This is a genomic window from Halomonas sp. ATBC28 (assembly GCF_005937175.1).
GTDB lineage: Bacteria > Pseudomonadota > Gammaproteobacteria > Pseudomonadales > Halomonadaceae > Vreelandella > Vreelandella titanicae.
The window spans coordinates 1-57671 of record NZ_VCQL01000006.1 but is presented as its reverse complement, the minus strand read 5'-3'; the positions used below and the strand labels follow the sequence as shown (position 1 = coordinate 57671).

General features: G+C 53.9%; 51 protein-coding genes (1 of these 51 running past the window's edge). 32 read left to right on the top strand and 19 right to left on the bottom strand.

The window, feature by feature from the left end:
- The 11 genes from E0L35_RS08250 to E0L35_RS08200 form a co-directional block, all read left to right on the top strand.
- Positions 1-1032, top strand: partial view of an HD domain-containing phosphohydrolase gene (locus tag E0L35_RS08250; protein ID WP_138800034.1) — the 3' portion only. The gene continues 708 nt to the left of window position 1, outside the view; 1032 of the gene's 1740 nt are visible here — the last part of the coding sequence; its start codon lies beyond the left edge, outside the window; it ends in the stop codon at positions 1030-1032.
- A gap of 134 nt (positions 1033-1166) precedes the next feature.
- Positions 1167-2183: a substrate-binding domain-containing protein gene (locus E0L35_RS08245; RefSeq protein WP_138800033.1), complete on the top strand. Its 1017-nt coding sequence runs from the start codon at positions 1167-1169 to the stop codon at positions 2181-2183.
- 86 nt (positions 2184-2269) lie between these two features.
- Positions 2270-3253 (top strand): sugar kinase, encoded by a 984-nt coding sequence (locus E0L35_RS08240; RefSeq protein ID WP_138800032.1) that lies wholly within the window; start codon positions 2270-2272, stop codon positions 3251-3253.
- A gap of 64 nt (positions 3254-3317) precedes the next feature.
- Positions 3318-4292, top strand: a complete 975-nt coding sequence (locus E0L35_RS08235) for a D-glycerate dehydrogenase (RefSeq protein ID WP_138800031.1) — start codon at positions 3318-3320, stop codon at positions 4290-4292.
- Positions 4289-4981: an HAD-IA family hydrolase gene (locus E0L35_RS08230; protein WP_138800030.1), complete on the top strand. Its 693-nt coding sequence runs from the start codon at positions 4289-4291 to the stop codon at positions 4979-4981. Before E0L35_RS08235 ends, E0L35_RS08230 begins: the two co-directional genes overlap by 4 nt.
- A 285-nt stretch (positions 4982-5266) precedes the next feature.
- Positions 5267-6265: a TRAP transporter substrate-binding protein gene (locus E0L35_RS08225; RefSeq protein WP_138800029.1), complete on the top strand. Its 999-nt coding sequence runs from the start codon at positions 5267-5269 to the stop codon at positions 6263-6265.
- Entirely contained in the window at positions 6265-6807 is a 543-nt protein-coding gene (locus E0L35_RS08220) for a TRAP transporter small permease (protein ID WP_138800028.1), read from the top strand. Before E0L35_RS08225 ends, E0L35_RS08220 begins: the two co-directional genes overlap by 1 nt.
- The gene (locus tag E0L35_RS08215) at positions 6804-8078 is read left to right on the top strand and encodes a TRAP transporter large permease (RefSeq protein WP_138800027.1); all 1275 of its coding nucleotides are present in this window, start codon (positions 6804-6806) and stop codon (positions 8076-8078) included. The genes E0L35_RS08220 and E0L35_RS08215 overlap by 4 nt, the downstream gene beginning before the upstream one ends.
- A 33-nt stretch (positions 8079-8111) precedes the next feature.
- Positions 8112-8942, top strand: coding sequence for a 5-dehydro-4-deoxy-D-glucuronate isomerase (gene kduI, locus E0L35_RS08210; RefSeq protein WP_138800026.1), 831 nt, complete (start codon positions 8112-8114; stop codon positions 8940-8942).
- A gap of 24 nt (positions 8943-8966) precedes the next feature.
- The gene (gene kduD / locus E0L35_RS08205; RefSeq protein ID WP_138800025.1) at positions 8967-9719 is read left to right on the top strand and encodes a 2-dehydro-3-deoxy-D-gluconate 5-dehydrogenase KduD; all 753 of its coding nucleotides are present in this window, start codon (positions 8967-8969) and stop codon (positions 9717-9719) included.
- Positions 9720-9780: 61 nt separating this feature from the next.
- Entirely contained in the window at positions 9781-10575 is a 795-nt protein-coding gene (locus tag E0L35_RS08200; protein WP_138800024.1) for an IclR family transcriptional regulator, read from the top strand.
- Between the two features lie 53 nt (positions 10576-10628).
- Here E0L35_RS08200 and E0L35_RS08195 read toward each other — a convergent pair whose 3' ends face one another.
- Positions 10629-11837 (bottom strand): amino acid deaminase, encoded by a 1209-nt coding sequence (locus E0L35_RS08195; RefSeq protein WP_138800023.1) that lies wholly within the window; start codon positions 11835-11837, stop codon positions 10629-10631.
- A gap of 113 nt (positions 11838-11950) precedes the next feature.
- Here E0L35_RS08195 and E0L35_RS08190 point away from each other — a divergent pair, with 113 nt between their 5' ends.
- From E0L35_RS08190 to E0L35_RS08175, 4 genes are all read left to right on the top strand, one after another.
- Complete coding sequence (locus E0L35_RS08190; RefSeq protein ID WP_009287708.1) at positions 11951-12814, top strand: MurR/RpiR family transcriptional regulator; 864 nt, start codon at positions 11951-11953, stop codon at positions 12812-12814.
- 1 nt (position 12815) lies between these two features.
- A complete protein-coding gene (locus tag E0L35_RS08185) occupies positions 12816-14303 on the top strand; it encodes a D-aminoacylase (protein ID WP_138800022.1) in 1488 nt (495 codons plus the stop codon).
- On the top strand, positions 14300-14692 hold the full coding sequence (locus E0L35_RS08180; RefSeq protein ID WP_022524043.1) for a RidA family protein: 393 nt from the start codon (positions 14300-14302) through the stop codon (positions 14690-14692). Before E0L35_RS08185 ends, E0L35_RS08180 begins: the two co-directional genes overlap by 4 nt.
- A gap of 149 nt (positions 14693-14841) precedes the next feature.
- Positions 14842-16341, top strand: a complete 1500-nt coding sequence (locus E0L35_RS08175) for a sodium:solute symporter family protein (RefSeq protein ID WP_138800021.1) — start codon at positions 14842-14844, stop codon at positions 16339-16341.
- Between the two features lie 72 nt (positions 16342-16413).
- On the opposite strand, the gene E0L35_RS08170 is transcribed toward E0L35_RS08175, so the two are convergent.
- The 11 genes from E0L35_RS08170 to E0L35_RS08120 all read right to left on the bottom strand — a co-directional run bounded on the left by E0L35_RS08170 (position 16414) and on the right by E0L35_RS08120 (position 28316).
- Positions 16414-17889, bottom strand: a complete 1476-nt coding sequence (locus E0L35_RS08170) for a mannitol dehydrogenase family protein (RefSeq protein ID WP_138800020.1) — start codon at positions 17887-17889, stop codon at positions 16414-16416.
- 3 nt (positions 17890-17892) lie between these two features.
- On the bottom strand, positions 17893-19173 hold the full coding sequence (locus E0L35_RS08165; protein WP_022524046.1) for a TRAP transporter large permease: 1281 nt from the start codon (positions 19171-19173) through the stop codon (positions 17893-17895).
- A 2-nt stretch (positions 19174-19175) separates the two neighbouring features.
- Entirely contained in the window at positions 19176-19754 is a 579-nt protein-coding gene (locus E0L35_RS08160) for a TRAP transporter small permease (protein WP_138800019.1), read from the bottom strand.
- A gap of 94 nt (positions 19755-19848) precedes the next feature.
- Complete coding sequence (locus E0L35_RS08155; protein WP_022524048.1) at positions 19849-20817, bottom strand: TRAP transporter substrate-binding protein; 969 nt, start codon at positions 20815-20817, stop codon at positions 19849-19851.
- 86 nt (positions 20818-20903) lie between these two features.
- Positions 20904-21926 carry a Zn-dependent oxidoreductase gene (locus tag E0L35_RS08150; RefSeq protein ID WP_138800018.1) on the bottom strand — a complete coding sequence of 341 codons (1023 nt, stop codon included), beginning with the start codon at positions 21924-21926 and terminating at the stop codon, positions 20904-20906.
- Positions 21927-21940: 14 nt separating this feature from the next.
- Positions 21941-23152, bottom strand: a complete 1212-nt coding sequence (manD, locus tag E0L35_RS08145) for a D-mannonate dehydratase ManD (RefSeq protein ID WP_138800017.1) — start codon at positions 23150-23152, stop codon at positions 21941-21943.
- A gap of 30 nt (positions 23153-23182) precedes the next feature.
- Positions 23183-24604, bottom strand: coding sequence for a glucuronate isomerase (gene uxaC, locus E0L35_RS08140; RefSeq protein ID WP_223827972.1), 1422 nt, complete (start codon positions 24602-24604; stop codon positions 23183-23185).
- Positions 24605-24640: 36 nt separating this feature from the next.
- Positions 24641-25930 carry a TRAP transporter large permease gene (locus E0L35_RS08135; RefSeq protein WP_138800015.1) on the bottom strand — a complete coding sequence of 430 codons (1290 nt, stop codon included), beginning with the start codon at positions 25928-25930 and terminating at the stop codon, positions 24641-24643.
- Positions 25927-26421: a TRAP transporter small permease gene (locus tag E0L35_RS08130; protein WP_022524052.1), complete on the bottom strand. Its 495-nt coding sequence runs from the start codon at positions 26419-26421 to the stop codon at positions 25927-25929. Before E0L35_RS08130 ends, E0L35_RS08135 begins: the two co-directional genes overlap by 4 nt.
- Before the next feature lie 97 nt (positions 26422-26518).
- Positions 26519-27478 carry a C4-dicarboxylate TRAP transporter substrate-binding protein gene (locus tag E0L35_RS08125; protein WP_009287701.1) on the bottom strand — a complete coding sequence of 320 codons (960 nt, stop codon included), beginning with the start codon at positions 27476-27478 and terminating at the stop codon, positions 26519-26521.
- A gap of 106 nt (positions 27479-27584) precedes the next feature.
- Entirely contained in the window at positions 27585-28316 is a 732-nt protein-coding gene (locus tag E0L35_RS08120) for a GntR family transcriptional regulator (protein WP_027959012.1), read from the bottom strand.
- A gap of 355 nt (positions 28317-28671) precedes the next feature.
- On the opposite strand from E0L35_RS08120, the gene E0L35_RS08115 reads away from it, so the two are divergent.
- The 8 genes from E0L35_RS08115 to E0L35_RS08080 all read left to right on the top strand — a co-directional run bounded on the left by E0L35_RS08115 (position 28672) and on the right by E0L35_RS08080 (position 37872).
- Positions 28672-30225 (top strand): GGDEF domain-containing protein, encoded by a 1554-nt coding sequence (locus E0L35_RS08115; protein ID WP_138800014.1) that lies wholly within the window; start codon positions 28672-28674, stop codon positions 30223-30225.
- Between the two features lie 40 nt (positions 30226-30265).
- On the top strand, positions 30266-30931 hold the full coding sequence (locus E0L35_RS08110; RefSeq protein WP_138800013.1) for an ABC transporter ATP-binding protein: 666 nt from the start codon (positions 30266-30268) through the stop codon (positions 30929-30931).
- Entirely contained in the window at positions 30928-33429 is a 2502-nt protein-coding gene (locus E0L35_RS08105; protein ID WP_138800012.1) for an ABC transporter permease, read from the top strand. Before E0L35_RS08110 ends, E0L35_RS08105 begins: the two co-directional genes overlap by 4 nt.
- A complete protein-coding gene (locus tag E0L35_RS08100; RefSeq protein ID WP_138800011.1) occupies positions 33426-34598 on the top strand; it encodes a lipocalin-like domain-containing protein in 1173 nt (390 codons plus the stop codon). Before E0L35_RS08105 ends, E0L35_RS08100 begins: the two co-directional genes overlap by 4 nt.
- A gap of 115 nt (positions 34599-34713) precedes the next feature.
- Positions 34714-35634 (top strand): 3-keto-5-aminohexanoate cleavage protein, encoded by a 921-nt coding sequence (locus tag E0L35_RS08095; protein WP_138800010.1) that lies wholly within the window; start codon positions 34714-34716, stop codon positions 35632-35634.
- Entirely contained in the window at positions 35631-36584 is a 954-nt protein-coding gene (locus E0L35_RS08090; RefSeq protein WP_022524060.1) for an L-carnitine dehydrogenase, read from the top strand. The genes E0L35_RS08095 and E0L35_RS08090 overlap by 4 nt, the downstream gene beginning before the upstream one ends.
- Positions 36584-37039: a thioesterase family protein gene (locus tag E0L35_RS08085; protein ID WP_022524061.1), complete on the top strand. Its 456-nt coding sequence runs from the start codon at positions 36584-36586 to the stop codon at positions 37037-37039. The genes E0L35_RS08090 and E0L35_RS08085 overlap by 1 nt, the downstream gene beginning before the upstream one ends.
- A gap of 14 nt (positions 37040-37053) precedes the next feature.
- The gene (locus E0L35_RS08080) at positions 37054-37872 is read left to right on the top strand and encodes an alpha/beta hydrolase (RefSeq protein ID WP_022524062.1); all 819 of its coding nucleotides are present in this window, start codon (positions 37054-37056) and stop codon (positions 37870-37872) included.
- A gap of 69 nt (positions 37873-37941) precedes the next feature.
- Here the strand turns inward: E0L35_RS08080 and E0L35_RS08075 are convergent, their stop codons facing one another.
- From E0L35_RS08075 to E0L35_RS08065, 3 genes are all read right to left on the bottom strand, one after another.
- Positions 37942-38925 carry an ABC transporter substrate-binding protein gene (locus tag E0L35_RS08075; RefSeq protein ID WP_022524063.1) on the bottom strand — a complete coding sequence of 328 codons (984 nt, stop codon included), beginning with the start codon at positions 38923-38925 and terminating at the stop codon, positions 37942-37944.
- Positions 38926-39022: 97 nt separating this feature from the next.
- Positions 39023-40012 (bottom strand): GlxA family transcriptional regulator, encoded by a 990-nt coding sequence (locus E0L35_RS08070; protein ID WP_052475578.1) that lies wholly within the window; start codon positions 40010-40012, stop codon positions 39023-39025.
- Between the two features lie 34 nt (positions 40013-40046).
- Positions 40047-41282, bottom strand: coding sequence for a GAK system CofD-like protein (locus E0L35_RS08065; RefSeq protein WP_022524065.1), 1236 nt, complete (start codon positions 41280-41282; stop codon positions 40047-40049).
- 258 nt (positions 41283-41540) lie between these two features.
- On the opposite strand from E0L35_RS08065, the gene E0L35_RS08060 reads away from it, so the two are divergent.
- The 7 genes from E0L35_RS08060 to E0L35_RS08030 all read left to right on the top strand — a co-directional run bounded on the left by E0L35_RS08060 (position 41541) and on the right by E0L35_RS08030 (position 47794).
- Positions 41541-43001, top strand: a complete 1461-nt coding sequence (locus tag E0L35_RS08060; RefSeq protein WP_053857087.1) for an aminoglycoside phosphotransferase family protein — start codon at positions 41541-41543, stop codon at positions 42999-43001.
- A complete protein-coding gene (locus E0L35_RS08055) occupies positions 42994-43920 on the top strand; it encodes a GAK system ATP-grasp enzyme (RefSeq protein ID WP_022524067.1) in 927 nt (308 codons plus the stop codon). The genes E0L35_RS08060 and E0L35_RS08055 overlap by 8 nt, the downstream gene beginning before the upstream one ends.
- Entirely contained in the window at positions 43917-45026 is a 1110-nt protein-coding gene (locus E0L35_RS08050; RefSeq protein WP_138800009.1) for an HprK-related kinase B, read from the top strand. Before E0L35_RS08055 ends, E0L35_RS08050 begins: the two co-directional genes overlap by 4 nt.
- Entirely contained in the window at positions 45026-45718 is a 693-nt protein-coding gene (locus E0L35_RS08045; protein WP_138800008.1) for a histidine phosphatase family protein, read from the top strand. The genes E0L35_RS08050 and E0L35_RS08045 overlap by 1 nt, the downstream gene beginning before the upstream one ends.
- 27 nt (positions 45719-45745) lie before the next feature.
- Positions 45746-47080: a metallophosphoesterase gene (locus E0L35_RS08040; protein ID WP_249362107.1), complete on the top strand. Its 1335-nt coding sequence runs from the start codon at positions 45746-45748 to the stop codon at positions 47078-47080.
- Positions 47077-47358: an amphi-Trp domain-containing protein gene (locus tag E0L35_RS08035; RefSeq protein WP_022524071.1), complete on the top strand. Its 282-nt coding sequence runs from the start codon at positions 47077-47079 to the stop codon at positions 47356-47358. Before E0L35_RS08040 ends, E0L35_RS08035 begins: the two co-directional genes overlap by 4 nt.
- A 118-nt stretch (positions 47359-47476) precedes the next feature.
- A complete protein-coding gene (locus tag E0L35_RS08030; protein ID WP_138800006.1) occupies positions 47477-47794 on the top strand; it encodes a hypothetical protein in 318 nt (105 codons plus the stop codon).
- A 46-nt stretch (positions 47795-47840) separates the two neighbouring features.
- Here E0L35_RS08030 and E0L35_RS08025 read toward each other — a convergent pair whose 3' ends face one another.
- A complete protein-coding gene (locus E0L35_RS08025; RefSeq protein ID WP_138800005.1) occupies positions 47841-48095 on the bottom strand; it encodes a DUF333 domain-containing protein in 255 nt (84 codons plus the stop codon).
- 258 nt (positions 48096-48353) lie between these two features.
- On the opposite strand from E0L35_RS08025, the gene E0L35_RS08020 reads away from it, so the two are divergent.
- Together E0L35_RS08020 and E0L35_RS08015 are read left to right on the top strand one after the other, a co-directional pair.
- A complete protein-coding gene (locus tag E0L35_RS08020; RefSeq protein WP_138800004.1) occupies positions 48354-48842 on the top strand; it encodes a pyridoxamine 5'-phosphate oxidase family protein in 489 nt (162 codons plus the stop codon).
- Positions 48835-49398, top strand: coding sequence for a CAP domain-containing protein (locus E0L35_RS08015; protein WP_249362106.1), 564 nt, complete (start codon positions 48835-48837; stop codon positions 49396-49398). Before E0L35_RS08020 ends, E0L35_RS08015 begins: the two co-directional genes overlap by 8 nt.
- Before the next feature lie 15 nt (positions 49399-49413).
- On the opposite strand, the gene E0L35_RS08010 is transcribed toward E0L35_RS08015, so the two are convergent.
- The 3 genes from E0L35_RS08010 to E0L35_RS08000 all read right to left on the bottom strand — a co-directional run.
- The gene (locus tag E0L35_RS08010) at positions 49414-49905 is read right to left on the bottom strand and encodes a CreA family protein (RefSeq protein ID WP_138800002.1); all 492 of its coding nucleotides are present in this window, start codon (positions 49903-49905) and stop codon (positions 49414-49416) included.
- A 177-nt stretch (positions 49906-50082) separates the two neighbouring features.
- Positions 50083-50853, bottom strand: coding sequence for a SapC family protein (locus tag E0L35_RS08005; RefSeq protein WP_138800001.1), 771 nt, complete (start codon positions 50851-50853; stop codon positions 50083-50085).
- Positions 50854-50925: 72 nt separating this feature from the next.
- Positions 50926-57671, bottom strand: a 6746-nt coding sequence (locus tag E0L35_RS08000; protein ID WP_138800000.1) for a putative Ig domain-containing protein, incomplete at its 5' end; no start/stop codon positions are given.

Genomic DNA, 57671 nt, shown 5'->3' with positions numbered 1-57671 from the left:
GCTTTTCGTTCAGGGCTACAAAATAGCAATTCACGTGCTAAGTCGCGGCTTTTCATCGCAGATGCCAAAGAGAAGAAAATGCAGCACAAAGAAGAGCATGATCAAACCAAGAGTAGCCAACGATCTCCTCTGCTACGCGGTGTTCTTGAAGTCGCTCACCAGCTACAAGTCATGTTAATGTTTACTAAAAACAAAGACTTATTTCCAGAAGAGAGCCTCTATGAGTGTGTCGACAGCCTTCTTTATATGGTCACTCAAGACCGAAGGGGGCTTCAGTATGCGCTGGCTTTTTTGCATGATGAACCCGAGTGGGTTCGCCATGCCATACAAGTGAGTAGCCAGCTAGCGATGATCCTGATCAGTCGTGACCCACACGCGCCACAGACACGGGAAACAGTAGCGGGCGCCCTACTACACACCATGGGTAAACCACTGCTGATTAGCGAACAGCTCCCCTCACTTAAAATTCGCATGTCTCCATCGCAAGCCGAGCTACTCAAAGAACATGTTGTTGCACTGAATAACAAGCTAACGGCACTGGGCTGGGTCGCCAGCCCAGCCTGCCATGACATTATCCTCAATGCCAACGAACGGCTCGATGGCAGCGGCTATCCAGCAGGAAAGCAGGCTGCAGAGTTATCCGAGCGTGTTCGATTAATCAGTGTTATTAAAATAATCAATAAATTAACCCATGAGCGAAATGGTCAGCATCCGCGGCAACCTCTTGATGCCTACCGCTGGGTTAATAACTGCCCAACTATTTATGAAAAGTCATTACTTGTAGAGTATATCCAACACTTTGGCTTATACCCTATCGGTAGCTTAGCAAAATTTTCAAACGGTTTTTTAGCATGGATAATGGATGTAGATGCAAAGGGAATGCCGTGTAAAGTTAACGTAATTAAAAACCTCTCCTTTAGAGACACATCTATTGACACGGTTCTTGAGAATAGTGATTTTACTCAAATTGGACGCCTTGAGGGCACGGTAAACCCCACTGATTACAATATTCACATGGTTAGTCACCCTTAGCGGCTCGCACGCCGTTGCTTTTGGCCCAGCAAACACCCAAAATTGAGCTGTTCGCATTCCGTTAATCACAATGTAACGGCCGACCCTTTAACGCAAAACGCTATTTATTTAAGCACTCTATTTTAAAGTACACTATGCCACCTACGCCGCGCCGTTCCACCATTCTTGAAGTAGCCCGCCTCGCTGGTGCCTCTAAAACCAGCGTGTCGCGCTATTTTGGCGAAGAGCGTGATCGGCTCTCGCCCTCACTTCAAGCGCGCATCGCCCATGCGGCAGGTACCCTTGGCTACCAGCCAAATCAAATGGCACGCGGGTTAAAAGGTGGTCGTTCTAAATTGTTAGGTATGTTGGTGGCAGATATCCGCAACCCATTTTCAGTGGCTATCACACATGGTGTAGAGCAAGCGTGCCGCCAATACGGCTACTCATTGGTAGTATGTAATACTGATAACGACCCAGAACAGGAGCGCCAGCATTTAGACCTGTTGGGTGCCTATCAGGTGGAAGGTCTCGTGGTAAATGCATCCGGCAGCCCTGAACGCCAACTACATACTTTCATCAGCCAGGGGACACCCATTGTGCTGCTAGACCGCGAAGTCGATCATGTGGAAGCGGAGGTGGTTGGACTCGATAATCACCTGGCGATCGATATGGCGCTAGAACACTTGGCCGATCAGGGCTACCAGGCCGTACTGTATGTCAGCGAAGCTCCCCAGCAGTCAAGCACCCGACAAAAACGCTTGGCCCGCTTTAACCACACTGCCGAGCAGTTGGGGCTTATTCATTCATCCTCCCTGCTTGCTAACTCAGATGGCACTGCAACGCTTCAAGCACTAAGCGACTTTTTAGCCGCCCACCAACAGCACGCTTGCGCTGTCTTGTGCGGCAATGGCACTGCCACCCTAACCGTGACCCGCCTGTTTCAGCAGTTGGACTTACCGCTTGGCAAGGTAGGCTTGATGGGGATTGATGAACTCGATTGGTGCGCTTTGATCTCTCCCGGCATTACCACGCTTGCCCAACCCACCGATGCAATGGGTAAAACGGCTGTTCAATGCTTGATGCATCGCATTGCTCCCCACGTATCATCAATGCCAGCGGCGCTGAGGTTTTCACCTACTCTGATCGAACGAGGTTCTACTCAACGCTAATTTTTTTAGTCGGTGCTAAAAAATTGCCACAAAAATGGTATCGTTCCCATTGGATGATAATGAACAACTCGAAGAGATTACTGACTATGCCCCACTCCTTCTCTAACCCACCAGAAATTCTCACCTTCGGCGAAGCCATGGCTATGTTTGTCGCTGATTCACCAGGCGACTTATCCGGCATTGAGCGATTCCACCGCCGCTTGGCAGGCGCCGATAATAATGTCGCTATCGGCCTCTCCAGGCTGGGTTTCCACGTGGGCTGGTTAAGTCGAGTGGGAACCGATAGCTTTGGAGGGTTTATTCAGGCGGCATTAACAGCGGAAGGTATCGATGATCGCTATATTCACGCCGATGCACAGCACCCCACCGGGCTGCTCTTTAAAGAACGTGCCCAGAACGGCGCCGACCCGCGAGTAGAGTATTTCAGACGTGGCAGTGCCGCCAGCCATCTCACTATTGACGACGCCCGGAGTGTCGACTTTCAGGCGCTTAACCACCTTCACGCGACGGGTATTACCCCAGCGTTATCTGAAAGCGCCTGCCAGCTTAGCCATCATTTGATGGAAGAGGCCCGCGCCCACGGCGCTAGTATTTCCTTTGACCCCAATTTACGGCCGTCACTTTGGCCCAGTGAAAACGTTATGCGGTCGACCCTTAATGAACTCGCAGGTCGCGCCGATTGGGTGTTGCCTGGGCTTTCAGAGGGCCAGCTTCTCACCGGGCAGAAGACGCCTTACGACATAGCAGGCTATTATCTGGATCAAGGTGCCTCGGCTGTGATCATCAAGCTGGGCCCCGAAGGTAGCTATTACCGTGGCAACCTGGATGGGCAAGAAGAGAGCTTTACAGTGGCCGGTTGCCACGTTGCTGAGGTGGTGGATACCGTAGGTGCAGGCGATGGCTTCGCCGTCGGTGTCATTAGCGCCCTGCTTGACGGAAGAACGGCGCGTCAAGCCGCCCAACGCGGCAACCTCATTGGCGCCCAAGCCATCCAGGTAGTGGGTGATATGGAAGGTTTGCCTAATCGCGAGCAACTATTAGCGCTTGAAGTCGACCAGCCCATTGGCTAATCGCCACACACTATTTTTTAAATAGCAGGTTTTAGATAACAGGCTTTTCACCATGGAGATAACAATGAAAAAACGTCTAGTGATTCAAGGACGACTCAGCGACGCTCAACAGACTGAACTTAGCGATTTGTTTGAAGTGGATGTGTTGCCGAAAACCAGCTCGCTTGATGCCCCTGAAAATCGCGCTCTATTAGCGGAGACACACGGCATTATCGGTTCCGGCTTAGCCATTACCCCCCAGTTGCTGGACGCAGCGCCCAACTTGAAAGTCATCGCGACCATCTCGGTTGGCTACGACAACATCCCGGTTGATGAACTGACTAAGCGCGGCATTATGCTATGCAATACGCCTGATGTGCTTACCGAAACCACTGCTGACACCGGCTTTGCGTTGATCATGGCCGCGGCGCGCCGGGTGGTTGAACTAGCCGAGTGGGTCAAAGCGGGCAAATGGCAAGCCAGCATTGGCCCGGCACTATTTGGCAGCGATGTGCATGGCAAAACCCTAGGCATGGTGGGGTTTGGGCGCATCGGTCAAGCCGTTGCCAGGCGCGGAGCCCTGGGCTTTGGTATGCAGGTGCTCTACTCCAACGCTTCACCCAAGCCCGATTTAGAGAGTGAGCTTGGTGCGCAGCGCCGCGAACTCAACGAGCTATTGGCTGAAGCCGATTTCGTCTGTGTCACTGTGCCGCTTACCGCCGAGACCGAGCATTTGATCGGTGCCCAAGAGCTTGCGCTGATGAAGCCTTCAGGCATTTTTATCAATATCGCCCGCGGCAAAGTCGTCGATGAAAGCGCCTTAATACACGCCTTGGAAACCAGCGTTATTCAAGCAGCAGGGCTGGATGTATTTGAGCAGGAGCCACTACGCGCTGCGTCACCGCTGACGAAGATGCCCAATGTGGTCGCCCTGCCGCATATCGGCTCTGCTACCCATGAAACCCGCGACGCCATGGCCCAGCGAGCGGTGGATAATATTCGTCTAGCACTCCAGGGCGAGCGACCTATCAGCTTAGTCAATGAGGAAACCTATCGATGAAGGACACCGCCACGTCCCCTTCCGCGCCCCCCTCCACGTCAATATGCTTACTGTTCGATTGCGATGGCACCTTGGTGGATAGCGAAATACTGCTTGCCGAGGTGATGGGGGATATTCTTCCCGAATTCGGCTTACCCTTTTCAGCGCGTCAGTATATGGATGAATTTCGCGGGGTGCGTTTCCAGACGATCGTCCAAACCCTGGAAAAGCGTTTTCAAACATTAGCAGAAGATGCATTTTCCCAGCTTGAGGCAGGTATGCGGGCGCGTATGGAAGCCCGTATGCGTGCCGAGCTGGTGGCGATTCCTGGTATGGTCGCCGCACTGGAACAGTTAAGTAGCCACCCCAAGGCCGTGGTCTCTAATGGCCCCGAGCGCAAAATTCGCTGTGCGCTGGAAAGCACCGAACTAGGCCATCACTTTGCTGACAAGCTCTTTAGCGCCTATACCCTCAATGTCTGGAAACCCGACCCCGAGCTGTACCGTAAAGCTGCCGCCGCTATGGGCCATGCTCCTCAGCAGTGCGTGGTGATCGATGACGCGGCGGTGGGTGTGGAAGCGGGGCTAGCGGCGGGCATGCACGTGATTCACCTCAACCACTTCCCTAATGAAGAACTCACCCCCGAAGGGGCGATTGGTATCCACCACGCCAGCGAGCTTCCCACCGCCATTGCGCGCCTACACTTCTGATCGCGGTTGCTTGGTTAACTGATTAACCGCCGCTAATCAACTCTCCAACGCCCGCCCTCGACAGGCATGTTTCCCGTGCCTGCCGACGACACCGCCTGCGTGCTTATAACCCCCTCTCTCTGTACTGAAAATATGCATCGCGACCAATGTCGCATAGCCCAAGCATTGACCTACACAGTAATGACGTTAAGTTTGGCCTTACATCAAATATAAAAAAAGATTTTATATTTGAGAAACAACCATCGCATCGCAACAAGAACATCACAATAAAACGGAGAGCCTTCCATGCGCCTAACCCACTTAATGATGGCCAGCCTCGCGATTGGCTTCACCACGTCGCTTCAAGCTGCCGATTTCACCTTCAAGTACGCTCATTCGCAAACCGATGAGGCGCCGCGCTCTGAGTCCATGCGCTACTTCAAAGAAGCGCTGGAAGAGCGCAGTGATGGGCGTATCGCCGTCGAGCTCTATTTCAATGGCACCCTGGGGAAGGAGGAGGACGTACTTCAGCAAGTCCAAATGGGGCTTATTCAGGGCTATCGCGGTGGTTTGTTTGCCCAAGCTAACCCCGCCTATCTGATCTATACCATGCCGTTCCTGTTCACCACGCCAGAACAGGCTATTGACGTGATGGAGGGCGAGCTTGGCCAGGCCATTAATGAAGGCGCACGAGAAAGCCAGCTGCATATACCGGTAACCGGCGTTGCAGGTGGCATGCGCCAGTTAACCAATAACGTTCGCGCCGTTAATCAAGTTGATGACCTCCGTGGCTTGAAGATTCGCACCCCGCCACTGGCACCCACGCTGCGGGCATTTGAAGCGTTGGGAGCATCCCCCCAGCAAGTGCCTTACACCGAGACCTATATGGCGCTGCGCACAGGCGTGGTCGATGGGCAAGAAAACCCGCCCTCCAATATCGCCGATATGAAGTTCCATGAAGCTCAGGAGTACATGTCATTGCTGAACTGGCAAATCCATCCTGATCCCTTCTTTATCAGCGCCCAGTGGTACGACCAGCTACCTGAAGAGCTGCAGTTGATCGTCGACGACGTCGCTCAGGAGACGATGACCCGCTCCAACGAAATTTGGCTAGCCTCCGAAGCCAACTACCTCGAAACACTGGGCGAGCACATGAGCATTAATGACATCACCGACGAACACCGCCAAGGCTTCGTAGATGCCGTCGTTCCTGTCTGGGAGCACTTTGTTGAGCGTGGTGACTTTAGCCAGGAGCAATTAGAGCAAGTGCTCGCACTGACTGATCAAGCCGAGGTACTGGAGTAATGAATCCACCTCCACTGGCGCAGCCGATGGCGGAAGATACCGCCTTGATGCGGGTAATGCGCCGCTTCGCTAGCCTGCTGGAAAATCTGATCGCCGCATTAATTGCGGCGGTTTTCCTGCTCTGCTTGGCACTGGTGATACTGCGCTACGTATTCAGCATTGGCTTTGCCGGTGCTGAAGAGGTGATGCGTTTTCTCTTTGTGTATTCCACCGCACTGGGGGCATCGGTCGCCATTTTGCGCGGCGAGCATATCCGTATCAGCGTGCTTGTGGATGCACTGCCTTCGGCAATAGCCGTCTGGCTGAACCGCTTACGCCACTGTCTTGTGATGCTATTCAATGGCTATTTGGCATGGCTCAGTATCAGCTGGATTGGGCAAGTGGGCCGTTTCCGCTCCGCCGTGCTGGATGTGCCTAATTGGGTAGTGCAAATCAGTGTCCCCATTGGCGCGCTACTGGTCATTCTGTTTTCCTTGGCGGTGCTAATGGGTGGCGAGCGCCCCTCAGCTCAACGAGAAGGCGCGCAGGAGGGCCAGGCATGATTTTACTGCTTGTTAGCCTGATGGTGCTGCTGTTGATTGGGGTGCCCATCGCTTATTCCCTAGGGCTTTCGGGGTTGGTTTACTTTTTGATCATGCAACCAGGCTTGATTGGCGTGCTGCCCCAGCGGGTACTGTCCGGTATGGATCTGTACACCATGATTGCCCTGCCGCTGTTCATTTTGATGGGGCTGGTGATGAACGCCTCAGGCATTACCGCTCGCTTGATCGACTTCTGTTTGATGTTGGTAGGCCGTTTTCCAGGTGGGCTGGGGCACGTCAATATCTCGACATCGATGATCTTTGGCGGCATATCGGGCTCTTCTGTGTCTGATACGGCGTCGGTGGGTTCCGCCATGATTCCTGAGATGGCACGCAAGGGATACAGCGTAGAAACCGCCAGCGGTATTACCGTGGCATCTTCCACCATGGGCATGATCATCCCTCCCAGTGTGCCCATGGTGATCTACGCTGTTACCGCGCAGCAGTCTATCGGCACCATGTTTATGGCGAGCCTTGTGCCAGGTTTACTCATTGGCCTGCTGATGATGGGCATCATTGCGCTAATGGCCGGTCGTCAAGGCTACCCCCGTGCCCACGCAGGATTAAACCCGCAACAGCGCCGCCAGGTGATTCAGCGTGCGGTACTCGCGCTATTAATTCCTCTGTTTGTAGTGGGTGCGGTGGTCGGCGGTGTCGCTACAGCCACTGAGTCCGCCGCGTTAGGCGTGGGCTATGCGCTGTTTCTAGCCTTGGTGGTATTTAAAAGCCTCAAACTGCGTGAACTGCCCGCACTGTTTCGCTCTGCCGTAATGACCAGCGCAACGGTGATGATCATTATTGCCATGAGCCAGCTGTACGTGTGGATTCTCTCGATGGAGCAGATTCCCCAGCTGTTGGCAGGCTTTTTAGGCGGGCTGGATCTTACCCCGATATTGCTCCTGCTGGTGATTGCAGCTGCCGTGCTACTGATCGGCACCTTTATTGATGTGACCCCCGCGATTTTGCTGATTACCCCAGTGGTGCTGCCGGTGCTTGCCCTGGCCAATATTTCACCTGTGCAGTTTGGTGTCCTGTTGATCAGTGGCTTGGCTATTGGCTTGGTCACGCCGCCGGTGGGCATGTGCCTGAACGTCTGCTCATCCATCACAGGCCTCTCGATTGGGCGTATTTTCCGCGGCGCCCTCCCGTTTCTGCTCGCAAACCTCCTGGTGATGCTGCTGGTCATTACCTTTCCGGCTATCACCCTGTGGCCGCTCACGCTGTTCTCGTGAGCCCATTTACTTTTACTATTAAAGGAAATTCATATGGATATTCGCCAAGCGCTTCATAGCGATCATTTTAAAACCCTCGATACCCAGGGCCTGCGTGACAAAATGCTGGTCACCAAGATTATGGAGCCTGGGCAACTGTCGCTAACCTATAGCCACGTCGACCGCATTATTGTCGGTGGCGCGGTACCCACTGATTCGCCGCTTACCCTGAGCGGTGGCAAAGAACTTGGCGTTGACTATTTTCTAGAGCGGCGGGAAATGGGCGTTATTAACATTGGCGCGCCCGGGCGCATTACTGTCGACGGTGAAACGGTCGAGCTGGGCACCCACCACGGCTTGTATATTCCCAAAGAGAGCCGTGAAGTCAGCTTTGAGAGCCTCGATGCGACCAAGCCTGCGCGCTTTTATATCAACTCAACGCCTGCCCATGTACGTTACCAGCTTCGCCATATCCGCCCGCAAGATGCCTCGCCCACCACCCTTGGCGACCCCGAAACCGGCAATGTGCGTACCATTAATAAGTACCTACATACCGATGTACTGGATACCTGCCAGCTCTCCATGGGGCTTACCCAGTTAGAGCCCGGCAGTATGTGGAACACCATGCCCTGCCATACCCACGAACGGCGCATGGAAGTGTACTTCTACTTTGACCTGAGTGAAGACGATGTGGTGTTCCACCTGTGTGGCGAACCCCAAGAGACCCGGCATATAGTGGTCGCCAACGAACAAGCCGTGATTCACCCCAGCTGGTCGGTTCACTGCGGCTTTGGCACTCGCCGCTATACCTTTATTTGGGGTATGTGCGGTGAAAACCTGACCTACGATGATATGGACTTTATCGCTTCTAAAGAGCTGCGCTAAACCACTACTCAGGGAGAGTGACCAATGACACTATTTTCGCTGAACGACCAAGTTGCCATGGTGACTGGTTGCAACAAAGGGCTGGGCCAGGGAATTGCCATTGCACTGGCACAGGCGGGTGCCGATATCGTGGGGGTCAACCGCAGCCCTGCTGATGACACCCGCCAGCAGGTCGAGGCCCTAGGGCGCCAGTTTTACGACATTACAGCTGAGCTGGGCAGCCAAGCGCCTAGCGAGATTGTCTCACAGGCGATCGCGCAAGCGGGCAAGGTGGATATCCTGGTCAACAATGCGGGGATTATTCGTCGGGCAGCAGCCGTTGAATTTTCAGAGCAAGATTGGGATGACGTCGTTGATGTTAACTTGAAAGCCGCTTTCTTTCTCGCACAGCAGGTTGCCAAACACCTTATTGAGCGCAAAGCACCGGGCAAGATCGTCAATATTGCTTCATTACTGTCGTTTCAGGGCGGCATTCGTGTGCCCTCCTACACCGCCAGCAAAAGCGGCATTCTCGGTCTAACGCGCCTGCTCGCCAATGAGTGGGCGGGCCATGACATCAACGTTAATGGCATCGCCCCTGGCTATATGGCCACCGACAACACCCAAGCATTGCGCGACGATCCCCAGCGCCATGCTGAAATTCTTGGCCGAATCCCCGCCGGACGCTGGGGCACGCCAGAAGACTTAGCCGGCGCTGTGATATTCTTATGCTCCGATGCCGCCCGCTACGTGCATGGACATACCCTGGCGGTAGACGGCGGCTGGCTGGCACGCTAACCAAGCGTTTTGGTTAACGCCACGATCAACGAGCGATTGGCAATCACGTAAGGGAGCTTGAATGAAGGAGAAGGCTGAAACGCAGTACCACGCCCCTGCCTTAGAGAAAGGGTTGGATATTTTGGAGCTGCTTGCCCAATCTCCCCAGCCGCTAAGCACCCAAGCGATTGCCGAACAGATCGGCCGTAAAACCAATGAGATGTACCGCATGCTGATGGTGCTGCGAGATCGTGGCTACGTCAGCATGGATGATAGCGGTAGCCGCTATCAGCTAACGCTAAAGATGTTTGAGATGGCCCACCGCTTCCCGCCCACCAAGCGGTTAGTACAGGCCGCACTACCGCGCATGGAAGAGCTGTGCCATGAAATCTCCCAGTCGTGTCATCTTAGTGTTGCTCGTCCTGGCCATCTATTGGTAGTGGCCCAGTACGAAAACCCCGACAAGATGGGCTTTGGGCTGCGTCTGGGGGCCAAAATCGATATATGCGGCTCCGGTTCTGGGGCCGTCATGCTGGCCTTTCTGGATGAGCCACGCCGGGAGCGCATTCTCGCCGCCAGCGATGCAACGCAACAAGAGGTTGACCGAACGCGGGCGCTATTTGATCCGATTCGCCAGCAGGGCTACCACGTGGGGCCAAGCCCTCAAGTCCAGGGGTTAACGAATATCAGCTTCCCCGTCTTTGGGGTTCATGACGTTATCGAAGCCGTTATCACCATCCCTTATCTCACGCTGATTCCAGAAGCGATGCATCGGGAAGTCCCCAGCATCGATCGCTGCCGGGAACAGCTAAGGGAACTGGCAGACGCCCTGACACTGGCTATTGGTGGGCGCCTTCCAGCAGGTACGACGAGCTAAATGATGTTCTCTATAACGGCGCTCTCTATAACGGTTTTCTCAATAACAGGGCGCTAAAAGTAGGTCGCCATACGCTCTTTAACGTTTAGTTGATCATCCACTAACAATATCTGGCGCCATTTATCGAAGGTTAAACAAGGATGAGAGGCGCCAAAGGCGACAATATCACCGACCTCGACATCTTGAGCCCCTTCCGGAAGGCGCGCAAAGGTGTGCTGATCCATAATTTTTGTCACCTCCCAGCCAGCAACTGACATTGACTGAGAGGGCTCACCGGCTTCCCGGAACCGACGCAGGGCAATAGGTAGCTGGTCATGACCGATATCACGCTTACCTAGCGCCACTATGGCAAGCCCAGGTTCGGGAAGCGACTGTACCTGAGCAAAGACTTCCAGGGCAGGCTCAAGCCCCTGCTGCAAATCCGGCCGGCGGCCTAATACCGCTGATTGCGCTTCACGATAAAGCCCATGGTCGTGGACGATGTAGCAACCTGGGCGTAGCACGGGGGTAAATCTTCCCTGAAGCGGTGCGCCCTGAAAGGCCTCCGCAATCACATCATACCAGGCGGAACCTGACGCGGTGACAATAGGGTTCTCTTCAGCAAAGCGTCCAGCAGCTTCGAGCTCTACGGCAACATCCACCAGGTAGTTAGCATAGGTACGAATACCAGATTCGGGATTATCCCCGTGAACCACACCCTCATAGCCCTCCAGGCCCACCAGAGAAAGTGCTGGCTCATTAGCAATCGCCTCCGCCAGCGAAAGAATTTGCTGCTGATTGCGGCAGCCACAGCGGCCACCCTCCACGCCTATCTCAATAAGCACCGATAACGTCAAGCCCCGCTCAGCAAAAAAGCGCCCGAGCTGGCGCGCGTTCTCATGGCTATCGACCACACAGTAAAACGCAGCGCCCTGTTCGATCAGACTGGCGATAATGGCCATATTTGCCTGACCCACCAGTTGGTTGGCCATCAATATTCGGGTAACGCCATTGGCGAAAGCCGCACGACACTGGGGTGCAGTGGCAAGGGTAATTCCCCATGCCCCTGCCTGAAGCTGACGATGGAAAAGCGCGGGCGTCATGGTGGTTTTGCCATGGGGCGCCAGGCGAGCACCGTGAGCCTCTGCGAATCGTTGCATCCACGCTACGTTATGAGCCAGTGGGCCTTCATGCACCACGGCGGCGGGAAGGCTGACACCTGATAGAAGGTTTGATCCCAATTCCTCACCGCCTTTATCCATCGCTAACGCCATTGTCTGCATTCGCCCATATCCTCTTTTTTAATAAAGCATCTATGTTAGATACTTTCACAACTATTGACTTAAGGTTAGAAACTAACATACTTTTTAAATCAGGCAACCATTAGGAGTCCACGGTGAGCCAGGAAATCGACATCTTGTCACGTATTACCACTGACTTTGCTGCCTTGCGTGAAGCTGAAAAAAAAGTCGCCGAGCTGATATTTGCTGACATCGAGTTTGTCACCGAAGCGAGTATCGGTGACATCGCCCAGCGCGCCGGAGTAAGCGATGCCAGTGTCACCCGATTTGCACGCGCTATCGGCTGTACTAACGTGCGCGACTTAAAAACGCGCTTAACACGCGCTTTAGCAGCAGGTCGCCGTTTTATACAAGAAGCGACACCCGAAGACAGCTCAAGCGTGGTGTATGACATTGCCACGCAAACCCTCGCGCTTAACCGTGATTTGCTCGCCCAGGCCGATGTGGCAGGCGCTGTCGAACAGCTGGATAAAGCGCGCCAGATATTGGTATTTGGCGCAGGGGGCGGTTCCAGCATTCTCTGCCAAGAGTTTCAATTCCGTTTAGTTCGTCTTGGCTATGCGATCTGCGCTTACCCTCAAGCACTCTTACCCCGCATGGTAGCGTCAACCCTTGAGCCAAATGACGTAGTGGTTGTGCTATCGGTCACTGGCTATACCCCGGAGATGGTTGAGTCTGCACAAATTGCCAGGCAGTACGGCGCAAAAGTGATTGCCATCACCGCCCTGAATTCTCCTTTAGCCGATACATCCGACATTGTGCTCCCAATTACCTCGCGGGAAACCGACTTCATCTATCACCCTTCAGCTTCCCGCTACGCCATGCTGGCGGTCATCGATGTGTTAGCGCTTGAACTTGCCATGCGCCACCGTGAGCGTTCACGGACTAAATTGCGTCGTCTCAAGCTTAGCCTCGATGACCATCGCGGTGGAGATAACCGCCAGCCACTAGGAGATTAAGATGGTTTACGACCTGTTGATTCGTAACGCCAACGTACTGGATGGCTCCGGCGCAGCCCATTTTCGTGCCGATGTGGCTATTCAAGGCGAGCGTATCTGCGCCATCGGTGACATGCCCTACGCCACCGCCACCACCATTATTGACGCCCAAGAGCGCTATCTGGCCCCTGGTTTTATCGATGTCCACACTCACGACGACACCAATGTCATTCGTACCCCAGAGATGCTGCCGAAGCTGACACAAGGAATAACGACGGTGGTGGTGGGTAACTGTGGGATCAGTGCGAGCCCCGTGACACTCACTCGCGACGTACCCGACCCCATGAATTTACTGGGCAAGCTAGAGGACTTTCGCTACCCAAGCTTCAGCGCCTATGCCAATGCCGTGGACGCTGCCGCACCCAGTATTAACGTCGCCGCCTTGGTGGGGCATACGAGTCTGCGCAGCCAGGTGATGGACAGCTTCGCCCGCCCTGCCACTGCTGAAGAAATTGCACAAATGGAAGTGTTGCTAAGCCAAGCGCTGGATGAGGGAGCCCTAGGGCTTAGTTCAGGGCTTGCCTATCGTAACGCGATACACGCGCCGACCGCCGAGATGGCCCCACTGGTGGCAGCCGTTGGCCAATCAGGCGGCGTATATACCACCCATCTTCGAGATGAGTTTGCGGGCCTGCTGGGTGCCATGGACGAAGCATTTTCCACCGCTCGCAATGGCCAGGTGCCTCTGGTGATCTCGCACCTTAAATGCGCCGGCGCTGGCAATTGGGGCGGTGCAAGCAAGGCACTGAGTAGACTGGAAGCAGCCGCCCAACACCAACATGCCCATTGCGACTGCTACCCCTACACCGCAGGCTCCTCCACTCTCGACCTGGGCCAGGTAACGGACGAAATAGAGATCACCATTACCTGGTCGACCCCTCATCCGGAGCAGGCGCGTCGCCCGTTAAAAGAGATCGCCGCCGAGTGGGGGATATCCCTACTAGACGCTGCTAGGCAGCTACAGCCGGCGGGGGCGGTTTACCACAACATGAGCGAAGCGGATATGCAGCAGGTGTTAGCGCATCCGCTCTCCATGGTCGGTTCCGATGGATTACCGAACGACCCGCACCCCCACCCACGCCTTTGGGGGGCGTTTCCGCGTGTGCTGGCCCACTACAGCCGCGATTTAAAGCTAATGCCGCTGGCCGAAGCGGTGCGCAAAATGACCAGCCTTTCAGCGGCTAATTTTGGCTTAACGGATCGCGGTGTAATTCGGGTAGGCGCCTATGCAGACCTCACCCTGTTTGATCTCGCGGTGTTGGAAGATACGGCGAATTACGAAGTCCCGATTGCGGCGGCTAAAGGCATCGACTTGGTTGTAGTGAACGGCAGCATCGCCTATCACCAAGGCGAAATTTCAGACCAGCGCGCTGGCAGGATGCTGCGCAGAACAGAGCGCATTGCTCAATCGATCCCCACCTTTCAACCCAACCAGGAGAAAACATCATGAGCATTACACGATACGGCACGGAAGGTGGCGTAGGCACCGGCGGTCAGAAGCTGCCCTTTGCCCGCGCCGTAGAGGCAGGTGGCTGGCTATACGTCTCCGGACAAACACCCATGACCGACGGCGAAGTCGTTGAAGGCGGCATTGTTGAGCAGACCCGCCTCGCCTTCGATAACTGCCTGGCCATTATGCAAGAAGCAGGTTTCGGCGTTGAAGACGTCGTGCATGTCACCACCGTGCTCACCGATGCGCGCTATTTCACCTCGTTCAACAAGGTGTTTAAGGAGGTCTTTGGCGACAACCCACCGGCACGCATCTGCAGCGTTCAAGACTTGGTGGTGGATTGCAAAGTAGAGGTTGACGTGAAGTGTTTCAGAGCGGATCGCGTTTAAACACCGGCTCTAAAAAAAGCGCCGCGCCCCGGCAAGGGCGCAGCGCCAGATTACCGCGTGATTAGGATAAAAAAAGCCCCGCGGCAATCGCTTCCATTGCCTACCTTCGGCCGCGGCAACGGCCGGATAAACAACGATAAGAGGTTAACATGAACAGCCAACTATTCCTTACCACCTTTGTGCTCTACATTGTCGCCATGATTGTGTTTGGCTGGTGGGTTTCAAGACACAAACGGGGCAGCGGCGACGACTTCCTACTCGGCGGGCGAAGCGTGCCGCTATTCCTTACCGTGGGTACTACAGTGGCGACCATGGTGGGCACCGGCTCCAGCATGGGCGCCGTTGGGTTCGGTTACGCCAACGGCTGGGCGGGTGCCTTATACGGGCTTGGAGGCGCCGTGGGTATTCTACTGCTCGCGGTCTGTTTTGCTCCCGTACGTAAACTTCGCTTTATGACCATGAGTGAGGAACTCGCCTATTACGTCGGTGCGAATCGGCTGGTACGTAATGTGGTCGCGCTACTTATCTATATCGCCTGTATAGGCTGGCTGGGAGCACATATTCTTGGCGGTGGTCTCTACCTCTCCTGGATGGCGGATATCGATCTAACCACCGCACGTATTCTGGTGGCGTTAGGCTTCGGTATTTACTGCGTGGTGGGAGGGTATTTTGCGGTTATCTGGACTGACACCATTCAAGCAGTCGTGCTGTTCGCTGGTTTTATCTTGATGGCAATATTGGCACTGATCGAGGTTGGCGGCTTCTCAGGCCTAACAGCAGGTATGGATGCGGGGGCCACTAGCTTTCTAGGTATTGGTCAAATTGGTGCGCTGCCAGCGCTGTCACTGGCTGCCGTCATTGCCATTGGCGTGCTTGCTACGCCCTCCTTTCGTCAGCGCATTTATTCAGGAAAATCAGTCAAATCGGTACGCCGCTCGTTCTTAATCACCGGCGTTCTTTACCTGGGCTTTTCGATCATTCCCGCGATTATTGGTATGGCCACCCACGCCCTTAACCCTGGGCTTGAAAATAGCAACTTCGCCTTCCCTTTTCTGGCCACTGAAATTATGCCCCTAGGATTGGGACTACTGCTATTGGTAGCGGGTCTTTCCGCTACGATGTCTAGCGCGAGCTCTGATGCCATTGCCGGTGTTTCCACGCTGATTCGCGATCTATATGTGCTGGCAACGGGCCGCACGCCCTCAGCGCGAAATGTAGTGCGCTTCTCGCGTATTGCGCTAGTGGCAACCATTGGTCTGGCGCTGCTGTTCGCGCTGGCCTCAGACAATGTCATCACCTACATCACCCGCATGATCTCGACGATTCTGTCAGGGCTGTTTGTGAGTGCCATGCTGGGCCGTTTCTGGTCACGTTATAACTGGCAGGGTGCCATCGCCACGTTAATTTGCGCGTCGGTGACCTCCTTAACGATTATTGCCAATAGCGACTGGACAGCCTTCTGGGGTAACCCAAGCATCCCCGCTGTGCTAGTAGCGCTGGTAGCGGGTGTGGTTGTAAGCCTAGTGACGCCCGCCTCACGCGTGACTTCTGCCCAGGCACTGGCAATTCTTGACCAAGAGCGCAAGCGTATGGAGCAAGTGCCCGAACCGACTCTCACGAACGCTGAAGCGCCCGCTGCACCTCGCTAATCGTTAGCCATTAGTGCGCACTAAAAAACCCCACTGATTGATTCAATCAGTGGGGTTTTGAACTTAACGGGATTATAAGCCCGCTAGTGCCTCACGCAACCCGCCCTGGGTGAGTGTTTGATATGCCACCAGCACCGCCTGTGCAAACGCATCGTCTTGTGCCAATGCGTTTGGCACCACATCATCCATGGCTAAATAGGCCGCTACCAGCGCGCGGGGATCGCTACCATGCATCTGGTGCAGCTCTGCAAAGCGCTTGGCTAGCGGATCATCCACGGGGTAACTATTTCCTTGCAGGTCTTGACCCGCGGTATAGCGAATCCAGGCCGCCACCCCCAACGCCACGCAGGGCGAAGTTTGACCAGCGGCACTACGTTCCAGCGCGCCGGAAAGCCAGCGCTGTGGAAGCTTTTGGCTACCATCCATAGCGATCTGCTGCAGACGATGACGCAAACTGTCATTGGCAAAGCGTGCCAGCAGCGAGTCAGCATAAGCGTCTAAATCGATTCCCTTGGGCATCTCAAGTGTAGGCGCCGCTTCTTCAAGCATATAGCGGCGCAATAGCGCCCGAAGCTCGACGTGATTGATGCCGTCATAAACCGTTTCGATACCTGCAAGCGCACCCAGATAGGCAAGCAAGGAGTGGCTGCCATTGAGCATGCGCAGCTTCATGGTTTCAAACGGCGCCACATCTGCCACCATCTCAACCCCCTCAGCTTCCCAGCCGGGTCGACCCTGGGGGAAGTTATCTTCAACCACCCACTGCGTGAACGCTTCGCATACCACGGCATTTTGATCGGAAACGCCCAGTGCCGCTAAGCGCTCAAAATCGGCGTCGGTCATCGCAGGGACGATGCGATCCACCATGCTGCAGGGAAACGCCACTTCTCTGGCAATCCAACTGGCCAACGCTGCGTCTCGATGCTCGGCCAGTTGGACCACCGCTTGGCGTGTTCGCTTACCGTTATCCGGCATGTTGTCGCAAGAGAGAACGGTAAAGGGAGCAAGACCAGCCTCACGCCGCTGAGCTAACGCTTCTACCAATAGTCCAGGGGCAGTTCGCGGCTGTTGGGGCGAGACCATATCGCCGATGATCATCGGGTCATCGATTTTTAACTCACCGCTCGCGGGGTTTAAAAAGTAGCCCTTCTCAGTGACTGTTAACGTAACAACACGGGTATCCGCAGACGCCATTCGCGCCAGTAGCGCCTCTCGGTCTCGCCCCCAGCTATCCATACCTTCGTCCGCGCCATCACGGCCCGAGAATAGCGTCTCTTCAATAACGCCAATTTCACGCAGCGTGACGCTGTCACTATCGGCGTACTCCGCTACATGATAGCGCTGCCCTGCCGCACGTAAGCCGTCGACTAAACCAACGCTAGAGCGTAAATTCGCGCTGCAAACGCCCCACTCACCATCGCCACTGCGTTGACGATAACGTTCTAAATAGACCGCTTGGTGGGCGCGGTGAAAAGCGCCTAACCCCAGATGGACAATCCCGATCCGACCACTTCTTGGCTTTGCTTCAATAAGCTTTGGAGCCATCATCAACTACTCTCCCATCAGCAAGTTAGGCAACCAAAGCGAAATCGCGGGGACATAGGTCACCAACAACAGTACCGCCAAGTTGCACAGTAAAAAAGGCACGATGGCTTTTGCCACCGTCAACATAGGTAGCTTGCCAATCCCCGCTACCACGAATAGGCAGACCCCCACCGGCGGGGTTGTCAGCCCAATCATCAGGTTCAACACCGCGATTACCGCAAAGTGAACCGGATCGACACCCACGCCAGTGGCGACTCCCACCAAGGCCGGGAAAAGAATAATCAGCGCGGCAATGGTCTCCATAAAAGCGCCAACAAACAAAAGAATCAGGTTAAGGATGAGTAAAACAATGAGCGGGTTATCGCTAATGGAGAGAATCAGTGAGGCTATCATCTGAGGGATCTGCTCACTGGTGAGTATCCAGCCAAACAGGTTGGCTAACCCCACCATCAGCAGTAGTGCCGAAGAGGTTAATACGGTGTCTGACAAAATCGCCGGAAGCTTTTTCCACGACAGGCCTTTATACACATACATGCCGACGACCAAGGCATAGAGGCAAGCCACAATAGAAGCTTCGGTAGGGGTAAAGAACCCGCCGATAATGCCATAGAGAATAATCACGGTCATCAGCAGTGCCCAGAAGGCCGTTTTGGCTTCGCGCAGCAGCTGCAAAAACGGTACCCGCTGCTCTTTGGGATATCCACGCCGAACGGCCAGGATATACACCGTAATCATCATGGCGAGGCCCATTAGAAGCCCCGGTACGGCACCTGCCAGGAACATCCGTCCGACCGAAATCCCGCTGAGCGAACCGGCAATGATCATGGGTACGCTGGGCGGTATAATCGGCCCAACGGTTGACGAGGCGGCGGTCACCGCAGCAGCAAACGGCTTGTCATAGCCTGAGCGAGCCATACCGGGAATCATCACCGAACCGATGCTGGCTGAATCTGCAACCGCCGTGCCGGAGATACCACCGAAAATCATCGACCCTGCCACATTGGCCAAGCCAAGACCGCCGCGAATGTGGCCTAACAGAGCATTGGAAAAACGCACAATATGATCAGTGATATTGCCCACGTTCATTAAATTGCCGGCCAGCACAAAGCCGGGAATACACAGCAGCACGAAGGTGTCGATACCCGCATACATGCGCTGCGGCACGATGGTTAATGAAATGCCTTCAAGCAGCAGATAAGAGAGTGAGGCTAACCCCAGCGCAAACGCAATGGGCATTCCCACCAAGAGCAAAACCAAGAAAACGCTAAAGAGGATAATAACTTCCATGCTTACGACTCCGGAAGGGAGGCAGAGGAGCGACACATTGCGATAATTCCCTCAAGACACCCCAGCAAGCTGTAAACCAGGAGAAGCGCAAAGGTGACTACCGTTGAGAAAAAGATATACAGCATGGGAACATGCAGTGTTGGCGAGGTTTGCCAAGCGCCGTTTTGCGCATACTGCCAAGCGTAAGGCAGCACCAAAAAGGCAAACAGCCCAATCAGCGCACAGATCAACACTTGAAAGGCTGCCTGTATGCGCGGCCCCAGCAGATGATGGAAAAGCTCAACGCTGATGTTTCGGTTCTGTCGCAGCACCACACCAACAGATAGTGCCACCATATAAATAAACAGATAACGCGAGAGTTCTTCGGTCCAGGCTATCGAAAACGGCAAAAATAGCCGTGAACAAATTTGCAACAGTACCGTGGCGGCAATCGCAATCAGCGCCGTAACGGCCAACGTCAGAAAGCACGTGTCCACCCAGCCAATGACGCGCCCAATGGGGCCTTTAAATTTAGGCACCGCCGACATTGAATCCAGACTCTCCAACGCTTGCTGTTCAAGCGCTTTGTGATCCGAGTTCATAACCGTATCCTCATGGGCAAGCTGCTTGTATCGTTAGAAAATGGACTGGCGCACGCCAGCCCATCGTCATTATCAATTGACCACAAATCCGAGCTTACAGGTCTTGGATAGCGTCAAAGAGTTCACGCTGCTCTTCGGTTAAGGCCTCAAGCACGGCGGGGCGAGCTTTCTCTGCAAAGGCATCGACATCGACTTCCACGAACTCCATGCCACGCTCCTGTAGCGCTTGCTCAAGACGTGCTTGGTCATCAACGAAAAGCTCGGCTTGATACTCCTGCATCGTTTGAGCAGCGTCTCGCACCACTTGCTGAAGTTCTTCCGGCATACTTTCCAACTGGTTACGGCCAATCACCACGTAGATCCAGCTGCGCACATGGCCGGTCATGTTGACGTAGTCCTGCACCTCATTAAAGCTGGCGCTTTCGATCAGACTAAGCGGGTTCTCTTGACCTTCCAGGGTGTTTTGCTGCAGCGCAGTGAACACTTCGCTAAACGCCATTGGGGTTGGACGTGCCCCCATTGCCTGCCATGTATCAACGAATAGCGGCACGTTAGGAACGCGAAGACGTAACCCATCCAGCTCATCAGGCGTGCGGATAGGACGATTGGAGGTCAGCTCACGGGGGCCACGCTCAAACCACGCCAAAGGTACCAGGTTAGTGCGTTCAGTGATTTGCGCTTCAATCTCAGCACCAATATCGCCGTTAACGGCGGCATGGAGGTGTTCGGAATCTCTAAAGGCGTACGGTACCGCCATCATCGCAGCTTTCGGCGCCCAGTTTTGTAAGCTTTCACCGGTGATGGTCATATCCGCCGTGCCCAGCTGGATACTATTGATCACGTCCATTTCGTTGCCAAGCTGCTCACTGGGGTAGAGGCGTACTTCGATCTGCCCGTCAGAGTTTGCTTCGACCTCCTGCTTAAATTTCTCGGCGGCCTGGTGCCAAATGTTCTGCTCATTGGCTAAATGGCCAAAACGCAGGGTAAAGTCTGCCGCCATTAGTGAGTGACTGCCTAGCATGGCGGCCCCAAGAACAGCGCTGGTGATAAGTTGCTTGATCATTGTCTTTCTCCTGCACACGGGTGTTGTTAGTTGTTTATTGCAGCTATTAATTTCGCGTGGGTTGGCGTGGGTTGGAGTAGCACCCCTCAAGCACTGATTTGAATCAGCACCTTTCGGGCCTCTTCTGGCCGGTGATCAAGCATGTCGATGGCGCTGGGCATGTCGCTTAGCGGCAACCGGTGGCTGACTAACGCCAACGGATCCAACTGCCCACTTGCCATTAGCTTTAGCACCTCCGGAAACTTACGGTTGTTGAGCCGCGACCCGACCAGGGTCAGCTCTTTCTTAATCACCTCTAACTGCACTAGCTCGCTGGGCTGAACGCTAAAGCCCAGTAAACCAATGCGCCCTGCTGGTGACGCTAAACGCAGCATTTGCGGTAACAGCGCTGGCACGCAGGCCGCATCGGCAATCAGCGGTACGCCTTCCCCCTGGGTTAAGGCAAGCACCTCTTTTTCCACATCCTGCTCGCGGCTATTAAATACCTGCGTTGCCCCAAGCTGTTTTGCCGCCACTAATCGCTCGTTAATAACATCAGTGACGATGACCTCTTCAATCCCCTTGGCCAAAGCCATTTGCAGGATCGTAAGGCCAATAACGCCGGCGCCCAGAATCATTAGTCGATCACCCTGGTGCGGCTGCATACGATCAAGTACGTTGGCGGCAATGGTATAAGGCTCAACTAAGGCAGCGGCGTCTAGCCCGATATGCTCAGGTAGGTGGTGTACGTTAGCCGCGGGTACGGCCACAAACTCTTCAAAACCACCATCGCGATGCACACCAATCACTTCAAGCGAACTGCACACGTTGGGACGGCCAATCCGACAGGGGTAGCACTCACCACAGCTGATAACAGGGTCAATGCACACGCGATCCCCAACGGCTACGTCAGCCACGCCTTCCCCTACCGCCTCCACTACCCCGGCGAACTCATGGCCGGTGATGCGCGGAAAGCGCACAAAGGCGTTGTCGCCATGGATAATGTGCATATCCGAGCCGCAGATACCGGCAAATGCTACGCGTACCAACGCTTCGCCAGCGGCCACCTTGGGCGGATCAACTTCCGCGACCTGGTAGTCATGGGGCGCCTTTACCTGGAATGCTTTCATCTAGATGAACTCCTTCACCAGTGCCACAAGGTGCCGTCTTCTAACCGGTTCACCGGCAGGCTGGCGCGCTTATAGGGGTATTGCTTGGCTAACTGTTCATCGATATCAACACCATGCCCCGGCTTTTCACCAACGATGAAATGCCCGTCCTCAAAGCGATAATCGTGGGGGAATACCTCGTCAGTGGCGCTGGTATGCGGCATATACTCCTGGATGCCGAAGTTGGGTACCCAGGTGTCAAAGTGAATCGCCGCCCCCAAGCAAACCGGCGAAAGATCCGTTGGCCCGTGGAAGCCGGTACGCACGTGGTAAAGACCCGCCAAATCGGCAATGCGCCGTACGTGGGTGATCCCCCCGGCGTGGGTTAAAGTGGCGCGTATATAGTCAATCCACTGATTCTCGATCAACGCTTTGGCGTCAAACAGGCTGTTAAAGACTTCACCTACGGCCAGCGGCGTGGTGGTGTGCTGGCGGATAAGACCAAACGCCTCCTGGTTCTCAGCCGGTACGCAGTCTTCGAGCCAAAATAAATGATAGGGCTCCACTTCTTTGCCTAAACGGGCGGCCTCAATGGGCGTCAGGCGGTGATGAACATCATGTAGCACGTGTAAATCATCACCAAAGCGTTCACGCACGGCGGCAAACAGCTTAGGTACATGATTCAAGTATTTGCTGGTACTCCACACGTGCTCCGCGGGCAGCTCGGCATCGGCTGGCTCATACGGCTCGCCATCTTTTTTGGCGACACCATAAATACTGGCAATGCCTGGCACACCCGCCTGAACGCGCACGGCTTTGTAGCCCTCATCCACATGACGTGCGACCTCTTCCAGGCACGCTTCAATATCTCTCCCGGTGGCATGGCCATACACCATCACTCGGTCACGGCTCTTACCACCTAGCAATTGGTACAACGGCATGCCTGCAACCTTCGCTTTGATATCCCATAGGGCTACGTCGACTGCCGCAATAGCCGTCATCGTTACAGGGCCTCGCCGCCAGTAAGCGCCGCGATAAAGGTAGTGCCAGATATCTTCAATGCGGCTAGCATCGCGACCAATTAATGTTGGTAACACATGTTCTTCCAGGTAGGCGACCACCGACAGCTCGCGGCCATTTAATGTGGCATCGCCGATCCCATACACTCCTGATTCGGTAACAATTTTCAGCGTGACAAAGTTGCGGCCTGGGGACGTTACGATTAAATATGCATCGCTAATGATCATGGTAAATCCATCACAAGAAGTAAAAAGAAGTTAACGCTCAAATAGGTAGCGCTGCACATTGTGGTAGCACACCGCACGAACCAGCTCGCCAACTCGGTCAATATCATTGGGTAACTCGCCGCGGGTCATTTGAGTCCCCAGCATTTGGCAAAAAATACGCCGAAAATACTCATGACGAGAAAACGATAGAAGGCTACGAGAATCAGTCAGCATGCCCACAAAGTGGCGCAGCAAACCAAACTGCATCTGGGTAGTTAGCTGGCGTTCCATGCCATCACGCTGGTCGTTAAACCACCATGCGGCTCCAAACTGCACTTTTCCGGGGATTCCATCACCTTGAAAGGAACCGGCCAGCCCAGCGAGCATTTCGTTATCCCGCGGGTTAAGGTTATAAAGCACGGTGCGCGGCAGTTGATGCTGGCTATCCAGCGCATCCAACAACGCCGCTAAAGGTTCTGCGTAGGTGATATCGCCAATCGCATCGAAACCACTATTAGCGCCTATGTCACGACGCCCCCGCTGGCTTAAATCGCGCAAAGCGCCAATGTGAAGCTGCATGACCCAGCCCCGGCGTGCATACTCCTTACCGAGCCATAGCAGCACCGCTGTGGTAAAGCCGTGCACATCATCACTACTCAGTTCATTTCCGCGCTTTCTGCGGTCGAGTATCCGATCCAGCTCATAAGCTGCAGGAGGCTCAACAAAAACGGGCTTCTCAAGGCTATGGTCGGAAAGGCAGCAACCTAAACTTTCGAAATGTTCGAGACGCTGGTACAGAGCAGCCAGCAAATCATCGAAACGCTGTATCGTCACGCCACTGGCAACTTCGAGCGTAGCGAGATAATCGACAAACGCTGGCTGTTCTATTTTGAGAACCGCATCAGCTCGAAATGTCGGCAGCATAGTCGGCCCAGCGTTCGCCTTCGCGTGCCGTTGATGGGTTTCCAAGCTATCCACAGGATCATCCGTGGTACAAATAGTACGCACGTTAAAGCGCTCCAAAATCCCTTGAGCACTAAGCTGTGGAGTTGCTAGCCGCTGTTTAGATAGGTGCCATATCTCCTCAGCTGTCTGTGCAGAGAGGAGAATATTGTCGATCCCTAACGGCTTCTTAAGCTCAAGATGCGTCCAATGATAGAGTGGATTGCCTAAGCAGTCGGGTACGGTTTCCGCCCATGCTTGAAAGCGTTCTCGGTCACTGACATCTCCGGTTATACGCTGCTCAGCAACACCCGCGCAGCGCATTGCACGCCATTTATAGTGATCCCCTTTTAGCCATAGCTGGGTTAAATTATCGAACTGGGTATTATGAGCTATTTCGACTGGATCTAAGTGCGAGTGATAATCGCAAATCGGCATGATCGCTGCGTGCTCATGATAAAGCCGTCGGGCTGCTTCATTTTCTAACAGAAAGTCTTTGCCCATGAACTCAACATTATCATTAAACTTCATCATCGCTCCTTCATTATGAGAGTGTCATAGGCAGATTTAGCCCAGCAATAAATTAGGCAAAAACAGCACTACATTGGGGAAGAAGAGAATGCCCAGCACAACCACAAATACAGCAAAGGCAAAAGGCAGTAACTCACGGCTATACTCATAAAAAGAGCATCGTAATATTCCGCACACGGTATACATTGAAATACCCACAGGAGGTGTCATGCCACCGAACGTAACCAGCGTCATCATTAACAGCCCAAAATGAACAGGATCAACACCTGCGGCTTTAATAACGGGCACCAAGATGGGGGTTAACAACATGACAACAACCGTGGCTTCTAACAACATACCTAGAAAAACAAGTATTACGGAAACTGCCAGCAACAGTGTTATATGACTAGAGAATACGCCAAGTGTTAGCTCTGCTATTGTTTGCGGCACCCTTTCAAAAGAGACGACATAACCAATAATGCCTGAGAACATAATAATCAGCATTATCATGCCAATATCTCTTACGCTGGCACGCATGGCATTAAGTATCTCTTTAATACCCATTTCTCGGTGTATTACGCAGCCCACCAACAAGGCATAAGCAACCGCAAAAGCACCTGCTTCGGAGGGGGTAAAAAGTCCATAGCGAATACCCACCAAGAGCCATACGGGGAAGAGAATTGCCCAGATACTGCCACGTAGGGCCTTAAGCACTTCACGGCCGGTGGGTAACCGCTCCCTTACTGGCTGATAGCCCCGCCGTTTAGCCATGATGTAAGTGGTCAGCATCAGCGCCATCATTAGCAAGAAGCCCGGCACGAGGCCTGCGATAAATAGCCGCCCTATCGAAACTTCGCCGAGATAGCCGTAAAGGATCAAACCGATACTCGGTGGAATGGTCGCAGTAATCAGCCCCCCAATAGAGAGCACCGCCCCAGTAAACCCCGCTGAATAGCCTCCCTTGATCATGCTTTTTCCCAGCACCCTGGATTGCATTGCGGCATCCGCCACGGCAGAACCGGAAACCCCGCCCATTAAGGTGCTCAACACGATACTTGCCTGGGCTAAACCACCGCTCATCCATCCTGCTAATAGAGTAGAAAGGTGAACCAAACGGGGGGTAATACCGCTGGCGTTCATTAAATGGCCGATGAAAATAAACAACGGCACAGCTAATAGTGGAAATGATTGCGTCGAAGATACAATGCGCTGGACGGCAATGCTTGTCGGTAAAAATGTTTCTGGCAATAAGAAATAGGAGAAACCCGCAATTCCAATAGCAAAGGCAACGGGCATACCTATCGCCATGAGAAGCAGACCGAATCCTAATAACAGAGCTGCCGTCATAGCGCCTCCTCCACAATGTCATCATCGTCAACAACCAAACTCCCGATGACGCCCTTAGCGAACAAGCGGCGTACCAGTGAAAGCATCATTAACAATGCCCCGACAGGAAGTGCCAGAGTGATATACCCATAACTAAGTCCTGCCACTCCCATGGGACGCTGCCAGTTTGAAGCTGCTAGAACGAAGCCATACCAGATTAAAAGAGCCAGAAAGAGCATCATCATCCCAACACATAGGCTGGTAATCATGAGCTGTAACTTAAGAGGTAAACGAATGACAAGGGCATCAATTCGCACCTGGCCTCCCTGGCGCAGGGTAATATCAGCCCCTAATACAGCAGTCCAAATAAACAAAAATTGTGCAAGCTCAGCGCCCCCTGCAAAAGGATTTCCTATTGCCCTAGCCGTTGAGCTAACTAACATGGTGAGAGAGGTACCACCGAGTAGCATGATAGCCAGCCACTCCTCACCTTTATCATACCAATGCCACATACAGCATTCCTCGCCCTATACGGGCATCCGGACAGTTAAGTAATAGCAAAAGACAAAAAGGGTGCAGCCCCCGCCCTGGCGAGCAGAGGGCTGAGACTCACTCTGAAGAAAGCAATTGATCACGATACTGGTTGTAACCTAGCTCTTCATAAACGCTGCCCATTCGATCTCTGAATACGCCCATATCCACTTGAGAAAACGTAACGCCCTCCGCTACCATCCGCGCGCGCACTGAGGCTTGAGCCGCTGCAGTTGCTTGACTAGCAGCTTCACCAGCTTTTAGCAGTTCTTCATCAAGAATAGAGCGCAGCTCATCAGGTAATGCTTGATACCACTGTTCAGAAGTCGCAATACCGGTCATCAAATGAATATGGTTTGTTAGTGCCACATGAGTAATAACTTCATGCAGATTTTGGCCTTCAGCGGCGGTTAGTTGTGCTTCAGCCCCGTCGATCGACCCTAGCTGTAGCGCTGAGTAAACTTCTGACCAAGGCAGCGGTGTTGGAGTAGCGCCCATCGCTTCGACGGTTTTCACCCATACTGGTGAGTTGATAGTCCGCACACGCACACCACTCAAATCATCAGGTGTCTTCACTTCATTTTGAGTCAGCATCTGCCGTGACCCTTGAAACCAGTTATAATTGAGTAATCGTAAACCACTGGTTTCTGCCATACTTTCGACCCAATCAAGGTAAAGCGGAGATGTTGTGATTTGGTCATAGTCACGATAGTCTTCAACTAAATAAGGGGCACTTAAGATACCCAACTCAGGTTGATACTCCGATAAACGCCCCGCATCGACTAAGATCGCGATATTGGCACCACTACGAATTTGTTCGATCACGTCTTCGTCAGAACCAAGCTGGCTGTTTGGGAAAATCTGAATGGTCAGCTCTCCCTCTGAGCGCTCATCAATCGCCTCTTTAGCGCTCTCCATCGCCTGAGCAATGGGATCCTGAGGACTCAACGCAATTGAGACATTAAGCTGGTAAGCAGCGTGAGCCGAATGGCTTGCGACAACCAATGCAACAGCAGGCAGTAATTTTGTGAGTTTCATGTAGGGCTCCTAAAGACATCTATTTATTGTTGATAATTCACCAGCCAGTTCTGGCTGGATCTACTCCATGCAACTTGTGCAGCGTTGTTGTACTCATTAGTGGGTTTTATATAGTTAGCGCATGAACATTCATGCTCACACCTTCAAACAGCTCCGGAAAGCGATGCTCTAATTCAGGCAGAGAGTGGAGTATTTCACATTGATGAATACTCATTGCCTGAACTGCCGCGTCAGTATCTCCAGCAGATATCGCATCCACGATGGCCTGATGCTGATCGGCCAATTTCGGAATAGGCGTAGAATCAGGAATACTCAAATACCGTACTCTGTCTAATTGTGCTTTGACGTCTTCAATCACATTCCACGCCATGGTTTGTCCCGTAGCCAATGCCAAGGTGCGATGAAACATTTCATCAAGAAAGAAGAAGCGGTCATGGTCTTGTCGCTCGATGCAGCTACGCTGTCGATCAATAAGCTCGTTAAGCTCCATTAGCACGCCAGACTGAAGGGGTTGCTTGGTGGCTTCGCGTACGATTGACACCTCAAGCGACTCACGAATAAATCGTGCCTCTAGCACCGCTTGGCGCGAAATGCGTACAACATAGGTTCCCCTTTGAGGGCGAACTTCCACCAAGCCTGACTCTGAGAGCCTTATGAAAGCTTCCCGCACTGGCTGACGGCTCACCGAAAAAGTGTCGGCAAGCTCCTTTTCCGATAGCGCCTGCCCCGGCGCCAGTACCATCTGAATAATCGACTGCCTCAGCACATGAAATAGCCGTTGGCGAACCGATTCCCCTTCGTGGGTTCCCTGCCAGAGCGTTTGTAATGTCGTGTGCATTGCACCTGATCCTAATTAGAGAAGCCCGAGACGATTAGCGCCAGAAGCTGATATGACTAGTATGGTAGTTGAATTGAGATAAAAAAAGGCTCATCGCTATACCCTTTAGTCGCACATCGAGCCAGACGACTAATAGCCAACTTCTTAGCTGGTTCTGAGAAATATCTTACATAACATCTCGGTTTAGCGTATTTTTTGAACTTTGAGCTGTAATAAAATCGGCATTCAACCGCGAGTATTTCGCAGACGAATCACCTAAAATGGTTTGATACAAACGACTGAATACTGCCCAATACGGCAATTGCCATGGATGGCTCACGGCTGCTGCAAGCTAAATACGCGTAAGGAGAGAATAATGCAGGCCATCCAGGCAAAGGATAATTCGAAAGACCTGGTCTTAACGACAGAATTACCGTTATTTTTGATAGCTGATCTACTCAAGTGTCCAAACTTACCTACCCTCCCTGCTGTCGCCGTTAACGTTTTAAAAGTGGCACGTACTGAGCATCCGTCGGTAAACGACTACGCCAATGCTATCGAGCGTGATCCTGCCTTGAGCATGCGTATCATTACCCTTGCCAATAGCGCTTTTTTCTCACGTAGTCATATAAAGGTACATGCGTGCCAAGAAGCAACGGCACGTTTGGGGTTAGACACCACGCTGGCAGCGGTAATGAGCTTCAGCCTGCTTCAAAACAGAGGTATTGACGCCCATTACCAGCGGGTATGGATGCGCTCTATCATCGCCTCGTTAGCAGCACGACACCTTGCCATACAGCTTTGCCCGGACATGGCGGGGCCCGTTTTCACTGCCGCCTTACTACAAGACATTGGCATCATGACTTTAAGGGCAACATACCCTAAAGAGAGCCATGAGTTGTATGCTGAAGCCGCACTCTCTCATCGACAGTTATCCGAGTCGGAACAGCGCCTTTTTGGCTGCGATCACTCTCAAGTAGGTGCTTGGCTTGCTGCCAAATGGGGTGTTCCAACACCGCTCGCTCAGCGTATCTGCGATAGCCACAATGAGTACGACATTACCGCCGCCGATAGGCTTTGCATTCAGCTGTCTGGGCCCATCGCCGACGCCTGGCTCTCTTCACATCCTGCGCAGTCGCTCGTCGCCGTGGTACGAGAGTTTGAAACCTACCAGGGCGCCCATGCGATCTCATTACGGCTTTTGTTAGAGAATATTCAGGAACAGTTGCCAGCGCTGGCGGACATGCTGCAAATGACGGCCCCCCCTTTGCAGGATAACGAATCGTTGCTTGCCGAGGCTCAACAACTGCTGTTCCAACAGACGTTACAGCTCAAAGCGCGCTTTGAAACGCAACAAGTAGAGCTCGCCTCCCTGCGTCAACGACAAGATGAGTTAGAAGAGCGTTCACGAACCGATATGCTCACCGGTCTTGCCAACCGATCCTGGCTTGAAGAGCAGATGCATAAGCGCTTTGCCTTATGCCAGGAACAGTCTCGCATCATGTCAGTGGTATTTATTGACCTTGACCACTTTAAGAAGCTCAACGATCAATACGGCCACCAAATGGGCGACAACGTGCTGCAAAAATTCGGCAAAACGCTGCAGTCGCTTATTCGTGAAGGCGATCTTGCGGGGCGCTGGGGAGGCGAAGAGTTTCTGGTCATTTTGCCAGATGAAGATGCCCAGGCAGCTCAAGTATTCGCCAAACGTATTGCCCAGCGTTTAGAAAAAACGCCCATGTCTCACAACGACCAGCACCCTATCTATGTCTCCGTTTCGATTGGCATTGCCTGCCTGAACGATGGCGGATTTGGCGATGCGGGCGAGCTTATTGATGCCGCGGATAAAAGTATGTATTTCATTAAACGCACGGGCAGGGGTGGAATAGCAGTATATGGGGAGCGCGGCGCGCCAGGGGCTCCAAACTAGCATCAACTAGCCTCTACCTTAATGGACAACAAAGGCAGCCATGCTGGAATTTCATCAGGTACATAAAACCTACACGACGCCACAAGGGCCGCTGAACGTGCTCAACGATGTCTCCCTTCGTCTCGCGGCAGGAGAAAGCCTGGCGCTAATGGGAGAATCTGGGAGCGGCAAATCCACCCTACTGCATCTTGCCGCCGGTTTAGATCTTCCCGACCAAGGAACAGTTAGCTTCGAAAACCAGAATGTCGCGTCTCTACCTGAGCCCACGCGCGCCAAGCTACGCCGCGAGCAACTGGGTTTAGTCTTCCAGCAATTCCACTTGGTGCCCAGCTTAACGGTCATCGACAATCTGCGCTTACAGGCGCGCTTAGCCAATCGCGACGATGCCGACTGGACAGACCACTTAATTGAGCGGCTTGGGCTGAGTGGCATGGAAACACGTTACCCGGAGCAGCTCTCTGGCGGGCAGCAGCAGCGCTTAGCTATTGGTCGTGCTCTGGCGCCGCGCCCACCTCTGCTGCTTGCCGATGAACCCACGGGCAATTTGGATGAAACCACCGCAGGCGAGGTGCTTGAACTGCTATTGAGCCTGGTTCGCGAAACTCAGTGCGCCCTGCTCATTGTCACCCACAGCCCCCAAGTGGCGGCTCCGCTTGATCGCTGCCTACGTCTAAGCCACGGTCATCTACTAGAAGCGGCACTATGACCCGGGTGCTATCCACGCTACTTAGCCACTACCGGCGCCACCCCGGCCAACTGATAATGCTGCTGCTCGGACTATGGGTGGCTAGTGCCCTATGGAGTGGCATCCAGGCGATCAACGCCACCGCTCGCGACAGCTACACCCGCGCCGATGCGCTGTTTGACACCCAGCTGGATCAGCTTGAGCGGCGCGATGGCATGCCATTCAGTCGTGCCGAGTATCACGCCCTGCATCAAGCAGGCTTGCCCGTATCGCCCATGCTAGAGGGTGAAGTCGTTACCCAAGATGGCACCCGGCTAACTCTGATCGGCATTGACCCACTGACCCTTTCCAACGATAACGCGCTGGCTCAAGCCAACACCTCCGCGTCGTTAAGTGACTTTCTAACGCCCCCGTGGCAAACACGCGTAGCGCCTGACGCTTTGGAAGCCCTAGGGATAACGCGCGAGAATGCATCGGCTGCCACCCCGACCTTGGCAGATGGCAAAACACTCCCGCCGCTCGTTTTAGCGCCAGCACTACCCCCAGACACGCTGATCATGGATATTGCCGCCGCAGCGCGGTTGCTTGAAAGCGGCGACCAGCTTACGCGCATCGTGGCCGCCCCGGGGGCACTCACTGAAGCGCCCCCGGGATTAACGCTCACCCGCGCCACCACGCTTGCCTCCCCTGGTCAACTGACCGAAAGCTTTCACCTGAACCTTACCGCACTGGGGCTACTTGCCTGGGTCGTGGGGCTATTCATCGTTCAAGCAGCGCTAGGCCTAGCGTTGGAGCAACGCCTGGGCATGCTGCGCACCCTGCGAGTGCTGGGTGTATCAGGGCGCAGTTTAGTGCTAGCGCTCAGCTTAGAGCTGCTCCTGCTCGGCCTAATCGGAGCACTTGCCGGTATTGCCAGCGGCGTATGGCTGGCACGTTTGTTACTGCCCGATGTCGCGGCAACCCTGGGCTCACTTTATGGCGCAGGCATCGGGCAAGAGCTCAACCTGCCCTGGCATTACTGGGTCGGTGGGCTGGCGGTTAGCCTTGGCGGACTACTGCTGGCAGGCAGCGGCGTGCTATGGCGCGCGGCCCGCTTAAACATGTTGGAGCTGGGTCAGATGCAGGCCTGGCGTAGCGGTTACCGCCGCCAATTATCGCTAATGAGCATCGGCGGCACTTTCGCGATGGGCGTTGCACTAGCATTGTATGTTTGGCTTCGCTTTCAGCCCCCTGGCGATGGATTAGTGACAGGCTTTACGCTGGTAGCGGCGTTACTTCTGGCTAGCGCCCTGTGGCTGCCGCCCTGTTTAGCACTGCTACTAAAAGCGCTGACGTACCTCGCCCGGCGGCTCCCACTTATTCACTGGGCACTGGCGGATATGCAGCTTCAGCTACCTAGGCTGTCACTGGCCATGATGGCACTACTTATCGCCCTGGCGACCAATCTGGGGGTCGGTAGCATGGTCGGCGGCTTTCGCCTGACGTTTTTAGACTGGCTCGATCAGCGCTTGGTCGCCCCGCTCTACTTGAATGCCCCCGCCGAGCAATATGCGGATATTGATGCTTGGCTGGCTGATCGCCCGGAGGTCTTCGAGCGCCTGCTCACACGGCGCAGCGATGCAACACTACAGGCCGCTACAACGCCGGAAGGTAGCCGCTCTTTAGGCACGCCTATCGAGCTTTACGGCATTACCCCTGGCGAATCACTCACTCCGCACTGGCCGCTGCTGGCAACCCAACAAGACCGCTCATCCGCCTGGGCAGCCTTTAGTGATGGCGCGATTTTTATTAACGAGCAACTTGCCACTGCAGAGAACCTCTCCCCCGGTGATCGCCTGACGCTGAACGCGCCTGGCGCCAATGAAACGCTGACCATCTCCGCTATTTATCCCGACTACGGCAACCCCAGCGGGCAGGTGCTAATGGCATCGCCCCAGCTTGCCGCGCGTTTTGATGCTCCACCTAGCTCCATGGGGTTAGTGCTGAGTGACGAGGCTGATATTGATTCCCTGCGTGCTGCCCTGCTCGAACGCTTTGACCTCGGTAGCGATGCGCTGAGCGATCAGCGCGAGATCAAGCGTATTGCCACCGAGATTTTTGAGCGTACCTTTACCATTACCCGCGCGCTCAATGTATTAACCCTAGCGGTAGCGGCACTGGCGCTTCTCGCCAGCCTACTGACCCAGGCCCGCAGCCGACGCCAACAGTTAGCGCCGCTATGGGCGCTGGGCGTTCCCCGAACACAGCTGGCACAATTAAATCTGGCACAACTAAGCGGTGCCGCATTAGCCACCGGCCTGCTGGCCATTCCACTGGGTATCGCGATTACCTGGGGATTAGTGGCGATTATTAATGTGGCCGCCTTCGGCTGGCGACTACCGCTCTATCTATTTCCTGGGCAAATGGCCGTTACTCTGGCCACCGCCGTTGGTGTGGCACTCCTGGCAGCAGCCCTGCCCACGCTGCGTTTCTGGCGCGCCTCACCGCGGGCCTTACTGGCAGAAGAGGCCAATCAATGAGCTTAAGGCTTCGACTAACCTTGCGTCTTCTACTGATAGCCACTGTGGCGCTGACACTTTTCGGCTGTGGCGAAGAGAATCAAACCGAAACCAACAGCACAGGCTTTGCCGGTTTAGGACAAGACGCCGATGGTTTTAGGCATGCCGAGCCTAATCAGCCGCTCAGTTTTCCACAAGAGCACGCCGCCCACCCGGACTACCGCATTGAATGGTGGTATCTCACCGCCAACCTTGAAGATACCGCAGGAGAGCCCGTCGGCCTGCAGTGGACGCTCTTTCGCCAGGCGCTGATGCCTCCCAACGAACGCCCTGAGCCAACGCCCTGGGCAGCCGATCAACTCTGGATGGCCCATATGGCGATCTCCCAGGGCGAGCAACACCAGGTGGCCGAACGTTTCGGGCGCAGCCATTCACAGGCCTCATTGAATACTCCTCAGGACAGCCAAGCAGGCGTAATGATTAGCCCCTTTCATGCCTGGCTGGATGATTGGCAGCTTAAAGCTAACGAAGAAGCCGACAGCAGCGATTTTAATCACCTTACACTAACCGCCTACAGCGGCGAGGGTGCATCGCGTTTTGGCTACCGTTTAGAACTGACTGCAGAGGGGCCGCTGGTGCTTCACGGCGAACAGGGTTTTAGCCAGAAAGCCGCCAATGGCCAGGGCTCCATGTACTACAGTCAGCCCTTCTGGCGGATAAACGGCGAAGCCACCATTAACGGCGAGACAAAAACCGTTAGCGGACGCGGCTGGCTGGATCGTGAGTGGAGCAGCCAACTGCTTGATGCCCGCCAATCAGGCTGGGACTGGTTCTCGATTCACCTTAATGACGGCCACAAGCTGATGGCGTTTCAACTACGTGGTGGCTCCGCTCAAAACGCCGACTACCGCTCCGGCACCTGGATTACTCCCCAAGGCGACGCCACCCCCTTAGCATCAGATGACATTACCCTAACGCCGCTGGCAACGTCGGCTGTCGCCGGTCGCAATGTGCCCACCCAATGGCGGCTGGAAATACCGTCAGTAGGGATCGACATCAACATCGAAGCGCCCCACGCCAACCGCTGGATGACCACCAGCGTGCCCTACTGGGAAGGTGAAGTGGTGGTCAACGACCGCGCCAGCGGCGAACCGCTTGGCGAGGGTTATTTGGAAATGACCGGGTATTAATTAGCCGAGATCAAAAATCGCATCTTATGTATAGCGAATGTCGCTTTATGACAACTAATGTCTGCACACGGCGACACACTAGTAAGCGAATAAACCGCTGACTAGAGAGCACGCCATGAACCGCAATGTCATTCTCACCTGTGCCGTGACGGGCGCGGGAGATACCACCGCAAAAAACCCCAATGTGCCTGTTACACCCAAGGCCATTGCAGCTTCCTGCATTGAAGCGGCGCATGCCGGGGCCAGCATCGCGCATATCCATGTTCGCGACCCGGAGACCGGCGGCATCAGCCACTCTACTGAGCAGTTCCGCGAAGTGATGGAGCGCGTACGCGAGGCCGATGTGGATATTGTGATGAACATCACCGCTGGTGGCGGCGGCGACTGGATACCCGATGCCACCGACCCAACGCGCGGCGGCCCAGGCACCGATATCCAAACACCCGCCGAGCGTCACGCCCCGGTCGGCGAACTGCTCCCCGAGCTGTGTACGCTGGACTGCGGCAGCCTCAATTTTGGCGATATGGTCTACGTAAACCCCGCAGACTGGCTGCGTGAACACGCCCGCCTAGTTCAGGCCGCAGGCGTTAAGCCTGAGCTGGAGTGCTTTGATCTGGGCCACGTCTGGTTTGCCCGCCAGCTTCAGCAAGAGGGCTTGATCGATGGCGACCCGCTCTATCAGCTCTGTCTGGGTATTCCCTGGGGTGCTGAAGCGGACACAGAAACGATGCTGACCATGCGCAACAAATTACCTGCCAACGCTAACTGGGCCGCCTTCGGCATTGGTCGACATCAAATGCCCATGGTCGCCCAGGCGGTGCTGCTGGGTGGCCACGCTAGGGTTGGGTTGGAAGATAACCTGTTTTTAGAGAAAGGCGTGTTGGCCAACAACGGCCAACTGGTCGAGAAAGCGTCGACCATTATTGAAAACCTCGGCGCCCGAGTAATGACGCCTGCAGAAACCCGCGTTCATCTCAAACTACGCGACCCGATGACCGGACGTATCATGGGTAACGCAGTCGGAGGTGATGTATGAGCCGCTTAGCCGTGATTGGTACCGGCGTGATTGGCAACGGTTGGATTGCCCGCGCCCTCGCCCAAGGATGGGACGTCGTCGCCTTCGACCCAGATCCCCAGGCGCCAGCGCGTACCCAATCGTTTATCGACAATGCCTGGCCCTCGTTAACCCAGCTCGGTTTAGCACCCGATGCTAGCCCTGAGCGGTTAACCTTTGCGGATACGATTGAAAAAGCCGTGGATGGTGCGGACCTGATTCAGGAAAACGTGCCCGAGCGCCGACCGCTAAAACAAGAGATTTTAGCCGCGATTGACGCTGCTGCCTCACCGAACGTCATTATTGGCTCGTCTACCTCCGGCTTTAAACCCACCGACCTGCAGCAGCAGTGCCAACAAGCGCCTGGGCGCGTGATCGTCGCTCACCCCTTCAACCCGGTGTATTTACTGCCATTGGTAGAGCTTGTTGGGGGTGAGTCAACCCAGCCCACACAGACCGCCAGCGCCCAGAGGCTGTATCAGGCGCTCGCCATGCGCCCACTGGTGGTTCGCCGAGAAATCGAGGGCCACATTGCCGACCGCTTAATGGAGGCGCTGTGGCGGGAAGCCCTGCATCTGGTTAACGATGGCGTGGCGACCACCGAGGAGATCGATGCCGCCGTGGTTTACGGCTGTGGACTCCGCTGGCCGTTGATGGGCACGTTCTTAACCTTCCACCTAGCGGGCGGCGAGCCAGGCATGCGCCATATGCTGGAGCAATTTGGCCCAGCGCTAAAACTGCCCTGGACCAAGCTGGAGGCCCCGGAACTCACCGATGAACTGATTGATAAAGTCGTCGAGGGGTGTGAGCATCAAGCGGCAGGACGTTCAGTGGCTACGCTCGACCGGCGCCGGGATGACTTTTTAGTCGAGCTGCTCGAGGTGGTGCAAAAATATTGGCCGGAAGCCGAAGGCTTACAGGGGCGCATTTAATGATTATTTATAAAACCCACGTCGCTCCCGAGTGGGTCGACTACAACGGGCATATGAACGACGCGGAGTACGCCCGCGTCTTCTCTCTGGCCTGCGAGGCGCTTATCGACACCATTGGGTTGGATGAAGCGGGCCGAGAACACTATGGCTACACGATCTATACCTTGGAAACGCACCTCTGCTACCGCCGCGAGGCCCACCAAGGCCAAGCCCTGAACGTCAGCCTGACACTACTGGATAGCGACACAAAGCGCCTGCACGTCTTTTTCACCCTGTTCGATGAAGAAGATAACCTGATAGCCACCAGCGAGCAGATGTTGATGGGCATGAAACAAGCCTCTGGGCATCCAAGCCCGTTTCCAGAAGCGGTCGCAAATCGCGTGACAGAACTACCCCAAGCTCATAAAGACGCTTGGCCCGAGCTTGCTGGCCGCACCATTGGTATGCGGCGCTAAGGGTTACAGTAGCGATGATCGTGGACGACTTTATTCAGCGCTTTAACGCCGGGCTGGCAAAGATAAAGGAGCTACAATTACCTCAAGCGCGGCGCGCCTACGTTGAGCTTTGCCAAACGTTCGCCCCACCCGACCCGGCTGGAATGCGGGTCGAAAATAGCGCTTTGGGTGGTGTTCGCGTGCGTCGTTTTATTCCCCAGCAGCGAACGCCCGGCTGCGTGCTGTTTATCCATGGCGGCGGTTTTACCATCGGCTCAACAGAGAGCCACCATGGCCCCGCCGCCAGCTTGGCCCAGATGCTTGAGCGTGAAGTGGTAAGCGTTAACTATCGGCTGGCACCAGAGGTAGATTACCCCACCATGCTGGCAGACTGCCGTACGGTGTTAGAAGCGATTTATCCTGTTGCGCTGGTGGGTGACAGCGCGGGCGGGCGATTAGCCATTGACCTTGCCCATCAGCAGAATGAAGCGCCACCGCTAGGATTGATCTACCCAACCGTTGGCGCGCTTTCCCTTGAATGCTTGGGAGAAGATGCGCCGCTACTTTCACGGGATGATGTACTCGACATTCGTCAACAGTGTCCTGACATCATTGCTACTCAGCGTGATCGCCGCCCTCCTGCCGCAAGCATTGAAATGCTGACCGTGGAGAGGGATCCACTGACACTCCCCATCGAAGCCGCAATAGCCAATTGGCGCGAGGAAGGTGCCTCGGTAGGCTATCGCTGCGCCCCGAACATGGTTCATGCCGCCCTTCACGCTCATGCGCTGCTACCCGGTATGAGTGCGGCTTGGCAGGACTTTTGCCAAAAACTAAAACAGCGCCTTAATTAATAAGGCGCTGTTTGGCATTATCGCTGCTTAGGCTTTACGAATCGTGTGATTAAGAGCCGAGCTTTACTATTAAGAACCGTATTGGGCCCGAACTTGCTCGATGGCGGATTCCCCATCGCGGGTTTCAACACCCTCCAGCCACTCGGCAACGGTATCCAGGTTGTTGCCGATCCACTCATTAGCCACTTCATCCGCCGGGCGCTCTTCGTAGCTGTACTCGTGCACCCAGTCATTCTGATCTTCGATATCGATCACGTACTGCGACAGAAAGCGGTGAACCTCAGGCGCTTCTTCCGCCAGGCTGGCAGGGGTAATTGTCCATACCGTGCTTTCAATAGAAGCCACGCCCGCATCATCGCTATCGGCTAAATAGGCCAGATCGAAGCTCACGTTCATCCAGTGAGGCTCCCAGCCGACAAAGGTCACCCACTCTTCATCGGCCATTTTTTGCTCAGCCTGGGCCAGCATGGCCGAAGTGGAGCTTTCACGGAGCTGCCAATCGCCCAGCCCCGCAAGATCATTATCGATGGCATTGAGAATCGCATCGTTAATACCGGTGCCTGCTTCAATCCCCTGAATTTCACCATCGAAGCGGTCGTGATGCTCTGCCAGCTCAGCCACCGTGGTGACGCCTGCATCGTAAACATACTGGGGAACCACTAGCCCGGAATTGGCGCCGCGGATATTGGAAACCACTTTTTCGACTTTACCGTCGGCCACCAGGGGCTCGACCATATCAGTCTGAACGGGATACCAGCCGCCTAGATAAATTTCCAAGTCGTTCCGCGTTAAGCCTTCGAGGATAACGCTCACGGCTAAATCTTGCTGTCGGGTCTCGTACCCCATGGTCTCAAGTAGCTGGGCCGCCACTTCAGACTTTACCGTCACCCCAGGCCACGGCGGCACCCCAAAGCGCAGTTCATCAAGCTCTGCCATAGCGGGTGTGGCAGCAAACGCAGCGAGTAAAAAGCTCGCTGTCAACGACAGCGTCTTAGTAGTGGTAGGGCTGGTAGTGGCAGAGCTAGTGGTGGCGAAGCTAGTTGTGACCGACATTTGGCTAAACCTCTTTATTAGTTGGGTTTAGCTAGTATGCGCGGCTACTCCCCTATCACTAGACACTAAGCGACGCTTATCAGGCATTAAGCGACACTCATTGCGCTTTAAAGGTCTTCTCCGCTATGGCAGAACGCACCTGCCGAGGCGAGTAGCCGTAATGCGCACGAAACGTACGCGCAAAGCTCGACGACGAACTAAACCCACAGGCCACGCCCACTTCTAATACCGCTAAGTCAGTCTCGGCCAGCAGCCGCCGGGCGCGCTTCACACGCAGCTGCAAATACCATTGACGCGGGGTCACGTTTAGCTCCTGCTCAAACAGACGCTGCAACTGGCGCACCGATACCTCTACTTGGCTGGCTATCTCGTCAAGGGGGAGCGGTTCTTCCAGGTTCTGCTCCATCAGCGCAACCGCCTCCACAACGCGCCGGTTATGCGTACCTAAGCGCTTCACCAACGCCATGCGCTGCTGATCGCTGCGGGTGCGAATTCGGTCATGGATCAGTTGCTCGGAGACATCGATAGCCAACTTTGCGCCATGCCGCCGGGCAATCACTTCCAGCGCCATATCCATCGCCGCTGCCCCACCCGCACAGGAGAAGCGCCGCTCGCCCAACTCGTAAAGCTCATCGGTAGTGTCAATACCCGGAAAACGCTCACGAAACGCGGGCAGACTCTCCCAGTGCAGTGCCACCCGCTCGTGCTTTAACAACCCTGTAGCGGCGAGTAGAAACGCTCCGGTATCAATACCACCCAAACAGCAGCCCGCCTGATCCAACTGATGAAGCCAGGCCATTAACGGCCGGGTAAGATGCGCCTCGGGAGTAAAGCCGCTGCATACCGCAAGCGAGGGCAAATGGTGAACATCCGCCGTTGCGTGATCCACCATCAAGGTCATACCGTTCGACGCCGTCACCGGCCCGCCATCAGCGCTAATCAACGTCCAGTCGAACAGCGGTCGATGGGCAATGCGGTTGGCAATTCGCAGCGGCTCCACCGCCGCAAAGAAAGCCATCATCGAATACTGCGGCAATAGCAAAAACCCCACCATTTCAGGCAGCGGGCCCTGGTAACTAAGACGCATAGCAATGCCCAAGGTCATTTAGAGTATGTCGGTGTCAGGTCAACCCAAGCAGCGCTTCAGCCAGCTTAACGTCATCATAACGTTGGGTATCAGCATTCTCCGGCGCAAGATCTAGATCAATAATTTGAATACCCATTTCATCGCGTAGCGTCTCAATCTGATCAGCCGAAACACTCAGAAGCTGCGAATCAAACAGTAAAAAATCGATTGAAGACCGCTTAGACGATAAGGGTTCGAGTGTGCCAGACAAATGCTCATTGAGCACTTGAACCTGATCCACCAACGTCATGCCAAGCGTTTCAAGATCAGTTCCCAGGCTTGGCACATACACCTTGGGTGACGGGTTTTTAGCCAATGCCTTATCAACCCCCTTTGGCAGCAGGTTGGCAATGACACTGCTATAAAAACTGCCCGGCGGGAAAACCAACAGCTCTGCCGAATCAATGAGCTTACGGGTCTCTTTACACACCTTGGAGGCATCCAAGGTATCGATATCGTCCGCCTCGCCTGATAATTTTATCGCTCTGATGGGCGAATCGATTTGAGCCGTCTCTTTGCCGGTAAAGCAGTGTTGACCAATAATCGTTCGACCGTTCTCTAACAATACCTCCAATTGAAGGTTGGCATCCGTCGTTGTCCGAACGGTGCCGCGGGTCTTGATCAGTTGACCAAAGAGAAAGGCGATCGGATCCAGAGAGCGGTCATGAATCAGATAGCCGCCGGTCAAGATGAGGTTCCCGACACTGGCACCAGCGAGGCTAAAATCCTTGGGCATATGTTTGTAGAATGCGGCGATATAGCTCTGGATCAGTGACCGCATGGGCTCAGCAATTGCCTTGAGCAGCGGGTGCTTAGCACTGACAAGAGCCTGCAGGCTTTGCTCAAGTGCTGCCTTTGCCGCCGCGTCTTCCAACCCCTGTGCTACTAGCCGATGTGAAAAAAGCGCAGCCACCTCAGGGTGCCCGGTGACTGAATCATCAGCAAGAGCAAGCAGGCGTGCCCTTAGGTCGCCCACCGCAGGCATCGCGAAGGCCCGGCGTAACTCTGCCGAGCTGCCTCCTGAATCAAAAGGGGTAACCAGATGAATGGAATTATGGGTATAGTCCGTCAACACCTCAGAAAAATGTCTCAGTGCCGTACCGCCACTAAAGAAGAGTATTTTCGGCCCTAGCTCGGGGGCTTTTCGGTATCTGGCCAGACGCAGATCCCGCCCCTTGCCAATCTCACGGGGCAGACACATTCGGGTACCGATAAAACGTCTTTTTTTCATACAACTCTTTGAACTGTAAGAAACATGTAACGTAAAAGATGGCACTGTTACTTATACTGTTGACTCTCAGAAGCAGTAACCACCTAAGCGCACGTTATCTTGGTGAGGCAGCGTATCAATACGTCGATTTTGGAGCATTTCTATTTTCTACGATTCGAAGTTGAAAATCACTTCGAGTTAGTTGAAGTTTATGTGACTCAGCCAAGTGAATCCGTTTCTCGGCGCCTGATCAATCGCACAGGCTATAGGAACACGCTGGTGGAGAAAGTTGAGCTCGCCGTCGCCATGGATGTGCAGCGACGCAAAGTCGATGGGCAGGGTTTTCAACAATCCAAATCCCTTGAGCGCTTAGCCCGACTACTTGACCAGTTAGGCCAATCCTGCCTTGAATTCACCGCCATCAAGGCCCTAAAGCAGCTTCCCGATAAATCGCGAAAAGAGTACGCCAAGCTCATTCGACTGGTGGGTAAATCATTGAAGCTGGTGATCATTAATATCGATGATGCAAACACTCGCCAAGGCCTGAAAATTGGACGCCGAATTCCCAAAATAACCGCCCGCTTAACCACTGATTTTGAGCAGGACGCTTCAGGCATGCGTAACAGCGCCGTGGTGGATTTTCAGCTTAACCGCATGATTCATCTGCTTTCAGAGCTTGCCGACGCCCTACTCGCCGCCAACTTCGGCCCTGCCGTACGCTTGCAAAATTACAAGCAACTGAAAAATGCCGCCCACGCGATGACCGCCCAGAATGACGACTTTACCGTCGAGCGGCTGGCGCTTACCCGCAGCGGCAGCACCATTGCCACACTGAGAGCCGAGCACGCCCCCTCTGGCAAGATGATGGCAGTCTACAAAGAGGGTGAAAGCCAGAAAGTCATTGAAGAACTTTACGGGGTAGATCAATGGAAACGGGTCTATCCGAAGGTGGCTCCAACGGTTCTCTCGCACCATGTCGAGCAGGGGGATGAGCTGGGTTCAATGGTGATCGAACACCTTCCCGGCCGAACGCTTGAGTCACTACTGTTAAACGACCAGTGGAAATCCGCCAAGCAACTTGCCCACACACTCCAACGGACGTTGAGAAAGATCTGGAAGACATCACGTACTAACGAGCCGGCTCAACCCGAGTATATGCAGCAGTTGCGTAAACGCATGCCCGAAACCCGCCACACGCACCCGACACTGTTTCATACACACCAAACCATTTGCGGACTGCCCCGCCCCAGTTTTGATGAGTTGATCGATCGCGTAGAGTCCCTAGAGCGTCAGCTTAGGGCGCCATTTTCCGTGCTGATCCACGGCGACTTCAACGTCGACAACCTCATCTATGACGAACTCAAAAATCGCATCTACTTTATCGACCTGCACCGCGCCTCCTATTCTGATTATGTTCAGGATTTATCCGTTCTGATGGCGTCAATTTATCGGCTGCCCATTATGGATGCGGCCCCTAGAGCCGAACTAATGGGATTGATCAGACAGCTCTATCAGTTTGCGCGCCGGTTCGCCAAAGAGAATAACGATGTAAGCTTTGATGCGCGGCTAGCCATCGCGCTGGGGCGCTCCTTTGCCACCTCTACGCGCTTTATCTACGACAAACGTTTTGCCAACCGACTCGCCCTTAGAGCGAGCTACCTGCTAGAGGCCATAACACTTCTAACCCCTGAGAAAATAGAGAAGTACAGGCTTCCCCTAGAGGATATTTTTAGTGATTAATAAGCGAATTGCGGTCATTGGGATACCTGGCAAATGGTCAACCGAGGTCTTGGCGAATCATTTGGAACAGCGCACCGGCTACCGCTGCGTTATCGATATGGCTGACGTAGTGCTGGAACTTGAAACCGGCGAGTTACGTTATCGGGACACCCTGCTCAACGCGCTTGACGGCGTGATCATCAAAAAAATAAGCGAAACCTACTCCCCAGCCGCCGACGACCGACTGCGCATGCTTAGCAGCCTTGAGGAGGATGGGGTGCGCTGTTTTAGCAGCCCAAACCAGGTAAGCCGCTTGATTAATCGTCTTGAGGGCACCGCCGCCCTGGCATCAGGCGGCGTCCCACTGCCCGCGACACGAGTAACCGAGAGCACTGATGCGGCGCTGGAGGCGATCCAGGCGTTCGGAAAGGCGATCTTAAAACCGCTCTACTCGACCAAAGCCCGCGGCATGGTGGTGTTAAAAGCGGCAGATGGTGTTAAAGCCAATACTCAAATACTGAATAAATTTAAGGCTAAGCATGGCCTTTTTTACCTTCAGAAATTCGTCAACCTGGGCGGTCAAGATCTAGGCATGGTATTTCTAGGCGGCAAGTACCTGTGCACCTATGCCCGTGTCGGCGATGACAAGTCGTGGAATACAACGATTCACAGCGGGGGCAAATATCGAACCTTTGATGCAAGCTCTGAGCTGATTGAGCTTGGCCTAAAAGCCCAGTCATGCTTCGATCTAAGCTTTACCACTGTAGACATTGCATTGACCGATGAAGGGCCCGTGGTCTTTGAGGTCTCGGCCTTTGGCGGATTTAGCGGCGCGAAAAAAGGCTGTGGTATCGATGCCGCTGAGAAGCTGTGTGATTATGTGCTTAGCCAGCTTGAGGCCGAGACAGCAGAGACAGAGACAGCAGAGGCAGGTGAATGATCAACCTTTTTGATAATCAACAAATCAATCAGGCAAAGGCCGCCTGCACCTATGCGTTACCGCTGACGTTCAATGGTTTAACAATTCGCGTGCTGGCCGACCACCCAGCAATTCTTGACCATCTTGAGGTTTACTATGCTGGTTTAACGGCGTCTGGTTTGCTCCCGAAAGAAGTCCATACCGTTGACCAGCCAGAACTACCGGTATGGCTGTTGGATCAGCAAGCGGATACCAGCGGCCGCGAGTGGACAGCGGTAACACGGGCCAAAACCAGCGCTCTGGGGCTGAAAGAGGCCTACGTGGATACTCCTCAAGGGCGCTGGATTCATAAAGTACGCACGGGGATGGTGCTGTTCCAATCGTTAACGGCGCCAGCTGCGATTGGCGAGTTAAACAAGCACTCATCGCAAGTCATCAACTTTATTAACAACCAGTTCCTCAATCATCATCAACGCGATGGTTACCTACTCGGCCACGCCTCGGCCTTTGATATCGATGGAAACGTCACGGCCATTGCCGCCAGCTCCGGTGGTGGTAAATCGACGCTAATGCTGAAAGCGCTGGAAACCGCAAAGGCGCGTTTTCTCTCCAATGACCGGATTCTGTTTAAGCCCGACAACGACCAGGTAAGCGTTATCGGTGTCGCCAAGCACCCCCGCGTTAACCCAGGCACGCTGATCAACTCCCCGCGTTTGAGCGACATACTGCCCACTGAAGAGCGCGACCGATTTACCGGCATGCCCAAAAGCCAGCTATGGGATATTGAGCAGAAGTACGATGTGTTGATTCCTAACGCCTATGGCGAGGGTAAAACCGCCCTCTCCGGCACGCTCAAACACCTAATACTGCTGGACTGGGCATTAGACGCTACCGCCCCGACAGCCCTGAGTAGCGTGGATATCACCCAAACACCTGAGGCGCTTGAGGGCTTACGCAAAAGCCCAGGGCCATTTTTTCAGCACGCGGATGGCCACTTTCCCGCCGAGCAAGCCCAATCTGCCAAGATCTATGCCGAACATCTAGCGAGCGTTGAAGTGCTGCGCCTCACCGGTACCATCGATTTTGAGCGTGCCATTGCGCTGCTCCAAGCCAAAGGCATTCTCTGATGGTGGCACTGGCGCTGATTCGGCACGGTGAATATTCACAACTGGCGGATACACCCAGCGCCCTGCAGCCCTACCCGCTCACGGAAAAGGGTGCGGAAGACGTTCGAGAGCAGGCGCGTCGGTTCGGCGCGTGGCTAGCCACTTCAGGCTATCAGCTCAATGCGGAGATACACTGCTCGACGCTGCTAAGAGCCTGGCAAACGGCCGAAATCTTCCGCGAAGAGCTAACGCCGCTGTTTGCGGAGCCACCCTGTTCGCGCAGTTTTTCGGCCCTTTGTGAACGCAGCGTTGGGGCGCTGGCCAATCTGAGCATTCAGGAAATAGAACGGATCGTCGCCCTCGACCCTCGCCTTGAGCCCTTACCTAAGGGCTGGAAATCAGCCAGCGATTTCAGACTGCCCTTCGACGGCGCGGAATCGCTGTTGGAAGCAGGCGAACGGGTCGCTGCCCATTTACAAGCACTTTTAGATATACCGCCGCGACTTGAGGGGGCTAAACGACTACAGCTGGTAGTGGGCCACGGCGCCTCTATTCGCCACGCCAGCTATCATTTAAATGTCATACCCTTCAGCGATATTAAACGGTTAAGTATGTTTCATGGTCATCCGGTCGTTTTCGAGCGGCATAACCAAGGCTGGCACCGACTGTACGGAAACTGGAAACAGCGCCAGCCAGCAGACCCTCTCGATTAGACGATAGCGATGAATAAGATGGCTTCTATGACCGCGTTCAATGTTATTCCAAAGGTAAGCAAACAACCGTATCACAACGCCATCTTGACGCGCCTTCCGACAGAGTGGGCGCCCTGGCCCGATGACGCGACTTCGGTCAATCACGATGAGGCGCTAAGCACCTTTGTTAAGCGCTCGCGAAAAAAGGGCTTCGCCTGGCCCAAAAAGCCAGTGGCATTCATCTCAGACCCCCATGCGGATGCCGAGGCATTTGAAGCCTCGCTAATTGCTGCAGGTGTCATCGAACGCGAAGGCTCCCACCTATGTGAATATGCACTGACGAAATTCGGCAAAAAAGCCGAAATCGTGGTGGGCGGAGACTGTCTGGACAAAGGCCCCAGCAATCTGATGATGCTGCGCAGCCTGGCCCATTTATACCGCCTCAAAGCAGATATCACTCTGCTGGCCGGTAACCATGATCTCCGCTTGCTGATGGGGCTACTATCGTTGGAACGCGACACTGACGCCGGTAGCCAACATCTCTTTGTGCGCATGGGCAAGAAGGTGATACCGCTGTTTAAAGAGGTATTCGATCAATACCTGGCCGATACCCAGTGGGACAAAGGATTACCGTCCGAGCAGGCGTGCCGACAGGCGCTGTTTCCAGGCAACGACTGGTTCGAAAACTTCCCCTTCTATGCCGCCGGGTTTCTCACCCCCGAGGGTATAGAGCGTGAAATCAGCAAGATGACCACCAAGGCGCAGAGCTTCGAGGCGCACTGTGCAAAAAACGGCCTGACGCTCACCCAAGTCTATGCCGCCGCGATGAAGTGTCGTTCGCTGTTTCTTAACAAATCGGGGGAATTTAGCTGGTTTTTCCGCCGCATGCGGCTGGTTAAAAAGCGCGGCTCCTTCCTGTTTCTGCATGCCGGCCTCGATGATCATATGGCCGAACTGCTGGCCAAGTACGGCGTAAAACATGCCAACCGCGCTTTCAAAAAAAACCTAATGCACCAAAACCTGTTCAGTTTTTATTATGGCTCTTTGGCCAATACCTTTAGAACCAAATACCGTAAAGCCGATCTTCCCCTTACGCCGCGCGGCGCCTACGTTGCCCGGCGGGCAGGCATTCAGGTGCTGGTTCACGGCCATATCAACCAACACTTTGGCCAGCGGGTCACGCTCAAAAACGGGCTTATCCATATCGAAGCCGATATCACCCTGGACGCTCACTCGCGTAAAAATGAGGGGCTCGATGGCTACGGTGTAGGGGTAACGTTAATCGACAAAAACCGTGGAGTGATCGGCCTTAGCTGCGATTACCCTCAGGCAAAAGTATTCAAGCCCGGCCGCAAAGGAAAACTGGTGGAGCCCGCTAAATGAAGTCAAAAACGAAATTCAGTCACGATTCCCTGCTGGATCGTCAGTCAACCCAAGAGTTACTGATTACCCTGGCAAATGCGATCAATAAAGGCGAGTTAGCCTTCCAGGAAAGTGAAGGTGAGCTGGTACTTTCCCCCCAGCAGTTGCTGCAAGTCTCCCTGCGCGCCAGTGATGAAGGCGATAAACAGGAGGTAGAAGTAAAGATTAAATGGCGCACTAAAGAGAAAGAGCTTTCCGACACGCCTCCCAAAATTAAAACAAAAGCGGGTAAACGTTAAGAGCTGCCTCCCCGAGCCCTACCCACATGTATGTGGATGTATGATGCCCATGTTCGTGCCAGAGCCCTTTCGGCTCACGGAAGAAAAGTTATGGGAGAAAGACTATGGGAGCGGGGAAATGGACGTCACACATTTAGAGCACGTCGTTATCGCTTTGATCATTCAGCTCTCACTATTGCCCTTTGTTTCTGCTTACGTGGCCGGTGTTATCCCGGTGGCGATACTGCTTGGCCGCGAGATTGCTCAGCACGAATACAGGCTAGGCATCCAACGAGGTTGGGAATGGGGCGAAACGCTACCGGTCGGTATGTTTGAGGGCGTCTGGCGTGGATGGACGTTAGACTCAGTGCTTGATGTTTTGCTTCCAGCACTGGCGTGCGGGCTGCTAGCGGTTATGATTGGCTTTAAGAAAAGGCATACAACCAAAAACAGCTAGGCCCCTGGCACCCAGTGGCTGGCCTGGGTGGCATCAAAGGTGTCAGCTAGTCATTATCGAGATGCTCGGTACGATATAACTTCCACTCATTTTCAACCCGGCCATCAGGCAAGCGGCAATAGCGGCCAGTGCCTAGGCTGCTTTCGCGAATTTCATTCTCCCCACCGACACTTCTGCAGTATTCAGCCGCGTATTGGGTCATCTGGTTTTGAGAATGAGGGTCTCCCCCGCCCGTGGCACAACCGCCGAGCATCAGTAACGCTACAATTGGGCAGTAGCGGTATATAGATCCTGTAAGCATTGGAACCTCCCTCCCTGAGCATACAGTTCAGCGTCACTTTGATTCTGGTGAGTAACCGCGGACACATCAAGCAGGATGTTACTAGGCAAGAGATATGATGATTCCATAGAGCGTTTGCTGATATGGAAAATGGTAGCTAGGCTGTAGCTAGTCATCTTCGATGTACAAGCATTGTCTATGACTATTTTCAGCATTGAATTCATAAGGCCAGTATCTATTTTATAAGGCCAGGATCGTATTCATAAGGAGAGTGACGCTATGTCCAGCCCGGAACATAAGCAGAAGATCTGGAAGATGATCAAAGATATCAAAGTCGGCATGCTGGTGACGTTGGATCACGACACCCCGCGCGCCCGGCCCATGCATCTGGTTCAAGATGAGTATGACGGAACCCTGTGGTTCTTCACCCGCCGCAGTGCCGAGAAGGTATTTGAAACCGAAAGCGACCACGACGTGTGCCTGAGCTTCTCCGACCAGGAAGATGGCGTCTACGTTTCACTATCGGGTAAAGCCAACCTGATCGATAACCGCGAACTGGTCGAAAAATACTGGAACCCCTTCATCGCTGCTTGGTTCCCCGAAGGTAAAGACGACCCAGACGTCGCCCTGCTAGAAATTAAAGTGCAGATGGGTGAGCACTGGAAAGCCAAAGAGAGCAAGACATTCCAGCTTTACGAAATTGCCAAAGCCAACCTCAAAAAGGACGCCACGCCGGATCTTGGCGAAAATGAGAAGTTCGGTGGATAACGTCCCTCCCAAGCGCCCCGCTGCCGGGGCGCTTTACGGCCTGACCGTTATCATGCTGCTTATGGGTTCATTCAGCTTATGGGCCAATGATCAAACCCAGGGTGATAATGCTCCCCCACAGGGCGAATGCGAACTGAACGATCAGCAGCAGGAAATGCTGTCTCAAATCAACGAGGCGCGTAGCCAAGCGAGACAATGCGGTGACCAGCAGTTTGAGGCCGTAGAATCGTTAGCATGGAGCTGCAAGCTGGAAGCAGCGGCCAAAAGCCACTCCCAGGACATGGCCGAGAACGACTACTTTAGCCATACCGACCCGGAAGGCGCAGGTATCGAGCAGCGTGTGGGTAACCAGGATTACGTGTGGCAAGCCGTGGGTGAAAATATCGCCGCTGGCCTCATCTCTGTTTCCGCCGTGGTGGAAGGCTGGCTAGACAGCCCCGGCCACTGCCGCAACATCATGAATGACGCCTTTACCGAGATGGGCATGGCAAAAGCCGAGGATTCGGAGTCGCGCTACTCGACCTACTGGACACAAACGCTAGGCAACCCGCGCTAAGCACCCACGAGTCAATTATTGCCCGCCTCCTAACTCACCGTAGTGGACAGCCGTAATCGCGTTTTTAGGCGAACCATCAACCAGCTTGGTGCTATAGGTCAGGTACACAAAGGTCTGGGTTTCGGCGTCATGCATGCGCACAACGCGCATATTCTTGAAAAGCGCCGAGCGACGTTGGCTAAAAATCACCTCTTGCTCCTCTACTTCCGCAGGGTCGAAGACAATCTCCCCCGTCTGCCGACACGCCACACTCGCCTCACTGGCCTCCTCAGCCAACCCCACCGCACCGGAAATCCCGCCAATCTGTGAGTAAGAGAGATAACAGGAGATACCCTGAACCTTCGGGTCATCGAAGCGCTCCACTTCAATGGTATTGTTCGGGCCAAGTAGCTTGAACTCGGTACGCACGCTGCCAATGTGAGCATCCTGAGCGAATAGCGTGGGCGGTAATAGCGCAACCATAGCAATGAGCGACGTAATAAGGGCATCGCGTTTTGGGAAAAACATGGTGAGCTTCCTTGATAATAGTCAGTCGAGCGATGATCAAGCCTAGAGGATACGTTAATCCAGGAGAAAGCTCAGCGATTATCAAATTACAGGTACACATTAACTAAGTGCTATTTATTGTTACGAGGTGCTGAATTCGATGCTCGATAGAATGAAGCCAACAACTACGTAATAAAATCAAAATTTAAACTCATCTCCGTCTTCGTAAAATAGATCAATATCATTTTCAAGCTTTGACTGTTTAGCCTGCTCTTGCGCATGGAATTTCACTCGTTCTGTTAACTGAATTACTTGACTCATTGAGAATAGTTGAGCGTAGGCTAACGGCAAGGCACCACGGCGATGCAAATCAGCTAACGTTCCTTCTCCTAATTTGTTCAGAGCTTGCTGATTAATACAATGTAAACCCTGCATATGCAGTGACGCCTGCTTGTCACCCCAGGTCAGCTGTAGAGGCCAAGGCTCGATTAGGCCTGCTTCACTTAACACTTGGCAGGCAGCAGTCGTTAAGTGTCGGTTACACTCGCTTTGTTTGAGAAAACTCAGTGTTTGTTCGACTTGATTAGCAAGATTTCCCTTCTCTCCAAAAAGTGGCTCGGCGCTCAAATCGTCAGTGAGGTGCTGCCGTTCTATGCAGAATACTTTTTTATTCGTCTCGGCCTTTGCCAAGGTAAACGGATACTCTCGCAGCGACGCGGGCACGTAATCACCCAGCCAACGACCATCGCGATGCAAATACAAGTTGCATTCGTTAAATCCCAGTACTGCTACTGGGTGATAACCCTCATTCTGGTAAATAAAGCCCAATACATAATGGGGTACCAGACTGGCTAGCTCTTCCAGAAGAATGGGAGCCACGTGATATTCTGCAGAAAAGAAATAGCCTTGACGTGACCAGAATCGTTTATTGACATGCTGAGTACGTGATATGGCGATCCATTCAAGCATGAGTGCACCTACTGTTCTTCAAAAAAAGGGGCTGGTAAAACCAGCCCCTCATGCTACTAAGCTACTAACTTATCAAAAACTTCCTACCGTTGACTCATCATTAATACCAACTAGGCCAACTTCTTGGCTCATTGATGAGGGATTGAGAGTTCCAAACTCATCATCTCCCGGCATATCACTTATAGAGTTACTCTCGAACATAAGGGTTGCATTATTACTTAGTTGGCTAGCACTGGCGTTATCAGCCACAGTAATAGCAAGCGTTGGAGCAGTCCGGTCTCCTCCAGCCGCCTCGACAAAGCGAGTCCCACCAGTTCCTTCTATTTTGACCGTGATCAGATCTCCTGAGTTAAGCCCCTCCTGAGCAATAAGCGAATTAAGTTGATTTGCCAAGTTAATACCTACAGTTATATTTTCACCATCCTGCCATGTACCTGTAGACTGCCACACTTCCTCTTCAGAGAGATAATTTCGGTTAGTGACTGAGCCGAAGCTCGCTCCGTTGAGTGAGTTCTCTACGGAGAAAGTCATCGTCGAGTTGGCAGAATGCGTCCTATCAGATACCCAGCTGATAATCGCACTATCAATAGTTTCACTATCATCAAGATTAATATTATCAGGCACGGTAAATTGAATACCGACAACATATGAGCCTATCTCCAAATCAGGACTAGACAGAGATGAGCCCTGTTCAATGTCGCCATTAGCACTCTCGACCATGGCGACAAAGTAAGTATCTGGCTCGTTTTGATCCTCTGGCACCACCACCAAGTCAAAACCTGCTGTCGCAGTAGCACCATCTTCATCGGTTACCTGAACTTCCAGCGCGTAATTACCTACCCCTGCACTAGGGCTCCCCGAGAAAGTCTTCGTTTGTGCGTCGAAGAAGACTCCATCAGGTATGTTTAGGGCTTCATAGGTCAATATATCGCCATCCAGATCGCGAAAGGTATCATCAGGAATCTCGAAGAAAAACTCATCTTCAGCTTCGATCGTCTGATCTTCAAGAGGGTTATTAACGAAAGGCTCGGTATCACCACTAAGTATAAAGGTAGAGTTCGTCGCGTTTATACTTGGCGCATTGCCTTGGTAAAGCTCAAAGAAGTCAATATGGAAGCCTTCGGAACGGCCTGCGAAAGTAATCGTATGAACACCGGCGTCAAGCACAAACTCCGCTGGGAAATTCGGTACCGAATCCGAGGTGCTATCGATAAAGTTCGCGAAGCCAAAATCGCCTGTTGCATTACCATACAGCTTTATAAACCCACTATTATCTATCGCATTGACATTACTAACGAGAAGCTCTTCAGCATTGTCATCTATCTTCACCCAGACATCATTCTGGGCATCGCTGGCCCCACCTGGATCCCGTGTCCCCCGAACTCGCAAGGTAAACTCCCCTGCTGCCGACTCAGGAATGACGAATGTATAGGTCAGTTCTGCCTGCGGCCCATTAAGAGCCTCACTGTCCTCATCGCCCCAGAGATAGTAACCAACTCCCTGGAAGTTCGCCTGGTTACCATTTTCGTCTGCCTCATCGAAGAACTGCCATTTGCCAGGAGGGTTTACTCCACCAGGTCCATTTATATCCTCAAACTGTACTTTAAGACGACTGTCCTCCATAAGGTAATAACCTTCCGACGGGATTGTCGTATCGCCATCCACAACAGGCGTACCATTCGAAATTAGATAGATCGGCTGCGATACCGGCCCCAATCCCAAGCCATCAGAGGTATTCGGGTTATCAATGACGGATGCAACAAAACCAAGCGGAAGTGTGTCATCTCCATCGAAGCTGGAGGTGTCGTTCAGGAAATCCCCATAGGTAAACTCCTGCGAAACATCGGCTGTGCCACTGGCGCCCAGCTGTACATCTACAAACTGGAACTCTGCAGCATTGTTAGCAGGGAAATTCTTATCCGCTAGACGGGCATTTACAGTATCGGCAATGCCATCCTGATTATTGGTTACTGGCTGGTGCCCTTTAGTCATGACGACTCGCACCCATTCACCAGCTGGCCCGCTAACAATTACCGAAGGTACTTCACCACCGTAGGTCCCTTGACTACCGGCAGAAAGCCCGTTGACACTCAATTCGGCAACTAGGTTAGGTGGCGTTTCACTCACCAGCACTTGTGCTCCAGCCTGGCTGCCATCGCTCATCAATTGTCCGCTGGCAGTACTACCATCAGTAAACTTGATATACACATTGGAGCCGATAAGTTCCGCCCCTGAGATCCCCCCCACATCCCAGAAGGGAATCGATCCCGTATCGACACTGGATTTGGTAAAGCCAGCAATCGAGTTAGGATCCATATCACCACTGAAACCAACTGTTTCACCGTTAGTAAATCCACCGTTGGCAGTGGCCGAAAATTTCACCAAGGCCCCACGGTAACCACCATTATTATCTGAATTCTCAGGCTCAGGATCGATTCCCGGCAGGAAATAATGCTCGTAGCCAGACGACCCCACAGGCTGAATTGCCCCGGTGTTACCGGCACTGTTGATCGCCCACTCCTTGGCTGTCGCATCCCCACCTTTGCCATCGGGATCAAACACGCTATCGCCATAGAGGGCTGTCGTCACATCAAAGAAAACCGCGGCGATCTTCTTATCTCCGGTATTTTGCACCTGGAACGAGTTACTGCCGTAATTGGAACTCTGTACGTCATTCCCGCCAGGAGTCACAGTGACCAATGCAGAGCCAACATCACCTTGATCATAGCTATCCGATAATTCGAGGTTAGCACCAGCAAAAATTTCTTCGATCTCGGTCGCCGGCACCGGCAAAGGAGTGCTAGTGTCTTCCTTGGCACTTACCTCGAAGTAGTCATAGGCAGCGGTAAAGGCTTCCGCCGCACCATGCGTGTGGGTAATCCCTACGCCGACCGAAGCTGCAGGGTCTAGTATCGCCTCCTTAAGGGCTCCGGTGAGTTCCAACCCGCTAATGGTCACGCTGGCATTACCCGGTAAAGGTTCACCTGATGCGTCCAGTAAAGTGACTGTCGCCGTCGCCATAGTATTGCCGACGTTATTGACACTGACATCGAGTACTAGCTTCGCTTTTGCAAAATCACCAAAGCCATAACCATCTGGGAAGTCAGCCCCAAGTTTGGTTTCGGCGTTGTTGTCACGCGAGGAAAACTCAATGTCCTGACCAACACTGCCAAATACCAACTTGGCAAAATCATTACTGTTCACACTAACCGCCAGCCCTAGCTGCGAATAACTACCGGGCGCCGAAGCAAAGGGGTTATCCACCACGGACTCCAGGATGAAGCCTCCATCACGAATAATGCCCAAGTGATAATCATTCTGTGGCGTATTTGCAGACCCCGTATCACCACTCGTTGTCGTGACCCTGAGTTGATTATCGGCAACGATGCCGGCGCCGGTATCTTCGTCCTGAAATGCCACATCAGAACTGGCCATAACCCCGGTGAAACCGTTCTGATAGGGAGTGCCGTTTACTTCGAAATTAAGGCGTATGCTTTCGCCGTCGGCCAAAGGCTGCCCATTTTGGGCGTCATAAGCAAAGACATCATCTACATTGGCATCACCATCACCATCAATATCTTCATCCGCCTGATTGGCAGTGCCATCTTCGTCCAGGTCATCACCCGGGGCATAACCGCCAAGCGGGCTGCCCTCATCAAAGTCGATCATGAAGCTCGTCGATGGCGTTGAATCGACAAGGTTGGCATTATCTGAGGCATCTGAGACCGCCCCCTGAGCCACCCAGACCGTATAACTACCATTTTCATTCCAACCTCCAGCTGGAGACGAGATCGCATAAGTTGCTTCGCCCGTCGTTGCGTTGAAGCCATCGAAGCTGATCGTGGCAGCAACTGGAACCCCATCCAGCATGAGTGCGATGTCACTGTTATCAAGCGTCTCCGTAGCGATGCCCGAGGCATCAGCGTAAGTGACAACAACCGTAAGTTCCGCGTCGGTGTTGACTGGCTGTAGGATAGCAATCGTCGCGACCGGATTGTCGTTATCGTCAGTGGATTCTTCGCCCTGTTGCTGAATACGCAAGTAGTCATAATTAGCAACAAAAACTGGACCGGAACCAAACGAGGTCTGGGTTACGCCAACACCGAACTCTTCTCCCGCACTAGTAATGGCTGTATTCAAAGGGCCATCCGGTAGGAGCAGTGCTGGCAGAGCCGTATCTCCCAAACTTTGTCCTGATGCATCAAGGAAGGTCATGGTGCCCGAGAAACTTGCCATGCCACCATCAACACTGGCTTCGATAGCCACAACAACATCAGCAATCTGCGCGAAGCTGATGCTTGGCGGCAGGCTGAAGGTCTGTTTGCTTTGTGAACCTCCTAGCTCATAGGAGTATTCAATTTGCCCGCCTCCGACGTTGCCGAAGGTTACCTTCAGATATTCGTCCTGGCTGAGGCTTATATTAAGACCCAGCTGCGAATACTGTGCAGGCAGCGAAGGGAAAGGGTTGCCAAATTTAAGCTCAGCAGTAAAACCATCACCTCCAGACACATTAGTATAGTAATTATCATTGGCGTTATTACTGCCTCCAGCATCACCCTCACTGGCCGAAATAACCAAATTTCCATTAATGATTTCAGCTGTACCGGTTTCCTCTGTGTCAGTACCCGAACCTTCAGTCACTCCGTCAAATAAGCCTTGTAGAGTCTCACCTTCATCGAATTCAAGATTGATCGTCGCAGGATCGGTGCTGGTAATATCATCCTCCGTCACCGTTCCCATTGCCGTCGCAGCAGCGGGATCGATAGCAAACGCCTCGTCTGCAATCCCGGCTAGGATGACACTGACCTGCTCCGGGCCGTTGGCTTGATCATCGTTGGCGACGTCAACCGTCAAACTGCCGACGCCGCCGGTGAAGACCACCGTGCGGGGCTCGGATGTACCATTAATAGTGAGATCCAATGCCACCTCGCCGCTGAAGCCTTCCGAGGCGGTAAGGCCGAAGCTTAGCGTGGTGGCACCCTCGTCGCCGCTTTCGACCATCGGATCAGCATCGGAAATACCGATCAAGGTCGGCGCCGGTGGCTCGACAATTCCCGCGGGCACAAACTCGATATAGTCGATACGTGCGTATTCCAGCGTAGCCGCAGTTGCAGAGAGCGCCAGAGTAGCATCGTCGCCCACTGTGACATTTTCGAAAGTCACCGTGCGGAAGCTTGCTGCCTGGGCAGCATTGCCACTGGTGGCGTCGTTATCGAAGATCCAGTCGCCGCTGAAGCTCTGGCCCTGGGCATTACCGATGCTCAACTGCGCCGTACTTTCGCCGTCGTTTTCGTCAAAATACCCGACAATCACGGTGTAAGTGCCCGCCGCAACCGCACCGGCTAGCGCGTAACTGGCCGTGCCCGACTCGCCACCCTGCAGCCGGATACCTTGACCCTCATCCGCTGCGCCGATGTTCTCGACGGTGTAATTGGTTGCCGTGGTAAAGTCCTCGGCCTGAAGGCGTACGGGCGTTGTTGGTGCGACCTCGTCATCCTCTGTCACTGTGCCCGTTGCCGTCGCAGCAGCGGGATCGATAGCAAACGCCTCGTCTGCAATCCCATTCAGGATGACACTGACCTGCTCCGGGCCGTTGGCTTGATCATCGTTGGCGACGTCAACCGTCAAACTGCCAACGCCGCCGGTGAAGACCACCGTGCGGGGCTCGGATGTACCATTAATAGTGAGATCCAATGCCACCTCGCCGCTGAAGCCTTCCGAAGCGGTGAGGCCGAAACTTAGCGTGGTGGCGCCCTCGTCGCCGCTTTCGACCATCGGATCAGCATCGGAAATGCCGATCAAGGTCGGCGCCGGTGGCTCGACGATTCCCGCGGGCACAAACTCGATATAGTCGATACGTGCGTATTCCAGCGTAGCCGCAGTTGCAGAGAGCGCCAGAGTAGCATCGTCGCCCACCGTGACGTTTTCGAAAGTCACCGTGCGGAAGCTTGCTGCCTGAGCAGCATTGCCACTGGTGGCGTCGTTATCGAAGATCCAGTCGCCGCTAAAGCTCTGACCCTGGGCATTACCGATGCTCAACTGCGCCGTACTTTCGCCGTCGTTTTCGTCAAAATACCCGACAATCACAGTATAAGTGCCCGCCGCAACCGCACCGGCTAGCGCGTAGCTGGCCGTACCCGACTCACCGCCCTGCAGCCGGATGCCTTGACCCTCATCCGCTGCGCCGATGTTCTCGACGGTGTAATTGGTTGCCGTGGTAAAGTCCTCGGCCTGGAGGCGTACGGGTGTTGTTGGCGCGACGTCATCATCCTCTGTCACTGTGCCCATTGCCGTTGCAGCAGCGGGATCGATAGCAAACGCCTCATCTGCAATCCCATTCAGGATCACACTGACTTGCTCAGGGCCATTGGCTTGATCATCGTTGGCGACGTCAACCGTCAAACTGCCAACGCCGCCGGTGAAGACCACCGTGCGGGGCTCGACCACCCCATCAATATCCACGCTCAGAGCCACCTCGCCGCTAAAGCCTTCCGAGGCGGTAAGGCCGAAGCTTAGCGTGGTGGAGCCCTCGTCGCCGTTTTCGACCATTGAATCGGCGTCGGTAATACCGATTACCGTTTGGCCAACATCATCTTCTGTCACTGTGCCCGTTGCCGTCGCAGCCGCGGGATCGATAGCAAACGCCTCATCTGCAATCCCATTCAGGATGACACTGACCTGCTCCGGGCCGTTGGCTTGATCATCGTTGGCGACGTCAACCGTCAAACTGCCGATGCCGCCGGTGAAGACCACCGTGCGGGGCTCGACCACCCCATCAATATCCACGCTCAAGGCTACCTCGCCGCTAAAGCCTTCCG

Bases quoted from the DNA above. Each gene is read 5' to 3' on its own strand.
- E0L35_RS08245 (WP_138800033.1), top strand. From the start codon at position 1,167: ATGCCACCTACGCCGCGCCGTTCCACCATTCTTGAAGTAGCCCGCCTC.
- E0L35_RS08240 (WP_138800032.1), top strand. From the start codon at position 2,270: ATGCCCCACTCCTTCTCTAACCCACCAGAAATTCTCACCTTCGGCGAA.
- E0L35_RS08235 (WP_138800031.1), top strand. From the start codon at position 3,318: ATGAAAAAACGTCTAGTGATTCAAGGACGACTCAGCGACGCTCAACAG.
- E0L35_RS08230 (WP_138800030.1), top strand. From the start codon at position 4,289: ATGAAGGACACCGCCACGTCCCCTTCCGCGCCCCCCTCCACGTCAATA.
- E0L35_RS08225 (WP_138800029.1), top strand. From the start codon at position 5,267: ATGCGCCTAACCCACTTAATGATGGCCAGCCTCGCGATTGGCTTCACC.
- E0L35_RS08220 (WP_138800028.1), top strand. From the start codon at position 6,265: ATGAATCCACCTCCACTGGCGCAGCCGATGGCGGAAGATACCGCCTTG.
- E0L35_RS08215 (WP_138800027.1), top strand. From the start codon at position 6,804: ATGATTTTACTGCTTGTTAGCCTGATGGTGCTGCTGTTGATTGGGGTG.
- kduI (WP_138800026.1), top strand. From the start codon at position 8,112: ATGGATATTCGCCAAGCGCTTCATAGCGATCATTTTAAAACCCTCGAT.
- kduD (WP_138800025.1), top strand. From the start codon at position 8,967: ATGACACTATTTTCGCTGAACGACCAAGTTGCCATGGTGACTGGTTGC.
- E0L35_RS08200 (WP_138800024.1), top strand. From the start codon at position 9,781: ATGAAGGAGAAGGCTGAAACGCAGTACCACGCCCCTGCCTTAGAGAAA.
- E0L35_RS08195 (WP_138800023.1), bottom strand. From the start codon at position 11,837: ATGCAGACAATGGCGTTAGCGATGGATAAAGGCGGTGAGGAATTGGGA.
- E0L35_RS08185 (WP_138800022.1), top strand. From the start codon at position 12,816: ATGGTTTACGACCTGTTGATTCGTAACGCCAACGTACTGGATGGCTCC.
- E0L35_RS08180 (WP_022524043.1), top strand. From the start codon at position 14,300: ATGAGCATTACACGATACGGCACGGAAGGTGGCGTAGGCACCGGCGGT.
- E0L35_RS08175 (WP_138800021.1), top strand. From the start codon at position 14,842: ATGAACAGCCAACTATTCCTTACCACCTTTGTGCTCTACATTGTCGCC.
- E0L35_RS08170 (WP_138800020.1), bottom strand. From the start codon at position 17,889: ATGATGGCTCCAAAGCTTATTGAAGCAAAGCCAAGAAGTGGTCGGATC.
- E0L35_RS08165 (WP_022524046.1), bottom strand. From the start codon at position 19,173: ATGGAAGTTATTATCCTCTTTAGCGTTTTCTTGGTTTTGCTCTTGGTG.
- E0L35_RS08160 (WP_138800019.1), bottom strand. From the start codon at position 19,754: ATGAACTCGGATCACAAAGCGCTTGAACAGCAAGCGTTGGAGAGTCTG.
- E0L35_RS08155 (WP_022524048.1), bottom strand. From the start codon at position 20,817: ATGATCAAGCAACTTATCACCAGCGCTGTTCTTGGGGCCGCCATGCTA.
- E0L35_RS08150 (WP_138800018.1), bottom strand. From the start codon at position 21,926: ATGAAAGCATTCCAGGTAAAGGCGCCCCATGACTACCAGGTCGCGGAA.
- manD (WP_138800017.1), bottom strand. From the start codon at position 23,152: ATGATCATTAGCGATGCATATTTAATCGTAACGTCCCCAGGCCGCAAC.
- uxaC (WP_223827972.1), bottom strand. From the start codon at position 24,604: ATGAAGTTTAATGATAATGTTGAGTTCATGGGCAAAGACTTTCTGTTA.
- E0L35_RS08135 (WP_138800015.1), bottom strand. From the start codon at position 25,930: ATGACGGCAGCTCTGTTATTAGGATTCGGTCTGCTTCTCATGGCGATA.
- E0L35_RS08130 (WP_022524052.1), bottom strand. From the start codon at position 26,421: ATGTGGCATTGGTATGATAAAGGTGAGGAGTGGCTGGCTATCATGCTA.
- E0L35_RS08125 (WP_009287701.1), bottom strand. From the start codon at position 27,478: ATGAAACTCACAAAATTACTGCCTGCTGTTGCATTGGTTGTCGCAAGC.
- E0L35_RS08120 (WP_027959012.1), bottom strand. From the start codon at position 28,316: ATGCACACGACATTACAAACGCTCTGGCAGGGAACCCACGAAGGGGAA.
- E0L35_RS08115 (WP_138800014.1), top strand. From the start codon at position 28,672: ATGCAGGCCATCCAGGCAAAGGATAATTCGAAAGACCTGGTCTTAACG.
- E0L35_RS08110 (WP_138800013.1), top strand. From the start codon at position 30,266: ATGCTGGAATTTCATCAGGTACATAAAACCTACACGACGCCACAAGGG.
- E0L35_RS08105 (WP_138800012.1), top strand. From the start codon at position 30,928: ATGACCCGGGTGCTATCCACGCTACTTAGCCACTACCGGCGCCACCCC.
- E0L35_RS08100 (WP_138800011.1), top strand. From the start codon at position 33,426: ATGAGCTTAAGGCTTCGACTAACCTTGCGTCTTCTACTGATAGCCACT.
- E0L35_RS08095 (WP_138800010.1), top strand. From the start codon at position 34,714: ATGAACCGCAATGTCATTCTCACCTGTGCCGTGACGGGCGCGGGAGAT.
- E0L35_RS08090 (WP_022524060.1), top strand. From the start codon at position 35,631: ATGAGCCGCTTAGCCGTGATTGGTACCGGCGTGATTGGCAACGGTTGG.
- E0L35_RS08085 (WP_022524061.1), top strand. From the start codon at position 36,584: ATGATTATTTATAAAACCCACGTCGCTCCCGAGTGGGTCGACTACAAC.
- E0L35_RS08080 (WP_022524062.1), top strand. From the start codon at position 37,054: ATGATCGTGGACGACTTTATTCAGCGCTTTAACGCCGGGCTGGCAAAG.
- E0L35_RS08075 (WP_022524063.1), bottom strand. From the start codon at position 38,925: ATGTCGGTCACAACTAGCTTCGCCACCACTAGCTCTGCCACTACCAGC.
- E0L35_RS08070 (WP_052475578.1), bottom strand. From the start codon at position 40,012: ATGCGTCTTAGTTACCAGGGCCCGCTGCCTGAAATGGTGGGGTTTTTG.
- E0L35_RS08065 (WP_022524065.1), bottom strand. From the start codon at position 41,282: ATGAAAAAAAGACGTTTTATCGGTACCCGAATGTGTCTGCCCCGTGAG.
- E0L35_RS08050 (WP_138800009.1), top strand. From the start codon at position 43,917: ATGATCAACCTTTTTGATAATCAACAAATCAATCAGGCAAAGGCCGCC.
- E0L35_RS08045 (WP_138800008.1), top strand. From the start codon at position 45,026: ATGGTGGCACTGGCGCTGATTCGGCACGGTGAATATTCACAACTGGCG.
- E0L35_RS08040 (WP_249362107.1), top strand. From the start codon at position 45,746: ATGACCGCGTTCAATGTTATTCCAAAGGTAAGCAAACAACCGTATCAC.
- E0L35_RS08035 (WP_022524071.1), top strand. From the start codon at position 47,077: ATGAAGTCAAAAACGAAATTCAGTCACGATTCCCTGCTGGATCGTCAG.
- E0L35_RS08030 (WP_138800006.1), top strand. From the start codon at position 47,477: ATGGACGTCACACATTTAGAGCACGTCGTTATCGCTTTGATCATTCAG.
- E0L35_RS08025 (WP_138800005.1), bottom strand. From the start codon at position 48,095: ATGCTTACAGGATCTATATACCGCTACTGCCCAATTGTAGCGTTACTG.
- E0L35_RS08020 (WP_138800004.1), top strand. From the start codon at position 48,354: ATGTCCAGCCCGGAACATAAGCAGAAGATCTGGAAGATGATCAAAGAT.
- E0L35_RS08010 (WP_138800002.1), bottom strand. From the start codon at position 49,905: ATGTTTTTCCCAAAACGCGATGCCCTTATTACGTCGCTCATTGCTATG.
- E0L35_RS08005 (WP_138800001.1), bottom strand. From the start codon at position 50,853: ATGCTTGAATGGATCGCCATATCACGTACTCAGCATGTCAATAAACGA.